At 67.8% G+C, this 53,192-nt stretch carries 45 protein-coding genes and 5 pseudogenes; 26 read left to right on the forward strand and 24 right to left on the reverse strand.

What is annotated here, in order from left to right; translation table 11 throughout:
* Nucleotides 1–635 precede the first annotated feature (635 nt).
* From ACZ7M2_RS50660 to ACZ7M2_RS50675, 4 genes are all read left to right on the forward strand, one after another.
* The gene (locus ACZ7M2_RS50660; RefSeq protein WP_471601081.1) at nt 636–965 is read left to right on the forward strand and encodes an ankyrin repeat domain-containing protein; all 330 of its coding nucleotides are present in this window, start codon (nt 636–638) and stop codon (nt 963–965) included.
* Nucleotides 952–3,336 (forward strand): helicase associated domain-containing protein, encoded by a 2,385-nt coding sequence (locus ACZ7M2_RS50665; RefSeq protein ID WP_471601082.1) that lies wholly within the window; start codon nt 952–954, stop codon nt 3,334–3,336. The genes ACZ7M2_RS50660 and ACZ7M2_RS50665 overlap by 14 nt, the downstream gene beginning before the upstream one ends.
* Before the next feature lie 161 nt (nt 3,337–3,497).
* Complete coding sequence (locus ACZ7M2_RS50670) at nt 3,498–3,899, forward strand: hypothetical protein (protein ID WP_471601083.1); 402 nt, start codon at nt 3,498–3,500, stop codon at nt 3,897–3,899.
* 225 nt (nt 3,900–4,124) lie between these two features.
* Complete coding sequence (locus ACZ7M2_RS50675; protein ID WP_471601084.1) at nt 4,125–4,592, forward strand: hypothetical protein; 468 nt, start codon at nt 4,125–4,127, stop codon at nt 4,590–4,592.
* A gap of 188 nt (nt 4,593–4,780) precedes the next feature.
* Here the strand turns inward: ACZ7M2_RS50675 and ACZ7M2_RS50680 are convergent.
* The 5 genes and pseudogenes from ACZ7M2_RS50680 to ACZ7M2_RS50700 form a co-directional block, all read right to left on the reverse strand.
* Nucleotides 4,781–4,961: pseudogene (locus ACZ7M2_RS50680) on the reverse strand (hypothetical protein); the annotation flags it as partial.
* Nucleotides 4,961–6,157, reverse strand: a complete 1,197-nt coding sequence (locus ACZ7M2_RS50685) for an alpha/beta hydrolase family protein (RefSeq protein WP_471601085.1) — start codon at nt 6,155–6,157, stop codon at nt 4,961–4,963. The pseudogene ACZ7M2_RS50680 and the gene ACZ7M2_RS50685, both read right to left, overlap by 1 nt.
* Nucleotides 6,158–6,246: 89 nt before the next feature.
* Complete coding sequence (locus ACZ7M2_RS50690; RefSeq protein ID WP_471601086.1) at nt 6,247–6,930, reverse strand: LuxR C-terminal-related transcriptional regulator; 684 nt, start codon at nt 6,928–6,930, stop codon at nt 6,247–6,249.
* Nucleotides 6,921–8,525 (reverse strand): sensor histidine kinase, encoded by a 1,605-nt coding sequence (locus ACZ7M2_RS50695; protein WP_471601087.1) that lies wholly within the window; start codon nt 8,523–8,525, stop codon nt 6,921–6,923. Before ACZ7M2_RS50695 ends, ACZ7M2_RS50690 begins: the two co-directional genes overlap by 10 nt.
* Nucleotides 8,526–8,822: 297 nt before the next feature.
* Nucleotides 8,823–9,191 (reverse strand): hypothetical protein, encoded by a 369-nt coding sequence (locus tag ACZ7M2_RS50700; RefSeq protein WP_471601120.1) that lies wholly within the window; start codon nt 9,189–9,191, stop codon nt 8,823–8,825.
* 212 nt (nt 9,192–9,403) lie between these two features.
* Between ACZ7M2_RS50700 and ACZ7M2_RS50705 the strand changes: the two genes are divergently transcribed.
* Complete coding sequence (locus ACZ7M2_RS50705; RefSeq protein WP_471601088.1) at nt 9,404–9,886, forward strand: hypothetical protein; 483 nt, start codon at nt 9,404–9,406, stop codon at nt 9,884–9,886.
* A gap of 132 nt (nt 9,887–10,018) precedes the next feature.
* Complete coding sequence (locus ACZ7M2_RS50710; protein WP_471601089.1) at nt 10,019–10,780, forward strand: SMI1/KNR4 family protein; 762 nt, start codon at nt 10,019–10,021, stop codon at nt 10,778–10,780.
* 1,062 nt (nt 10,781–11,842) lie between these two features.
* Here ACZ7M2_RS50710 and ACZ7M2_RS50715 read toward each other — a convergent pair.
* Nucleotides 11,843–12,982, reverse strand: a complete 1,140-nt coding sequence (locus tag ACZ7M2_RS50715; RefSeq protein ID WP_352053225.1) for a PucR family transcriptional regulator — start codon at nt 12,980–12,982, stop codon at nt 11,843–11,845.
* An 86-nt stretch (nt 12,983–13,068) separates the two neighbouring features.
* Here ACZ7M2_RS50715 and ACZ7M2_RS50720 point away from each other — a divergent pair, with 86 nt between their 5' ends.
* The 3 genes from ACZ7M2_RS50720 (at nt 13,069) to ACZ7M2_RS50730 (ending at nt 15,943) form a co-directional block, all read left to right on the forward strand.
* Nucleotides 13,069–14,124 carry a ferredoxin reductase gene (locus ACZ7M2_RS50720; RefSeq protein ID WP_471601090.1) on the forward strand — a complete coding sequence of 352 codons (1,056 nt, stop codon included), beginning with the start codon at nt 13,069–13,071 and terminating at the stop codon, nt 14,122–14,124.
* A gap of 7 nt (nt 14,125–14,131) precedes the next feature.
* On the forward strand, nt 14,132–15,250 hold the full coding sequence (locus ACZ7M2_RS50725) for a fatty acid desaturase family protein (protein ID WP_471601091.1): 1,119 nt from the start codon (nt 14,132–14,134) through the stop codon (nt 15,248–15,250).
* A 276-nt stretch (nt 15,251–15,526) separates the two neighbouring features.
* Nucleotides 15,527–15,943, forward strand: coding sequence for an ATP-dependent DNA ligase (locus tag ACZ7M2_RS50730; RefSeq protein WP_471601092.1), 417 nt, complete (start codon nt 15,527–15,529; stop codon nt 15,941–15,943).
* 128 nt (nt 15,944–16,071) lie between these two features.
* On the opposite strand, the gene ACZ7M2_RS50735 is transcribed toward ACZ7M2_RS50730, so the two are convergent.
* Entirely contained in the window at nt 16,072–16,551 is a 480-nt protein-coding gene (locus tag ACZ7M2_RS50735) for a hypothetical protein (protein ID WP_471601093.1), read from the reverse strand.
* Nucleotides 16,552–17,045: 494 nt separating this feature from the next.
* Between ACZ7M2_RS50735 and ACZ7M2_RS50740 the strand changes: the two genes are divergently transcribed.
* Both ACZ7M2_RS50740 and ACZ7M2_RS50745 read left to right on the forward strand, forming a co-directional pair.
* Nucleotides 17,046–17,762 carry a hypothetical protein gene (locus ACZ7M2_RS50740; RefSeq protein WP_471601094.1) on the forward strand — a complete coding sequence of 239 codons (717 nt, stop codon included), beginning with the start codon at nt 17,046–17,048 and terminating at the stop codon, nt 17,760–17,762.
* Nucleotides 17,763–17,881: 119 nt separating this feature from the next.
* On the forward strand, nt 17,882–18,211 hold the full coding sequence (locus tag ACZ7M2_RS50745) for a DUF6262 family protein (RefSeq protein ID WP_471601121.1): 330 nt from the start codon (nt 17,882–17,884) through the stop codon (nt 18,209–18,211).
* 41 nt (nt 18,212–18,252) lie between these two features.
* Here ACZ7M2_RS50745 and ACZ7M2_RS50750 read toward each other — a convergent pair whose 3' ends face one another.
* Nucleotides 18,253–19,122: an IS5 family transposase gene (locus tag ACZ7M2_RS50750; protein WP_471601095.1), complete on the reverse strand. Its 870-nt coding sequence runs from the start codon at nt 19,120–19,122 to the stop codon at nt 18,253–18,255.
* A 602-nt stretch (nt 19,123–19,724) separates the two neighbouring features.
* Between ACZ7M2_RS50750 and ACZ7M2_RS50755 the strand changes: the two genes are divergently transcribed.
* Nucleotides 19,725–20,594, forward strand: coding sequence for a phosphotransferase (locus ACZ7M2_RS50755; protein WP_471601096.1), 870 nt, complete (start codon nt 19,725–19,727; stop codon nt 20,592–20,594).
* Nucleotides 20,595–20,787: 193 nt separating this feature from the next.
* On the opposite strand, the gene ACZ7M2_RS50760 is transcribed toward ACZ7M2_RS50755, so the two are convergent.
* The 4 genes and pseudogenes from ACZ7M2_RS50760 to ACZ7M2_RS50775 all read right to left on the reverse strand — a co-directional run bounded on the left by ACZ7M2_RS50760 (nt 20,788) and on the right by ACZ7M2_RS50775 (nt 23,825).
* Nucleotides 20,788–21,717, reverse strand: a complete 930-nt coding sequence (locus tag ACZ7M2_RS50760) for an IS5 family transposase (protein ID WP_471601122.1) — start codon at nt 21,715–21,717, stop codon at nt 20,788–20,790.
* Nucleotides 21,718–21,749: 32 nt separating this feature from the next.
* On the reverse strand, nt 21,750–22,160 hold the full coding sequence (locus ACZ7M2_RS50765; protein WP_471601097.1) for a hypothetical protein: 411 nt from the start codon (nt 22,158–22,160) through the stop codon (nt 21,750–21,752).
* Between the two features lie 2 nt (nt 22,161–22,162).
* Nucleotides 22,163–23,114: pseudogene (locus ACZ7M2_RS50770) on the reverse strand (DUF6192 family protein).
* 225 nt (nt 23,115–23,339) lie between these two features.
* Complete coding sequence (locus ACZ7M2_RS50775; protein ID WP_471601098.1) at nt 23,340–23,825, reverse strand: hypothetical protein; 486 nt, start codon at nt 23,823–23,825, stop codon at nt 23,340–23,342.
* 165 nt (nt 23,826–23,990) lie between these two features.
* Between ACZ7M2_RS50775 and ACZ7M2_RS50780 the strand changes: the two are divergent.
* Nucleotides 23,991–24,378 (forward strand): annotated as a pseudogene (locus tag ACZ7M2_RS50780) (ATP-binding protein); the annotation flags it as partial.
* Nucleotides 24,379–24,427: 49 nt separating this feature from the next.
* Here ACZ7M2_RS50780 and ACZ7M2_RS50785 read toward each other — a convergent pair.
* From ACZ7M2_RS50785 to ACZ7M2_RS50795, 3 genes are all read right to left on the reverse strand, one after another.
* A complete protein-coding gene (locus tag ACZ7M2_RS50785; protein WP_471601099.1) occupies nt 24,428–25,195 on the reverse strand; it encodes a hypothetical protein in 768 nt (255 codons plus the stop codon).
* Nucleotides 25,196–25,386: 191 nt separating this feature from the next.
* Entirely contained in the window at nt 25,387–25,950 is a 564-nt protein-coding gene (locus ACZ7M2_RS50790) for a dihydrofolate reductase family protein (protein ID WP_471601100.1), read from the reverse strand.
* A gap of 364 nt (nt 25,951–26,314) precedes the next feature.
* On the reverse strand, nt 26,315–26,719 hold the full coding sequence (locus ACZ7M2_RS50795) for a hypothetical protein (protein WP_471601101.1): 405 nt from the start codon (nt 26,717–26,719) through the stop codon (nt 26,315–26,317).
* Nucleotides 26,720–26,968: 249 nt separating this feature from the next.
* On the opposite strand from ACZ7M2_RS50795, the pseudogene ACZ7M2_RS50800 reads away from it, so the two are divergent.
* The 8 genes and pseudogenes from ACZ7M2_RS50800 to ACZ7M2_RS50835 all read left to right on the forward strand — a co-directional run.
* Nucleotides 26,969–27,241: pseudogene (locus ACZ7M2_RS50800) on the forward strand (GNAT family N-acetyltransferase); the annotation flags it as partial.
* 308 nt (nt 27,242–27,549) lie between these two features.
* Entirely contained in the window at nt 27,550–28,182 is a 633-nt protein-coding gene (locus tag ACZ7M2_RS50805) for a DUF2461 family protein (RefSeq protein ID WP_471601102.1), read from the forward strand.
* Between the two features lie 654 nt (nt 28,183–28,836).
* On the forward strand, nt 28,837–32,277 hold the full coding sequence (locus tag ACZ7M2_RS50810; protein WP_471601103.1) for a GDSL-type esterase/lipase family protein: 3,441 nt from the start codon (nt 28,837–28,839) through the stop codon (nt 32,275–32,277).
* A 128-nt stretch (nt 32,278–32,405) separates the two neighbouring features.
* On the forward strand, nt 32,406–33,326 hold the full coding sequence (locus ACZ7M2_RS50815) for an ATP-dependent DNA ligase (protein ID WP_471601104.1): 921 nt from the start codon (nt 32,406–32,408) through the stop codon (nt 33,324–33,326).
* 470 nt (nt 33,327–33,796) lie between these two features.
* A complete protein-coding gene (locus ACZ7M2_RS50820) occupies nt 33,797–34,693 on the forward strand; it encodes an alpha/beta hydrolase (protein WP_471601105.1) in 897 nt (298 codons plus the stop codon).
* 253 nt (nt 34,694–34,946) lie between these two features.
* Nucleotides 34,947–35,180 carry a hypothetical protein gene (locus tag ACZ7M2_RS50825; protein ID WP_471601106.1) on the forward strand — a complete coding sequence of 78 codons (234 nt, stop codon included), beginning with the start codon at nt 34,947–34,949 and terminating at the stop codon, nt 35,178–35,180.
* 225 nt (nt 35,181–35,405) lie between these two features.
* Nucleotides 35,406–35,594 (forward strand): hypothetical protein, encoded by a 189-nt coding sequence (locus ACZ7M2_RS50830; RefSeq protein ID WP_471601107.1) that lies wholly within the window; start codon nt 35,406–35,408, stop codon nt 35,592–35,594.
* 146 nt (nt 35,595–35,740) lie between these two features.
* Entirely contained in the window at nt 35,741–37,228 is a 1,488-nt protein-coding gene (locus ACZ7M2_RS50835) for an oxidoreductase (RefSeq protein WP_471601108.1), read from the forward strand.
* Between the two features lie 244 nt (nt 37,229–37,472).
* Here ACZ7M2_RS50835 and ACZ7M2_RS50840 read toward each other — a convergent pair whose 3' ends face one another.
* The 7 genes from ACZ7M2_RS50840 to ACZ7M2_RS50870 form a co-directional block, all read right to left on the reverse strand.
* A complete protein-coding gene (locus ACZ7M2_RS50840; protein ID WP_471601123.1) occupies nt 37,473–37,760 on the reverse strand; it encodes a group II intron maturase-specific domain-containing protein in 288 nt (95 codons plus the stop codon).
* A 15-nt stretch (nt 37,761–37,775) separates the two neighbouring features.
* Entirely contained in the window at nt 37,776–38,159 is a 384-nt protein-coding gene (locus ACZ7M2_RS50845; protein WP_471601109.1) for a hypothetical protein, read from the reverse strand.
* Nucleotides 38,160–38,469: 310 nt separating this feature from the next.
* Entirely contained in the window at nt 38,470–39,135 is a 666-nt protein-coding gene (locus ACZ7M2_RS50850; protein ID WP_471601110.1) for a hypothetical protein, read from the reverse strand.
* Between the two features lie 272 nt (nt 39,136–39,407).
* Nucleotides 39,408–39,986, reverse strand: coding sequence for a telomere-protecting terminal protein Tpg (gene tpg / locus ACZ7M2_RS50855; protein ID WP_471601111.1), 579 nt, complete (start codon nt 39,984–39,986; stop codon nt 39,408–39,410).
* A gap of 16 nt (nt 39,987–40,002) precedes the next feature.
* A complete protein-coding gene (tap, locus tag ACZ7M2_RS50860) occupies nt 40,003–42,276 on the reverse strand; it encodes a telomere-associated protein Tap (RefSeq protein ID WP_471601112.1) in 2,274 nt (757 codons plus the stop codon).
* A 176-nt stretch (nt 42,277–42,452) separates the two neighbouring features.
* Nucleotides 42,453–43,424, reverse strand: a complete 972-nt coding sequence (locus ACZ7M2_RS50865; RefSeq protein ID WP_471601113.1) for a hypothetical protein — start codon at nt 43,422–43,424, stop codon at nt 42,453–42,455.
* Nucleotides 43,425–44,270: 846 nt separating this feature from the next.
* A complete protein-coding gene (locus tag ACZ7M2_RS50870; RefSeq protein ID WP_471601124.1) occupies nt 44,271–44,768 on the reverse strand; it encodes an SbcC/MukB-like Walker B domain-containing protein in 498 nt (165 codons plus the stop codon).
* Between the two features lie 161 nt (nt 44,769–44,929).
* Here ACZ7M2_RS50870 and ACZ7M2_RS50875 point away from each other — a divergent pair, with 161 nt between their 5' ends.
* The 3 genes and pseudogenes from ACZ7M2_RS50875 to ACZ7M2_RS50885 all read left to right on the forward strand — a co-directional run bounded on the left by ACZ7M2_RS50875 (nt 44,930) and on the right by ACZ7M2_RS50885 (nt 47,140).
* Complete coding sequence (locus tag ACZ7M2_RS50875) at nt 44,930–45,310, forward strand: hypothetical protein (protein ID WP_471601114.1); 381 nt, start codon at nt 44,930–44,932, stop codon at nt 45,308–45,310.
* Between the two features lie 280 nt (nt 45,311–45,590).
* Nucleotides 45,591–45,782 (forward strand): annotated as a pseudogene (locus tag ACZ7M2_RS50880) (cold-shock protein); the annotation flags it as partial.
* A gap of 1,004 nt (nt 45,783–46,786) precedes the next feature.
* On the forward strand, nt 46,787–47,140 hold the full coding sequence (locus tag ACZ7M2_RS50885) for a hypothetical protein (RefSeq protein ID WP_471601115.1): 354 nt from the start codon (nt 46,787–46,789) through the stop codon (nt 47,138–47,140).
* 103 nt (nt 47,141–47,243) lie between these two features.
* Here the strand turns inward: ACZ7M2_RS50885 and ACZ7M2_RS50890 are convergent, their stop codons facing one another.
* Nucleotides 47,244–47,951, reverse strand: coding sequence for a hypothetical protein (locus ACZ7M2_RS50890; protein ID WP_471601116.1), 708 nt, complete (start codon nt 47,949–47,951; stop codon nt 47,244–47,246).
* A gap of 1,598 nt (nt 47,952–49,549) precedes the next feature.
* On the opposite strand from ACZ7M2_RS50890, the gene ACZ7M2_RS50895 reads away from it, so the two are divergent.
* Entirely contained in the window at nt 49,550–50,467 is a 918-nt protein-coding gene (locus ACZ7M2_RS50895; protein ID WP_471601117.1) for an NADP-dependent oxidoreductase, read from the forward strand.
* Between the two features lie 463 nt (nt 50,468–50,930).
* Here the strand turns inward: ACZ7M2_RS50895 and ACZ7M2_RS50900 are convergent, their stop codons facing one another.
* Nucleotides 50,931–52,007 (reverse strand): 1-aminocyclopropane-1-carboxylate deaminase/D-cysteine desulfhydrase, encoded by a 1,077-nt coding sequence (locus ACZ7M2_RS50900; RefSeq protein ID WP_471601118.1) that lies wholly within the window; start codon nt 52,005–52,007, stop codon nt 50,931–50,933.
* Between the two features lie 76 nt (nt 52,008–52,083).
* On the opposite strand from ACZ7M2_RS50900, the gene ACZ7M2_RS50905 reads away from it, so the two are divergent.
* Nucleotides 52,084–52,986 (forward strand): LysR family transcriptional regulator, encoded by a 903-nt coding sequence (locus tag ACZ7M2_RS50905; RefSeq protein WP_471601119.1) that lies wholly within the window; start codon nt 52,084–52,086, stop codon nt 52,984–52,986.
* Nucleotides 52,987–53,192: the final 206 nt, after the last annotated feature.

Consider the following 53,192-nt stretch of genomic DNA (forward strand, 5'->3'; position numbering starts at 1 on the left):
CCCGCGGAGCGGGATATGCCCCGGCAAGCCGGGGCATAGAATGCGAATTGCGCAAGCGCAATTCGACATTCCCGCGTAAACGCGGGAATGGAATTCCGTAAACGGAATTCTGACAGGATGTCAATTCGCGCAAGCGCGAATTGAGGGAGTCCCGCAAGCGGGCCTCCTGAAGCTGGCTACGAGGGGCGGGTGCATCGCGCGCGGGTCTGTGTAGCGACTGGGAATCCCAACCACCACCCCCGCGACGGATGTGACGGACCATCGGTTTGGCGGGTGCCGGCCCCCGCCGTAGTGACGGGTTCCGCTGCGCTCCACCCGAACCTCTCCCCCAAGGCTCGTACAGTCAAGCCCGACAGCATCCCGCCGACATGCATCTCAGTTGACTGCCGATGAGGTGTGAACTGGCGATGTGTCACCTCGATGACCGGACCTGGCGCAAAGAGGATGCATCATAGTGATGCACTGTGTAGAGTCTGTGGTCATACAGCACCACCTCCCGGAGGCGCGGCTTCGGTGAAATTACTCCTCCCGTTAAAATATCCACTCAAGCCGAATTGGGTGTAATGGTGAATGGTGAAGTGATGTTGACGGTTGGCAGTTTGGAGAGGTGGACGTCTGCACACCAAGCCGTAGAAATGAGCGATCATGAAACGCTCACCGTGCTTCTGGACGCTGGAGCCGACCCGAACGAGGTGTGTTTCGGGCACACTCTGCTCACCCATGCCATAGACGTCGAAGGAGACGGCCATCTTCAGTCGGGCCACCCGCTGAACACGGCTGCCACCGCGATCCTGTTGGCCTACGGCGCCGATCCGCGGTTGCCCGCCGAGGATGGCGAGACCCCTTTGCAGGTCGCGCAGCACTACAGCCATGAGCCGGCCGAGCGCCTGCTCCAGCGCTTCCTGACGTCCCGTAAGGGACCGGAGGCCCAAGGGGAGGGCGAGGGCGGCTGTGAAACTGCGTGACCATCAGATCGAGGCCATCGACGCCATCGTGCGTGGTCTCGACATCCCGCCGGACAGTATTCCCGCGAACGGCCTGCGGGGGCAGGTGCACGCGGCGTGCGGGACGGGAAAGACCCTCATGGCTGCCGCGTCGGCGAAGCGGATGGTGCCCAGGGGGCGCGTCCTGGTGCTGGTGCCGACACTGGATCTGCTGACCCAGACCGTGAAGGCGTGGCACGAGGCCGGGCACAAGGGCCCGGCGGTGGCAGTCTGTTCGCTCCAAGACGACCCAGAGCTGTGGAGCCTGAAGGTGCGCTCCACCACCAACCCCGTGCAGCTGGCGCTGTGGCACGGCCAGGGGCCCATCACCATCTACGCGACGTACGCGTCGCTGGGGGTGCTGGCGGAGGCGTTCGAGGGCGTCTACGGCCAGCAGCTGGCCCCGATGGACCTCGCCGTGGTCGATGAGGCGCACAGGACAAGTGGCTCTATGGGTAAGGCGTGGGCGGACATCCACGACCAGACCGTCATCCCGGCGCACCGCCGCCTGTACCTGACGGCGACGCCGCGGATCTGGGAGGAGCGGCTCAGCCGGGAGGTTGCTGAGGGGGTGCGGGATCCGCTGCCGCGTGAGATGGCGGCGAGCATGGACGACGAGAAGGTCTTCGGGCCCGTCCTGTACAAGCTCTCGCTCGCCTCTGCCGTCTCACGGGGCCTGTTGGCGCGGTACCAGATCATCGTCCTGGAGCTGAAGGACCCCGTCGTCACACCCGAGCGGCTGATGGGCGAGGAGCGGCACACCGAAGAGGTCCGCGGGCAGCGCCTCGGAGCCCTCCAGGCCGCGTTGCTGCACACGATGGCGCAGCACGACCTGTCGACGTGCATCACCTTCCACCACCGGACCATCGAGGCACAGGCTTACGCGGAAGGCCTGGAGCGCGTCGCGGCGAAGCTGCACGCCGATCAGCCGGAGACGTACCCGAAGCGGATCTGGGCCAACTGGCTGTGCGGGGAGCATGTCCCCGAACGCCGGCGGGAGGTTCTCGGCTCGTTCGGCAGCACGGCGCAGCGGGCCGTCCTCTCCAACTGCCGGGTCCTGGGCGAAGGCGTCGACATCAGAGCCGTGGACTCCGTGGCCCTGCTGGATCCCAAGGGCGCGCCGCACGACATCGTCCAGGCCATCGGCCGGGCACTCCGACAGAAGCCCGGCCAAGGGAAGTTGGCCTCTTTGGTCGTGCCGGTCTTCCTCCAGCCGGGAGAGAATCCGGAGGACATGTTCACTTCGGGATCGTATCGGCCTTTGGTGAAAGTCCTGGAAGGGCTGCGCGCTCACGATGAAGAGGCAATCGAATTGTTGGCAATTCCACAGGAGCCTCAGAAAGACGTCGCGCAACCGTCCGTGAACATCGGTGCCGGACCCGTAGACGGCGAGGAAGAATCCCGGCTGCTGCTCCGTTTCGCGGCTCCGCGTGATCCGGTGATGGTCGCGGACTGGGTCTCCTTCAACATCATCGACACCGAACGCCAGGACTGGGCCCGCGGCTGGGCGAAGCTGAAGACGTACGTCGAACGGGTCGGGAACGCGAGGGTGCCCTACGGACACCGCGAGGGCGCGACACCGCTCGGGCAATGGGTCGCGGAACAACGACGCGCCTACGCAGCCGGGCAGATGACCGGCCAGCGCGCCCGACGCCTGGAGCAGCTTGGCATGGTGTGGTCCGTAGCGGATGAGAGGTTCCAAGAGAACCTCGAGGCCGCCAAGGCGTACTACGACCAGCACTGGACACTCTGCGCCCCCCGCACCGCGACAGCGCTGGGCAAGCCGTTGGGGATGTGGCTCGCGAATTTGCGGCGACCCGGCGCGCTGGAGGGGCACCCCGAATGGAAGACGGCACTGGAGGCCGTCGACGAGGACTGGAACCCGTCGTGGCCGGCGGAGTGGCAGCGCCACTACGCCCCCCTGCGCGAGCTGGTACGCGACGAGGAGGACCAGGCGGAAGTCCTGCCCGGCTTCACCGTCCATGGCATGGACATCGGGAAGTGGCTGGCAAAGCAGAGGAAGCCGGAGGTCTGGCAGGCCCTTACGGAGGGGCAGCGCGAGCGCCTGGAACAACTCGGCATCACGCCACTGGCCCCGGAGCCGGAGACGCCCGCCAAGCCGTCCACGACGCCCCTGGGAGTCTTCGACCGGGGCATTGCAGCCCTCGCCCAGTACAAGACCCGCACGGGCTCCGTGGGGCCTGTCAGTCGCTCTCACGTTGAGGTTTTGCCAGATGGGACTGCAGTGAAGCTGGGGGTGTTTCTCTCGAACACGAAATCGAGGCGCGCCACACTCACCACCGACAAACTCCAGGCGCTCGCCAACCTCGGACTGACGTGGGCGGCGGCGTAGGTGCACCACGCAGTACCACGCCGTCAGGGCGGGCCAGCGGCCAGAAATAGGCCATATCTGCACGGAGTGCGCAAGGACGGGCCTAGGACGGTAGCCCTTAGCCTCGATCTTGCAACTGGGCCGGCCTCGCAGGGGCCGGAGGAATCAGGGGGAAACACACTATGACCCGTGCGATCAAGGCTCTCGCCGCGCTCGCCATGGCTGGGGCGTCCATGCTGTGCGTGACCTCGCAGGCGTCCGCCGACCCGAACCCCAACAACCACGGCTCCGATCCGATGTGGATCCAGCTGGTCACCAGCCACAACGTGGGCGTCTACACGTGCGCCGACGTGACATGTAGCAAGATCGACAACGGCCTCACCCTCTCGCCGGGCATGTCCATTTTGGCGGACTGCTGGGTGTCCGGTGGGAACGTCGGCAATGACGGCGACGTCTGGTACCGAACTGCGGCGTTCCAGGTGAACGGCACGGAGGGCGACTTTGACCAGGTGACCTGGACCTTCGCGCCGTACGTGGACGGCGCACTCAGGTTCCACATGACGCCCGGCATGCCCCACTGCTGAACCAGCGCCGAGCATGCAAGCGCTCCCAGTCATCCCGGCTCCGCACGCCCGGCGGGTGTGACACGTCCGCTGATCGGTCAGCGCGGATCGCGAAAGCCGTGACCCGTGGACGCAGCAACGAGTGGGTCAGGCGCATGCGGGCTCGATGGCGCTCGAGCGAGGCGGGCAAGCGGGCACACGTACGTCAATCAGTCATCACAGGGGGAGTCAGAAACCATGCGTTCGATGAAAGCCCTTGTCGCGACCGCCGCGGCTTTCGCCGCCGCGCTGGGCGGTAGCCTGTTCATGGCGCCCAGCGCCAGCGCCCAGCCACCTGATGTGTGTCGGTCGGACAATACGCGCGGTGCCTTCGCGCAGATCGTACCCGGCATAGAGATCGACTCCTGCTTCCGCGGCTGGTCCGACGGAAGCGTCAGCAGCGTCTTCGGATTCGCCAACTACACCGGCCAGACCGTCACGTACTGCGCACATGCCATCGACGCCCTCAGCCCCCAAGGCCCCTGGGCCTGGGACTTCGGGTGCGATACCCCGACCGCGGCCCGGAACGGCATCGCCCACCCGGGCAACTACTACGTGCCGCCTAATGGCGGCCAAACCTTTACCCCGCCGACGAACGATCCATATGTGATCTCCGCGGGAGCCTGGGTGAACGGCAGGTACGTCGGCGATGTGGAGAGCCCGCGGTTCTGGTGAACCGCCTGTTTCAGACCGGCCGCCGCGAAAGCTGTGCATGTCGCGGCAAAGTGAGATAGCGCCGGGTGCCAGACCGGATCGCGGGCGGCGGGTCAGCGAAGGTGTAGCGGGCCCAAGGGCGGGCCCGCTACACAGATGTCAGCGGCGGGTCTCCCACCACAGGATGAGCAGGGTCACAGCGCCGCTGAGCCGGCGCATTGGAAGCGGATCGGGCAGGAGGCTCCGCCGGCTTTGACGTTGCTGGGTTCGGTGCATCCTCCGTAGGGGACGGCGACCGAGCGCAGCTCGTAGCTGGCCGTGGTGCTGGGAGTGGGCTGGCCGGAGGCGGTCGACGACGTGGCGGAGCCTGAGCGCCACGATCCATCGCTTCATGGAATGAACTTGACCTCTGGGAAGGCCTCGTCCGGGCCGTCGAGCAGGTGCACCCGGTGGTGCCGGAGGTGCAGGTCGAAGAACGCGAGCGGGTACGCCTGCTGGATCCGCACCGCCCGGGTCGGATCGAGGGTGCCGATCCAGCTCTGAAGGTCCGCGTCGCTCATCCCGACGGCCTGTGCCAGCTGGGGGACCAGGAACTGGACGTCGCAGTACGACGCGTGAACCGCGCCCTGCGCCTGGACGTTGAGCCGCCATCCCCGCAGGTGCGACCAGAACTCGGCGACGCTCGGCTGCGTGGCCCGGGTGTTCTCGGCGGTCATCAGCATGAACGGCCGGTCCAGGTCGGTGGTGACTGTCGGCTGCATCGGCCCGTCGAAGCTCAGCCCGGCCCCCACTCGCCGGTCCTCGCTCATCACGAAGGCCGTCGCCGACGCGCCTTTCGACCAGCCGAACATGCCGATGCGCTGCGGATCGAGGGCGCCGAGCAGGCCGGCCGGCAGCGGCCGGTGCTCGGCGTCGGGGTTGCGCCCGGCGGCGAGGTCCTCGACGCGGTCGAGCACGAACCGGATGTCGGTGGCGAAGTCCATTGGTGTCAGGCCGGGTTGGTCGAGACCCGTGAGCCGGCCGTCGGGGAACTCGCTGAACGCGTCGTACGTGTGGTCCACCGTGACCACCGCATATCCGTGGCTGGCGAGCTCCTGCACCACGATGGTGGTGTCCGCCCGGTGATCGTGCGCGCCGTGTGAGAAGACGACGACGGGCAGCCGTCGGCCTGTTCGCAGCACCGGGGCGCCCTCGTGGCCGGCCGTGAGCGGCGCCACGGCGACATCCGCCGGAAAGCCCTGCGCCGTGAGGAGCGCCCGCGCCACGGCGGGGGACGTCCAGGGGGCCAGGGGATACCGTTTGACGCTCCGGGCGGGGTACCAGACGGCGGCCATCAACTCGCGGTGATGCCCGGGGCCGGCCACGGGATCGGGACGTGAGGTGTCGACGAGGTGCAGGGGCACCGTGCCCACCGGGTACGGTCCGGTGGGCGCGGGCAGGGTGAGCCGTACCGGGCTCGCGGCGGTCGAAGCCGCCCGCGCCGGGCGTGCGACGCCCAGCGGCGCGGCGACCCCGACTGCCAGCGCGGCTGCGAGCGTGCGACGGCGCGTGATTCCTTCTCGGTTCATGAACGGTGTGGTTGTCACGGACCCTCCCTTGGTTTTTGGGCAGCACTGGGCTACGCCCGGCACTTGGGCCGTGGGCCCAGCCCGGCGATGTCCCGGTTTTGATCAGCTCAGTGGCTCGGTGGAATGCGGCCGTCACGCGGCGCGGACATGAGGTAGGCGAGCACGGCCAGTACGCGGCGGTTGTCGTCGTCGGAGGGAGCGAGCTCCAGCTTGGTGAAGATGCTCGTGCTGTGCTTGGACACGGCCTTCTCACTGATGAAGAGCCGGTTCGCGATGGCGCTGTTGGAGCGTCCCTCGGCCATGAGTTCAAGCACCTGGCGTTCCCGCTCCGTAAGCCTGGCGAGGGGTTCGCGCTCGCCCCGGCTGCGGCGGCCGAGCAGCTTGGTGACCACTTCGGGGTCCATGACCGTGCCGCCCGCGGCGACCGTACGGATCACGTCGACGAACTGGTCGTCGCTGAACACCCGGTCCTTGAGCAGGTAGCCGACCCCTCCGGCCTGGTCGGCGAGCAGTTCCTGGGCGTAGATCTGCTCGACGTACTGCGAGAGCAGCAGAATCGGCAGCCCGGGTATCCGTTCCCGGGCGGCGAGTGCCGCACGGAGTCCGTCGTCGGTGTGGGTGGGCGGCAGCCTGATGTCCACGATCGCGAGGTCCGGCCGGAACTCCAGCAGCGCGTCGAGCAGGCCCGGCGCGCTGTCGGTGGCCGCCGCGATCTCGAACCCACGTGCTTTGAGGAGCCTGACCAGCCCTTCGCGGAGCAGGAAGAGATCTTCCGCGACGACTACGCGCACGGCACCTCCATGACCACGATTGTCGGTCCCCCGGGCGGGCTGCTGACCACCAGGATGCCGTCGAAGGCCGCCAGCCGTCGCTCCACCCCTGCCAGCCCGGTGCCCCGGGCGGGATCCGCGCCGCCCACCCCGTCGTCGACCACCTCGATGCGCAGCATCCCGTCCGTCCGGGCCATGCGGATCTGGAGGCCGTGTGCCGAGGCGTGCCGGACGGCGTTGGTGACCACCTCGGCGACGGCGAAGTAGCAGGCCGACTCCAGCGGGGCGGCGAGCCGCCTGGGTAGATCGATCTCGGTCTCGCACGGCAGGGGAAGGTCCAGTGCGAGCGCCCGGACCGCCTCCCCCAGACCCCGGTCGGCCAGCATCGGCGGGTGCATCCCCCTGATCAGGCCGCGCAGTTCCTCCAGTGCCGCCGCCGAGGCGACACGGGCCTCCACGACGAGTGCGGCGGCCTCGTGCGGATCGCTGTGGATCATCTCCTCGGCGACTCGGAGGTTCATTCCGATGGTGACCAGCCGCCCCTGTGCGCCGTCGTGCAGGTCGCGTTCGATCCTGCGCAGTTCCGCGGCCGCGGAGCCGACCGCCTCGGCCCGTGTCTCGGTCAGTTCCCTCACCCGCCGGGTCAGCGCCGGGTCCGGCCCGCGACCGAGCAGCCGACCGGCATCCGCCAGCACGGTCCTCGGCAGCAGCCAGAGCCCGAGGGCCAACAGCACTGCTCCCTGGATGCCGCCGAGGACCGACGCATGGTGAGCCACCATCTCAAAGTCGAAGGACGGAGCCGGCACGCCTGGGGAGCCGAACTTCCGCACCTCCGCCAGGTGTTGCCCGAACCCGCTCTGGGCGATGTCGTACGTCCCGATCCCCACCAGCCCCAGGACAGCCAGGTTCGCCGCCGCCCTGGGCCACCGCACCAGCCCGGCCACGACGGCCGCCAGCAGTGCCAGCCCGACCAGGTAAGCCATCACGGCCGGCCCGGTCCCGGTGCCCGGCGACGCGGACTGCCACAGATCGAGGCCGAGCAGGTCACCGGTCATCACCACAACGGCGGGCAGCAGCAGGGCCCAGCGCGCGGACCTCGACGCGTCGGCTCCGGCCAGACGTGCGGGCCTGCCGTTCGCCGGCCGGCGCAGAGCCGCACCGACGAGGGCGGCGAGCACCGAGACGCTCACGCAGGCCACCAGGACATTCAGGGGTGTCAGGCCGTAGGAAACAGAGGAACGCGTGAGCGCATGCGTGAGCCAGTACGTCCATTCCAGCAGTTCGCCGCTCACCCCTGCGACCACGGGCAGTACCCACCGCCTGGGCACGCGCGCCGAGGGGAGCAGCGTGGTGGCCAGCAGACCGGCCATCAGCAGCGCCGACGTGAGCAGCCCGTCGGGCTGCAGATCCGGCGCGGTGACGACGTAGCCGCCCGTTGCGGCGCTGTTGTGCAGGGCGAGCACCAGAACCGGCACACTGCCGTACGCGGCCGTACCCACCAGTCCCGCCACGACCGGCCAGCCGATCCGCCCAACCGGTCGCGCCGTAGGCGCCGGCCGGTCCCGCGCCTGCTCCGCCCTGAAGGCCAGTACCGCGCAGACCGCGGTCAACGCCACGAGCACGCCCGCCGGCCAGGGCGCCCCGCCTACCGGAAACGGCCACATATCCGCCCCTCGCCTCGTCTTCCGGGCCACGCGCTGTGGCCTGGAGATCATGCTGCTTCGAGGGGGCTGGCAGGCGCCATGGGCCGAAACCTACTTCTGAGGTAGGCAAACACCTACCCCGGCCGGGCAGCCTCTGCCGGAAGTTTCGGCCAGAGAGGCGGCACGTGCGGGGGCGGACGACCGAGACGGCGCCTCGAACCGATGCTCACCATGATCGGTACAACAACTGCTTTTTACTGAGACACGCTCCTAGGCGTCGAGGTAGTGGTAATCCCCTTCCGGGAGGCCGATCACCAGGCCGCCGTTGTGGACCCTCCACTCGCTCATGCCGTCGACGTCGTGGCTGACCAGAAACAGCCCCCGGGGCCTCTCGTCGTACTCGTCATCCTGGTAAGAGGCCGGGATCTGGGCGATCTGACGCAACCTCCCCTCGAACCAGTCGAGGGACACCGCGCGGATGTAGCCCCCGTAGAAGGCCCACCTGACGCCGTTGTACTGCCGAGCGGGAAAGGCCCAGCCCCCGCTGTAGGTGCGCTCCGGATCGTCTGCTGCCACGATCTCCTTGATCTGGGCGAGCTGTCCGTCGTCACACTCCAGCCAGCCCCTGACCGAGACCATGGTTCCCACGGCGGTTGCTCCTCATTCGTGTGACGCGCTGCCCTGGCGCACGGTTGCTATGCGCTTGCACGCTAGGGGCGATCTGCTCGGTCGCGCAAAGGGATTGACAGGTGGATCAGCCGCCTCGGGTGAGAGCGCGCCATCCCATCCGCCCTCGTGAGCCAGCCGAAACGCAGTGGCGGCGGGGCAGGTCATGCCCCAGGATCAGGATCGTGGAAGCAGTCGTTCAGTGGGTTCGCACGTCATGGACCAAGCGGTCCCGCGGCGGGCTCGCGGCCGCCCACCGGAACGCGACCCCGACAGCCTTTCCCCTGCCGGCATTGGCACCGCCGTTCGTGCACGAAGTCCTGATGCGCGAAGCCGACGGCTTCCAGCCGCGCTTTGTCACGCAAACAGAACTGCCTGACTCCACCGCCGACATCGGCGTGCTCCTGCGCGAACAGGAAGGGCTGCTGCGAGCCCAACTGGTCGTGACACCGTTTGGCATGCCACGCCGATGGCGGCGTCCACCAGCGGTCCGACTCGCCCACGGCGAATGGCTCCGTTGGCAGGTCAACTATCGCTTCGCGGGCTCACACGGCGGTGAATGGACCTACCGGCTCGACACACTCAACGTTGCCTACGGCCCCGTGTCGACCGACATCTTCATGGGCACCCCTACCCGCCACGTCGACGAACTCGCCGCACTGCGGTGAACCACCTACCTGCGATCTCACAGACTTTCTGAGCAGCAAGAACGCCACACGATGGAACCGCATCCATCGATAACCGGTGGGCCTGCGATCACCAGGTTCTCGGACCTCTGCGGAACGGGTACGGTCCAGCGCATGGTGGGCGACTTCGATGCAGCTGCGGCCATGCACCACGGCATATCGGACCGGGCTGAGGCATGGGACTTCATCCGGGCCTTCGTGGCTGGGTGGTACACCCCCTTGACCGACGGCGACGGCATCGGCGAGGAGGAACTCAAGCGGGTCGAAGGCCAGCTGGGCCTGTCGCTTCCCGCCGCTCTGCGTGAGGCGTACCTGCTCTTCGGCCGGCGTCCAGAGGTGTTCGAGCATCAGGATCCGATGCTGCCTCCCTCAGAGCTCTTCGTGCACGAGGACCTCGGGGGTGTGCTGTGCTTCCGCAGCGAGAACCAGGGGTGCGCATTCTGGGGCGTGCGGCGGTCCGATCTGGACGAGGCTGACCCGCCTGTCGTCGTCCAGTCGCATGAGGGGTGGCAGCCGTTCCTGGACAGGGTCTCGCTGGCGTGTGTGGAGCTGGTCCTCTCCGAGTGCCTGTTCAGCGACGGCCCCCTCTATAACGCTTGCGAATTGCCGGCCGGGGTCGAGAGCGAGGTTCCGCAGCTCTTCCAGCGGATCGCTCTGCCGGACTACCCGATGTGGACGGGTAGTGACGAGTCCCCGGTCCGCTGGTTCTCTGCGCCCGGGCTTCTGCTGCGACAGGACGGGCTGACGGCCGAGAGCTGGCTCCACGTCCGAGGACAGACGCTGGCCCACCTCTCGGCAGCCTGCATCGCTGTCCCGGGACGGTGGGCCCAGTGGCAGGGGTCCGAGCCGAACGCGGTCGACGACCTGCCCTTCTAAGCCTCATCTGCACTCTGCCCGGTAGGCGTCCAAGACGCGGAAGAACTCCCCAACCGGAGTCGAGCCCACGGGGGTCATCTTCGCCGAGAAGTAGGTCCTTGCGGCTGGACCGATGCGTACCCCAAAGCATGCGAACCCACGCCAGACCGCGCGTCATCGGGCTCAGTTTGCCACCGGTTCCCAGCGTGAGCCCTCCAAGATTCGGCGAACTCGCCGGTTTCAGGTCGTCGGTGACTCGATGATCGAGGCAGCCATCTGCGACGGGACTGAGTGACCCGTCCACAGCCGGCCGGTCTCGGAGAACGGCGACATCGTGGCCGCCATGCTCGACGGCGAGGCCGCCCGCGCGAACCAGGCCACAAATACCGCGCTCGAGCCGCCCCAGGGTGTAGCGCGCACCCGTCAGTCGAAGTCTTCGAAAGGGTTCCTTGATGAGCTGGCCGCAGCGCTCGCAGGGCGGCGCCGTGGACGGCTGGACGGCGTCGCGCGCGGCCCCGCCATCGCGCGCGAGCAACACCGGCGGCGCCCGATCCCCTCACCCGCCACCCGGCCGGCCTGCCCCACCCCCACCCACTTCTTTCTTCCTGCTGCGGGGCGTGGACTCGGGGGCGTAGAGCTGCACCACCGCGACCCCGACTCGCCTTCAACAGCAGCCGCGGCATTGCGAACCCACCGACCGGCCGCCAGCCACGATCCCTGCGCCGGACGCACCGCATCCCTGCTGCGCAAGGACACGGAGGTGGTGATGCCACCCGCACAGCGGGCCGTTCAGTCCAGGTCGATGGCGCCAGAGGTCGCGGGCCCGGCTGCGTGCCCAGCACTTGAAGTCGCCGACGCGGTAGAGGAGTTCGGCCGGGCGGCCTTGTCTGCCCGGCGACGCGCGCGGCCCTGCCGTCGCGCGCGAACACCCGAGGCACCCGATCCCCTCACCCGCCACCCGGCCGACCCCACCCCCCCACCCACTTCATTTCTTCCTGCTGTGGGGCGCGGTCCAGGATGTTGTTCAGGCTGTCGCCACCCCGGACCGCTCGCGGACGCGGGCGTGGACGATCGAAGTACGCGTCAGCTGACCCGAAGACCGACCGCCAGCGTCAGTTCAAGGACCCGGTGTGGCGATGCGAGATCCGGAAACAGCTCCCGCAGCTGCGACATCCGGTACCGGACTGTCTGGGGATGGACGAACAACGCCGCCGCCACCTCGTCCCGCCTGCCCTGGTGCAGCAGCCATGCCCGCAACGTCTCCTCCAGCCGCCGTGCGGTCGTGACAGGCAAGGTCCGCAACGGTGCGAGGGCTCGGGCACGCAGGTCCGCGAACGCGTCCACGTCGGCGCTCAGCACCAACTCGGGCAGGCGGTCCTCGGTATCACGAATATCAGAGGAGAGGGAGCGCGCGCGTACGGCTCGTGCGTACGAGGCGGACGCACGAGTCCATGGCCGCGCCGGGCCGACCACGGCCGCGCGGTCGGTCAGCTGCCGCAGGAGATGTGGCCGGTCGGCATCGGGGACAAGCAGCACACCGGTGGCGTCCGGCAGATCGTCGAGGACGAGGGTGCTCGGGTCGAACGCGCGGTAGGCGGGCCGGGCCTGGGCGGCGGGCAGCAGGACCGCGGTCAGCGAAACCGGAGGCTGCCACCCGGCCCGTTGAGCAGAGACCAACAGCACGTCCGGGCTCGCGCCGGCGAGGAGGTCGCGGGCCAGCTGCTCCAGGTGACGCTCGTGATCCCTGCCCCGGGCGGCCAGTTCGTCGGCATGGCCCGCGGCGCTCGCGGCGGAGAGCTCGTCGATGTAGGCGAAGGTCAGCTCGGCGAACTTGGCGACCTCGGCGGCGGGCAGACCTGCGGGTACGGCACCCGCTGCCAGGCACCGCCAGGCCACGCGGGCACCGACGCGGTAGGCGCTGAGCAGGGCGTCCATCGAACGGCCGTCGCGCACCTCGCCCCGGCCGAGCTCGTAGGCCGCGTCACCGCCGTCGCCGCCGGTGGCGTTCCCGCTCGCGAGGTCCAGGTAGTGCCCCAGGGCGGTGCGGACGGCTCGGCGGATGGTGGCGCCCATGTGGCCCGTAAGGGCGCCTGCGTAGGGAGGGACCTCGTCGATGATCGCCTGGACGACCTCGTCGGCGGTGGTCCTCAGCCCAGCCCGAAGTACGGTGACCGTCGTCTCATCCAGGGCCAGTTCGCTGGCCCTCCGGATCACATGGTTCACGTTTTATTCCCTGCGAACAATTCTGCCGTCCAGATTTACGTCCTGCGGTCAGGACCTTACGCCCTGAGGCACAGCAAGCTGGAACCATGACGAGTACAGCCCTCCGCAGCAGGGCGTGGAAACTGCTGGAGATGGTCACGACGCCGCTGCTGCCGTCGGACTACCTCGACCTGGTCAGCCCGCTGCGTGCGGGCGCTGACCTGCGGGGGCGCATCGAGGCCGTGCACCCCGAGACGGGTGACGCCGCGACCATCGTGATCAGGCCGGGACGGGGCTGGCGCGGCCACAGAGCCGGTCAGTACGTGCGGATCGGGGTCGACGTCGAGGGGGTGCGCCTGTGGCGTGCCTACTCCCTCACCTCGCCGACGAACCGTCAGGACGGCCGCGTCACGATCACCGTGAAGGCGATCGAGGACGGCAAGGTCAGCAACCACCTGGTCCGCAGGGCGACTCCGGGGACGCTGATCCAGCTCGACCAGGCGACCGGTGACTTCGTGCTGCCCCGGGCCAAGCCCGTCAAGGTGCTCTATCTGACGGCCGGCAGCGGCATCACGCCTGTGATGGGCATGCTGCGCGACACCGAGTTCGACGACGTCGTCATGGTCCACTGCGCGCCACAGCCGCACGACGTGATCTTCCGCGCCGAACTGCACGACCTGGTCGCGGACAAGAAACTGCGGCTCACCGAGGTGCACACCGACACAGACGGCATGCTCGACATCGCCCGTCTCGACGAACTCGTGCCCGACTGGGCCGAGCGCGAGACCTGGGCTTGCGGGCCCGCGGGCCTGCTCGACGCCGCCGAAGAGCACTGGAGCGAGCACGGCGTCCAAGAGCGCCTGCACACCGAACGCTTCCGCCCCAGCATCGTCGCCACCGGCGACGGCGGCGAGGTCACGTTCAGCGCCACCGGCAAGACCGTCGACGCGGACGGCGCCACGCCGTTGCTGGACATCGGCGAGGAGGCCGGCGTGCTCATGCCCTCCGGGTGCCGCATGGGCATCTGCTTCGGCTGCGTCACGCCGCTCAAGGCAGGCGCCGTCCGCGACCTGCGCACCGGCGAGATCACCGAGGCCGAGCCCGGCGTCCTCATCCAGACCTGCGTGTCCGCCGCCGCGGGCCCCTGCGACATCGAACGGTAGGAGCACCTTGACCGCCATCGACCCCACCGCCCACCTGACCGCGGAGCAGATCGAGGAGCTCGGCCGCGAGCTGGACGCGATCCGCGACGAGGTGATCGCCGGCCGCGGCGAGAAAGACGCTGCCTACATCCGTAAGGTCATCTCGGCGCAGCGCAAGCTCGAGCTGGTCAGCAGGGGCGTGCTGCTGTTCTCGATCTTCCCGCCCGCGTGGCTGCTCGGCACCGCCGGTCTGTCCGTGGCGAAGATCATGGACAACATGGAGATCGGCCACAACGTCCTGCACGGCCAGTGGGACTGGATGCGGGACCCGAAGATTCACTCCACCACCTGGGAGTGGGATCACGTCTCGCCGTCCGAGCAGTGGAGGCACTCGCACAACGAGCTGCACCACACGTACACCAACGTGATCGGCAAGGACAACGACCTCGGCTACGGCATCATGCGCGTCGACGAGGACCAGAAGTGGCACCCGTTCCACCTCGGCCAGCCGCTGTGGAACTTCATCAACGCCTGCTTCTTCGAGTACGGCATCGCAGCGTACGACCTGGAGCTCGGCAAGAACCTGCACAAGCGCCGCCGCAAGAACCCGGAGTTCCGCGCGCGGGCCAAGGCCGTGGGCCGCAAGATCCGCAAGCAGGTGCTCAAGGACTACGTGATCCACCCGCTGCTGTCGGGCCCGTCGTTCCTCACCACGCTCGCCGCCACGTTCACCGCGAACCTGGTCCGCAACATCTGGTCCCACTCGGTGATCATGTGCGGGCACTTCCCCGAGGGCGTGCAGGTCTTCGAGCGCCGGTCGATCAAGGGCGAGACGCGCGGCCAGTGGTACCTGCGCCAGATGATGGGCTCGGCGAACATCAGCGGCAGCAGGGCCATGCACTTCATGACCGGCAACCTGTCGCACCAGATCGAGCACCACCTGTTCCCGGACCTGCCGAGCAACCGGTACGCCGAGGTCGCGGTGAAGGTGCGCGCGCTGTTCGAAAAGTACGAGCTGGAGTACGTCACCGGGCCGCTGCCCAAGCAGGTGTTCTCCGCGTGGCGCAAGGTCTTTAGGCTCTCGCTGCCGAACAAGAAGCCCAAGGTCAAAACGCCGGACCGCGAGCAGGAGCTCGTCGCGGCCTGATTCCCGGTATTGGTTCAGATCTTTCGGCCGTCCCGGCGGCACCGCCGGGTTCGGTGAGATCCGTTGCGGACAGTGGGCGACCGCGACAACAGACCGTACGACACGGGATCCGGGCAGCCCGGTGTCCAGCTGCGCTGCCTGGACGTGCGCCAGGAGCTCAGCACACAGCCCCCGGCGAGGTGTTGTAGTGCGCTGACCTGCCGTGGTCGGGCCGGTAGCCGGGTGCGTACGCGCACTCGGTTTGCCGACGGGCGGGCTGGGTGGAAGGCATGGGCTGTGACGTGGACACTGCCGGAACCGATGCTCGCCGCCCCTGTGTCCGACCCTGCGCTGCTGCCGGGATGGGCCGGTGAGCCGAAGTACGACAGGTGGCAGGCCCTGGTCTCTATCGACGCGGGGCGGGTGGTACTGCGCTCCAGGCGCGGCACCGACATGGGGCCAGCGTTCCCGGAGGTGATGGCCGGGGCCGCGCAGCTGCCGGACGCGACAGCGCTGGTCGGCGAGCTGGTCGTATGGGACGCCGCGGGCCGCCTCGCGTTCGAGCGGTTGCACAACCGGCTTGCTCGGCGCGGTACCGGTGCGGCCCGGGCGGCGGAGGAGTGGCCGGCCCACTTCATGGCGTTCGATCTGCTGCGGCTGTCCGGGACCGACACGACCGGATGGCAAACGATCACGCCGGGCTGGTGTGGGTGAGTACTTCAGTCCTGATCAGTGCGCGCGATAGGCCCCGTCGGCGATTTGTGGATACCGTCATGGCGCGTCCCTCACTGCATGGATGCCCTGCCCCCAGATGGGGGCAGGGCATCCATGCAGTGAGGGGATCAACCGATGTGGTAGACGGTGACGGTTACCTCTCCGTCGGGACCGGGGATGGTGTAGACGCCGGGGCCGTGGAAGGGCTCGCAGCCGTCGGCGAGCACATCGTCGGCGTTGTAGCCGGTGTCGTCCTCACCCACATAGGCACAGACCTCGCTGATGAGGTGGTCGGCGAATCTGTGCGTGGCGCCGTGCTCCGGGTAGCGCGGCAGGGTGGGGGTGTTGATGTCCAGGTCCGGGTGCTCCCACAAGGTGGTCTGCCGGAGGCCGAAATCCTTCACGAGGACCCTGCCGTAGGGCTCGGGCAGGTTGTTGTTGTCCTTCTCCTGGGGGTTGGAGAACTCGATCGAGTAGGTGATGAGCCCACCGGGATACCGTGCCTGAGCAGCGGACTGCGCCTGAGCCGATCCGGCACTCACCACGCCGGCCAGCAGCAGGGCCGTCGAGGCGAGGGCCGTCAGTCGGCCCATGGACGTCGGACGCATCCCTGTCTCCTTTCACTTAACGTAGCCGCTTGACTACGCTACGAAGATAGGCGGGGGCATTGGGCCGATCGACCGGTCGCCGGTCAAACCACCCAGGTGTATGGCGCTGAGGCTTTGGCCGCGGTGAAGTGCGCGGGTGGCCAACCCCTGGCTCGAGCTGCGCCTTTTGGCTCTACTTCGTCCGATGTGCGCCCATGAGCGCTGGAATGCCGAAGCCGCCACCGAAGCAGAAGCCGCCAGGGAGGCCATGAGCCACGCGCACCGGGACGTGGCGGGCGGGGGCGTGGCGGGACTCTGCGTGGAATCCTCCTGCTGGGCTGGTGGCCGGGCCCTGACGGCACGGCCGCGAACTCCCGCCAGTACAGCCACCCGAGACGCTCGCGATTACCCCGTCATGGGGCCCCCACGGTGGGTATGGTCGTTGGGCTGACGCTTCGTCATTCCACGAGAGTTCTGGGGGACTTGTGGACGACTTACCGCCGTCACCCGCCCAAGTGCCGCACCGTCTCCTGGCCGACCCCGTGTTCGTCCTGGCCTTGCAGGAGCGCGACTTCACCGTGGTGTTCGCGATGGCCCACGAGGCGGGAATCTCCTTCAACCGGATCGCCGAAGCGTGCGTGCTCAAGTCCGAGCGTGTCAGCCAGATCGCCCGGGGCACCGCGGCTGTCACCGCGCCGGCAACTGTCGAGCGAATCTCCGGCGGTCTGCGCATTCCCGGTGCCTTCCTGGGACTGGCTGCGCAACCCTGGGAGGACACCGCCGCACTCAGCACGGAGTCCCACCATGGAGGCCGCGACATGCTCGACCTCGTGCAACTCGACCGCCGCACCGACCGCATCCTGCCCAACGGCTACTGCCTGCTGCCACCCATCAGGTCCCGCGACAAGGGAAACGCCTGCCACGGCTGCGACCACTTCGCCACCGACCGCACCTTCCTGCCGGACATCCAGCGCCAACTCGCCGAAACTCAGTCCCTGGTCGCCACCCGGCAGGCCCGGCACACCGAACGCTACGGGGAGCCGATGAGCGGGACCAACGTCTGGATGGAACAGCGCAACTCGGAGATCCGCAGCATGCAGCTGGAGATCGTCGCCCTCGAAGCTCAGCCGGCCGACAGCACCGCCGCCGTCCGCGGCGCCGGCGTGCTCGGTCGCACCGGCTACCAGGACGCCGCCAGCACCTCGGACACCAAATGGGCATCACGCTCATGAGCAAGCGGCCGAACGAAAAGGCCCCGGAAACCGTGCCTCCTGCTGACCGGCGGATCGCCGCCCTGCGGCAGGCCTCGCAGGACAAGCACCAGCAGGCCGTCCAATGAGCGGAGGCAGGCATCCGCAGGCTGGTCGAGGAGCGCGAGGAGATCAACTTCCGTGCCGTTGCCCGCGCGGCGGGCGTCAGCGTGGACTTCTTCTACGCCCACACCGACCTGCGCAAACGCATCGAGACCTTGCGCGGCCAGCAACGGGCCGAGAACCAGTCTCCGCCGCAGGCACCCTCAGCCGACGACGGCACAGTGATCCATGCCCTTGCCGACGCCCTCCGCCGTGAGCGCACCACGCACCGCGAGCGCGTCCAAGAACTCGAACAACGACTGGCCGCCGCACACGGCGAGATCCTGCGCTTGCAACGGGTGATCCCGTCACATGGCCCGACATCGTGACAGCACTCGCTGGGCCTCAGAGGTCGTTTTCTCCTGTTGTTTCATCCCGGAATATTCCGCTTGGCCTGCGGTGTCGGGTCGCGCCAGGAGACGGTGTTCTCGCTGGTGAGGCGGCGAGCCATGAGGTCGGTCATGGCGATGCGGATCATGGCTTCGGAGCGGACGGACAGGGTCTCGTAGTCGCGGGCCAGTCGGCGGTGGAGCATGAGCCAGCCGTAGGTCCGCTCGACTGCCCAGCGTTTCGGGATCGGGGTGAATCCCCTGGTCCCGGGCCTGCGTTGAGTGATTTCCATGTCAATACCTAGGGTGGCCGCGTGCTCGACGAGGTGCTGACGGTAGCCGCCGTCGACCCACACCTTGCGGATGCCGGGGTGTTCGGCCGCGACCTGGTCCAGGAGTCTGGTGCCGGCGACGGAGTCCTGCACACTCGCCGCGGTGACCAGCACGGCAAGCAGGAGCCCGAGGGTGTCGGTGACGATGTTCCGCTCCCTGCCCACGATCTTCTTCCCTGCGTCGATGCCCTGGCTGGCGGCGGGAACGCTGGTGGAGGTCTTGACGCTCTGGGCGTCAATCACACAGGCCGACGGCTCGGCGTCCCGTCCCTCCTTCTCCCGCAGGAACTGCCGGAGCAAGCCGCCCAGCTGCGCGAACACGCCCTCGTCCGCCCACTTGGCGAAGTAGCCGTAGACCGTGTTCCAGTGTGGAAAATCGTGCGGGAGGTAACGCCACTGAACGCCGGTCCGGTCCACGTACAAGATCGCGTCCATGATGTCGCGCAGGTCGTACTCGGGCGGCCGGCCGAAGTCCAGGGCCCTGCCGCGGCGCTCGAAGCGCCAGGCCGAGAGCACGGGCTCGATCAACTCCCAGCGGGCATCGGACAGATCACTCGGATACGGACGCCGCTTCACCATGCTCGTAATGCATCGCCGCGGACCGAGTGCACCCAGGCGCACAACGATGACGACGGAAGCACGCAACCCTGAAAGCCGGACATCCTGGAATGAGACAGGAACAAGCAGCACCCCGCCCCACCCCTCCCCCCTCCAGACCCACCAACCCCAGCCACACCTGCCACCTCTTCCACACCGCCACTCCACCTTCCGAGAATCAGTCCATAAACCGCCAAAATAGATGAAAACGACCTCTCAGAAGCTGTTTCAGATCCGGTGATCTGTGACGTGCTGTGACTGGTGGACCGGTCTGTGGCGCCGGGACAGCCGGTTGCGCAAGCGGGTGGCTGCGGAGTTGTGGGGCGCTGGCCGGGCCAAGTGCCCCGAGTGCGGGGCCACTTGGATGGCCGGGGGTGGATCGGCGTTTGAAGGCCGTTTATTGCTCGCGGCGATGTGTCATGAGGGCCTGGCGGGCACGGAAAAAATCGTTCGCCGAACGGTCACAGTGACCGCATCACGAACGCACCCGAATCGCATCTTCGATCGCATATTCGCACAAACCGACTCCCGCCTGACGCAGAAATCGAGGAGACTACCGGCGGCCGGTGTACCAAGATTTGAGAATGGAGATGTCCGACGTTACGCGTGCGATCGCGGCTACGACTTCGGTCGCCGCATCACTCGGCCTGCCAGTCAGCGGCGCAATTGTGCTCCACAACTCGAACAAGCTGGCACTGCGGCTGACGCCATGCGACGTCTTTGCCCGGGTCGCCCGTGTGGGACAAGAGGTTGCACAGTTCGAAGTCGAGCTCGCTCAGCGGCTCGCCGAGGTCGGATGCCCGGTGTGTCCCTTGGAGCCTCGGGCGGACCCGCGTGTGTACACGCGCGATGGCTTCACGGTGACGCTGTGGACCTACTACGAGCCCGTGGCACCTCACGTCTCACCAGTCGACTACGCCAAGGCGCTGGAACTGCTGCACGTCGGCATGCGCAAGGTCGATGTGCCGAGCCCGAGGTTCACGGACCGGATCACGGAGGCGGAAGAAGTCGTTGCCGACCCGGATCGCTCGCCGGAGCTCGCCGACGCAGACCGCGTCTTCCTCAGCGGCAGACTGGCAAGCCTGCGACGAGCGATCGAGGAGCGCGGCGCCGTGGAGCAGCTGCTCCACGGCGAGCCGCATCCAGGCAATGTACTCAGCACGAAGAACGGCCCGTTGTTCATCGACCTTGAGACGTGCTGCCGCGGACCCGTCGAGTTCGACCTCGCCCATGTTCCCGAGGCGGTCTGCGAGCGCTACCCGAACATCGACCAAGGGCTGCTGGACGAGTGCCGACAGCTCGTCCTCGCGATGGTCGCAGCGTGGCGTTGGGAGCTTGGCGACGAGTTTCCGAATGGGAGGCTATTCGGAGAAGGATTACTGCGCGCGCTGCACAACGGTCCTCCTTGGCCGACACTCGACACGATGAACAAGAAGCTGATTCAGATCCGGTGATCTGTGACGTTCTGTGTTGGACAGTGGGATGCGTCTGGGCTCGCACCTCAATGCGCCCTCCCGCTGAAGTCGCGGCGGTGCCAGAGCGAGCGGCATGGGTAAACGTCGTGGGCACCCGCCGCTTCCAACAGAGAAGGATGGGGAACCCCACCACCCGCTGCTGCGGCGGCGCCACGGGGCGGGCTGCCCGAGATCAGCGCAAGACGGTGGAGGCCAGTCGGATCGTCTGTGGCTGCTGCAATCGGAGGCGTATGGGCTTGGGCTTGCCAGCCGTTTCCACCGGTTCGACTGGGTGTGGGGTGGTGCGCGGTGGCCGGGGAGGTCGGGTGAGACGGCGGACCATGAGGGTAATGAACGTCCAGGTGATGCGGGCCTCGCTGTGGGAGATGAGCCGCTCGTAGTCGCGCACGTTGCTCCTGGCCCTCATGATCCACGAGATGGCCCGCTCGACTCGCCACCGCTTGGCGAGGACGGCGAATCCGTCCTGGTCTTTGCGGCGGGGCACCGTCTTGAGGGTGATGCCGAGGAAGGTGTGGGACCATTCGACAAGGGTTCCGCCATAGGCGGAGTCCGCCCAGGCGACGGCGAGTTCGGGATGGGTCAGACGCAGGCGGAACAGCTGGTCGCGGGCGGGGATACTGTCGTGCGGCGAAGCCTCGGTGACCATCACGGCCAGAGCCACGCCGCGCATGTCCACGGCCAGGTGTCGCTTCCTCCCGTTGATCAACTTCCCACCATCGAATCCGCGAGTGTCCTGGCCGACTGTTTCGGCACCCTTGACGGACTGGGAATCCAGGATCACCGCGACGGTGCGGGGATTGAGGCCGTCGTGAACACGGACCATCTGGTGCAGCTCTGCAAAGATGCGGGCCAGGTCCCCACTCGCACGCCACCTTTGAAAAAATCCGTAGACCGTGCGCCAAGGGATCCCGAAATCGACCGGAATGGCCCTCCACTTGATCCCGTTGTCGTTGACGTAGCGAATGGCATCGACGACGTTGCGGCGCGGATGCTTCTCCGGACGGCCTCCGGTGGGCAGCTCGCAGGCCGGGACGGGCACGAGCGGTTCGAGGATGGCCCATTCGGCGTCAGTGGTGTCACTGGGGTAGCTCCGCTTGCGCACGGTCGGCGGCCGGGTCTCGTTGATGCTGGTCATCAGCGTTCCATGCGGGTGAAAACTTCCAGGGTGGCCTTGACGCCGCCGAGCTGGTCCAGGACCAGGCGGATCCATTCGTCGTCGGAGGCCTTCCTGGCGTGCGGGGCGATGATGCCGGTGATGAAGTTGGTGACCCGGTGCAGTTCGGCCTGGAAGATCGCGCGCTCGTAGGAGATCCAGACCTCGCTCTCCTCGGACATCTGAAAGCCGTCCCGTCTGCTGTAGGTCACCGGCGGGAGTCCTTCCTTGACCGCGACCTTCCGCAGGAACCTCAAACCCGCCCAGACCTGCGATGGGGTGCGCTTGGTCGCCCGGCACAACTGGGGAAGCGTCAGCCCCGCCGGCCGCGCCTCCTGCAGAGCCTTGCGTACCGCCTGGCCGTGGACGTGGGCGGGCAGCCCCGCCCCCATGGCTACTGGCCCCGCAGAAGCTGGGCGAGCTGTTCGTCGAGATCGACCCGCCCGGTCGCGGCCGCGGTCTCGATCCAGTCGGCAGTCGCGCGGATCTTCTCCAAGTGGTTTTCCAACACCTTCGTCTGGGTGTCGGTGAACTCGTGCCCTCGCAGCTTCGGGACCAGCCGGGCGGCCCCGGCGATGAACCCCTGGCAGACGGCGATCAGGTCGGAGAACTCCATCGACTTCCGCCAGCTGTGGACAATGCGGGCCGGGTCGTCAAACCGTTCACCGTCCTCGCCAGCGCCGAAGGTGTTGTCGTAGTCCTCCTCGAACTCTTCGTCTTCGAGTTCGGCCTGCTCGAACTGGGCCTCGTTCACGTTCTCCCGGGCCTCGGCATCGCGCATGGCCTTGAACGCCACCTCCGGCCGGCGCAGGAAGTCGGTGGCCACCTGTGCCGCCACCGCCTCGTCATCACGCGCCAGTTCACGGATCGCCTCCCTTCTCCTGCACGGTGACCGAGACCAGGACCTCCTCGGTCTTCCAGCCCACTAACTTCTTCGCCACCTCCGCACTCCACCGGCGCCGGCCGGTGCGCTCGCTCAACGGCGGGTTCCCGATCAGCTCGAACCGGTCCGGTACGGAGGCCAGGATCCGATGGACCTCCCAGGAGACCCCCGTCTGCCGGTGCTCGGCGGGCCACTGCGCGGCCACCCACCGGTGCGTCCGGACCGTATAGAAGGACAGCCCGATCTCCTCGGCGAACAGACGCAGCGACTCCTCCACACCCTGGTCACCCTCGTCGAGCGGCAGGTGACCGCCGTGCCCGCGAAGCGGCTCCAGCTCCAGAGCCGCGTCCCCGAGCCCGAACTGGCAGCGGGCGTCTTCCTCCACCATGTTCAGAGACTCGGCCACCAGCTCGTCGTAACGGCTCCGCGTGACCTTCCCAACCATCTCCACCATTGGGGCCATGGCGCACCACCCGGCGCGGGCCGAAGCGTCGGCGTCCTGCGTCGGCTGCGGAACCCCGGCCCGGCGATGCGCCCAAAGTCCACCTCACACCGCCAACATCACCAGGTTCCGAGCCAACATGGCCAATTCTGGCCCCTATAGCGACCCATGGCGCCCTGCACCACTCGCCGGTCTATCAGTCACGGAACGTCACAGATCGTCGGTTCCGACACAGCTTCTCAGGGTTTACGATCCAGAGCGCAATCCCAGAGCACTGTGCTCCACCACGCCCGAGGGAAGATCGCTCTTTCCCGAAGCCCGAGCAGTCAACTCCACGAGACAGGCCCGGAGTTCGACGGCGGGCTCGCCAAGGACGATCGCGCTGATGATCAGCTCCACCATCAGACAGTCGTACTCGTCCCCCGTACTCCGATAGCGCTCGCGATCGGCCTCCACAACAGCAGAGGCGATCTTCCTCCCACCACCAGTCAGAGGGGCAAAGGACGCCTCGTAGACGCCGCGACCGGTCCAACTCCGGTGCATGAAAAGGACATCGCCTTCAACGAAGACATTCCACTTCTCATCCATGTCCCGGGCTCGATATCCGCGCCGAATCCGGTCCCAGTCCTCGTCAGTCCAGACTCGATCCGGCAACTGAGACACCGGCCGGGGCATGTTAATCGGATGGAGGCGCCGGAACGACTCTCGGGTGAGCGGGGCATCGGCAGTCATGACGTGATCCTACGGAAGCACCACTCCAACAAGACAGCGGCTTACCTCCAAGAGCAGGCACCCTGGGTAGGGGATGAACCTCCGCCGCCTTCCCGACGCGTCTGCAGCGTGGTGAACAGCGACTTTGCAAGACGTCCACATCGTTACCCCAGATAAGCGCAGGCCTTCGACTTCGACGCCAACCCCAACGTCGGCCCCGCCACCGTCTACACGCTCGCGACCTGCGAGTGGGTCAAGAAGGGCGAACCGCTCTGCCTGATCGGCGACTCCGGCACCGGCAAGTCCCACCTGCTGATAGCCCTGGGCCCCGAGGCCGCCATGCAGGGCTTCAGGGTCCGCTACGTGGCGACCAAGCTCGTCAACGAACTAGTCGAGGCCGCTGACGAGAAGCAACTGTCGAAGACGATCGCTCGCTACGGCCGTGTCGATCTCCTCGCGATCGACGAACTCGGCTACATGGAACTCGACCGCCGCGGCGCCGAGTTGCTTGTTCCAGGTCCTGACCGAACGCGAGGAGAAGAACAGCGTCGCCATCGCCTCCAACGAATCGTTTTCCAAAGCGCACATGTTCCGGCGAACCCGTGCCAGGCAGCGCCAAAACATCACGGGTTCGCAGCGCGTCCGATCCCGTCTGCGGCCTGGAAGTCGTGATACTCGTCGCAGACGATGCCCTGGTTGACCCAGTGAGCGGGGTCCGCGCCAAGCTCGCGCTCGGCCAGGCGGAGGGCTTCCTCGGGGCTCGCCACGGTGCCAATCTCCTTTCCCCAGCCTTCGTCTTCCGGGTCGAGAGGTGGGAACTCGGTGACGTCGCGGAAGGTGTCGGTGCCGACGTCTTCGACTTCGCTCAGATAGACGGTGACGCCCGCGCGGCCCGGACTGACAGCGATCCAGCGAAGGCCCCGCCGACCGTCGCGTTCAATTCCACCGAGGAACTGCTCGATCTGCTTCCCGCGGTGCAGTGCCCCGAGGGCGAATGCCGGGGTGAGGTGCCGCATCTCATCGTCTCCGTTCTTGCTGGTCGGGCAGGCGTCCTGCATCGACGTGGTCCGAGAGGTGCGGTTCACAGCGCCTTCGGTGCCGCCGGAGCTCCAGTGCAGGGTGAGGCCGGCGGTCACCGCATCGAGGTCTCGGAGCAGGTGGAGGGCGAAGTTGGTGAGGCCGGGCAGTTGGCTGGCGTCGACGGCCTCGATCCAAGCGGGAAGCGTGGAGCCGAGGCGGTGGGTGAGGATCTCGCCGAAGTCCCGGACGTGCTCGGCGGCAGCATTCGGTTCGGGACAGCGGGCCAGGACGTCCTTCAGTGCGGCGTGCTCGTCGCGTTGGGAACTGTCGCGGTTGCTCTTTGCCGACTTCGATCCGTCCGTACGCGGCATCGTGGCCCAACCTTTCCTGCTGAAGGCCGTTGTGGAGGGGCAGGCCCGCAAGCACATCCCGGATTACCTCTTGACCACTGAGCAGGGTCCGGTAGTGGTGGATGTGAAGCCGCACTGCCGGCTGTCCACCCCAGTGGTGGCGTTCACGTTCGCGTGGACCCCGGCAGGCGGTCGAGCCGCGTGACGGGCGCTCAGCGCCTCGTCTCGTACCTGGTCAGGACCACGCCGCAGGGAAGCGTCCGCGTCTCCACCAGGTTCAGGTTCACCCAGCTGTCCAGCGCGGTGAAGAACGGCGTGCCGCCGCCCACCAGGACCGGCGCGGTGGCCAGCACGTACTCGTCAATCAGCCCGGCCCGCATGACCGCCCCGGCGAGCGTCGCGCCGCCGATGTCCATCGGGCCGCCGTCCTCGGCCTTGAGCCGGGCGATCTCGGCGACCGCGTCGCCGGTGACCAGGCGGGTGTTCCAGTCGACCTTGTCGACCGTCGAGGAGAACACCACCTTCGACATGTCCCGCCAGCGGCGCGCGAACTCGATATGCGCCGGGGTGGCGTCGGGCTGCTGGTCGCCGGTCGGCCAGTAGGAGCTCATCGTCTGCCACAGCTTGCCCCCGTACAGCGACAGGTCGGTCGCCTGCAACTGGTCGGACCAGAACTGGAACAGCTCGTCGCTCGGCACGCTCCAGCCGATGTCGTCGCCGGGCGCGGCGATGTAGCCGTCCAGGGTCAGGTTCATGCCGTAGATCAGTTTCCGCATGGCGCCAGCCTTCCGTGAGTCGGTCTCACGCGCACAGACCGGCGCGGCGCGGGAAACTCATCGGTGCGCGATCTGAGCTCGCATGCAGTCCTCGTGCCCGGCGGCTCAGCCGCAGACTCATCGTTCCGCCGAGGAAATGGCATCGATCTGAGACTGATCCTGGGCGACATCGCGGTGAGACAACAGAGAACCAGCAGGTCACAGAAGATCGACATGTCATCGACGGCGAGACCCTACACGCTTGTAGGGTCTCAGATTTCGTGGCACGCTCTCGGCCGCGATGGCACAACGGTGGCACTCATGCCACCGTTGTGAGACTCCCTGATCGAAGCGTTCACTCTTTCGGGCGGCGGAGCCTTGTCCTCTACCAGGTGGCGGTGCAGTCCTCGTCGTTGGCATAGGAGTTGTCGCAGGCGAAGAGCTGGACCGTGGACTGGTCGGAGTAGGAATACGTTTTGCCCTCGGTCGGCAGGTACTTGGTCTTGCCGCTGGTCCAAAGGACTACGTAGACGGACACGCCGCGGCTGGCAGCGGTGAAGCCGTAGTGACCGTGGTAGCGGCCATCGGAGTTGCGGTACCAGGTCTTCCAGACCGTCGCCGTGCGCTTGCCGTCCGGCAGCCACAGCGTGGTGGAGCGGTAGGTCATCGGCTGGAAGGCCGTTTGAGGCACCGCCACCGCCGCTTGAGCCGGGGCCGCCGCACCCATCAGTGCGGCCGCGAGACCGAGTGCACCGGCGGCGCCGGCACATCGCCTGATCGTCTTCCGCATGCTTCCCCCTTCGGATCGAGTCCCTGCGCGGGACGTCGTTTGGGTTCATGCTCCACGGCCGTGCTCACGGCTCATAGTGGCGGCCGGTGGAAGGACGCGTATTGGGGACGCCCCACGTCCTGACCTGGGCTGACCAGGCGTGGGATGACGTCCGCGCGGGACGGTGGACGGCGGCGTGGCGGCCCTCAATCGGTCCGGCCCAGGCGCTCGTCCAGCGGAAGCAGGGGACGGAGCAGCAGGCCGAGGCCGGCCTTGGCGGGCTCAACATCAATGGTCGGCGGCATGGTCCGGGTGGACCCCGTCCACGCTCCGGCCCTTTTCCGCCGCGGCGGCTACGCGGGCGCCGTGACGGCCGAGGTGAGCAGAGCCGCGCTGGCTATGGGCTCGACGGACGTCGTCCTCTTCGCGGACCCGGCCAACCCCACCAGCAACGCGCTCTATCAGCGCATGGGATACGTCCACGTCACCGACTTCACCGGGTACAGATTCTCCGGCGCCGCACCGGAGACGAGCCAGGTCTGAGAAGTCGAAGACGGCACAACGGCTCGCCCGAGGAAATGCCGCGAGTCTGAGACGGCGGACAGGTGCCACGGCGTGAGACAGCCTGAGAAGGTCCAGGTCACAGCGTCGCTGCATGACACGGAAGTTGAGAACCTACACCAGTGTGGGATCTCAAGTCCGGCTGCACAATCTCACCGTCCGCTCCATATCGACTGCACTCTCGACTGGCCGACGAACCCCGCGGCAGCACCGCCCACCTTGTCCGGGGTCACGGCTCCCTACCCGTCTCACTCTCCGCGCGCGGACCATGGGTGAGCTAACCTGCCCGCATGCGCGGACAGTTCACCGGCTGGCCGGAGCAGGCCATGGACGTGTTGTGGCAGCTCCAGGGCGAACCGACCCACGCAACCCGCGAGCGCTGTCGCGCGGACCGCGAACGCCTGGTCCGGCAGCCGATGATCGCCCTGCTCAACGAGGTCGCGGACACCGACCCCCGATACGAGGACTTCTCCGTCTGGCACTACCGCACCGACTCCTGGTGGTGGCAGCACCAGAGCGCGGTGATCCGGCTCGGCCGCAAGATCGAGATCGGTCTCCGGTTCGACCTGGACGGCCTGCGGGTCCAGGGCGCCTGGTGGTACCCCGATCCCGGCCAGGTGGACATGTTCCGCAAAGCCGTGGCCTCCGAGGGGAGCGGCCGCGAACTGGCCGCCATCGTCGAGGACGTGCGGAACAGGGGCTACGACATCTCCGGGGACCTGATGAAACGCCCCCCACGCGGCTATCCGGCGAACCACACCCGTACGAACCTGCTGCGCCACCGTTCGCTGATAGCCGCCCGTCCCCTCGGCTGCGAGGAGTGGCTGCACACCCCCGAGGCGGTCGACCGGGTCCTCTCGGCCGCCGCCGACCTGGACGCCCTGCTGATGTGGCTGGTCCGCCACGTGAAGCGCGCCGCCTGACATCACGAAGGCGCCGCGCGGCACGGGTGGAACCACACCCGTGTCGCCAAACCTGGCGGGGATGCACCGAGAGCCGAACAACCGCAGATGAAGCAGCGTGAGGCACCGCGAGAAGCCGCAGGTCACAGCCTTGGTGTAGGCAGCGAAGCGCGAGACCCTACAACCAGCGGATGGGCCCCCGCCACGGCACGCTTCCCGACGACACCGACGGGCGCCGCGGCCACGGCCGCCGCAGGCTGGACGGGTGGACTGGCCGGCCTCCGTCGCCCTCGCCCGGTCCGTACTGGCACTCCCCACCGGCACGGACTGGAGCTACGAGGTGAAACTGGACGGTTCTCCGGCCACTCCAACATGTCTCACCTGCTGCTGCCGCTGGTTCAGGCGCCTTGGGCGAGAGTTGGCATGGTTTGAGCGATGACTCGGGTCGGGCCCGGTGGCTTGAAGCAGTCTTGATGGACGGTGGTTCGGCGGGTGTGGGATACGTTCTCATTTGACGTGATCAAGTCAGATGGAAGGCGAAAGTAGCTGATGGTCATACATACTGCTCCCCGTCCCCCGGGCCTGGGTGGCAGACGGTCGAGGGCGCGACGGTCCGACTGGGCGCGGGGCGGCGGGCCGCGCGTCAGGTCCGTTGCCCTCGCCACGGTCCAGGTGTTGTTGTGCGCGCTGCTGGTGGTGCCGTTCGCGGTCCTGGCCGCCGGCCCGGCCCAGGCAGCTCCCCCGGACCGAACACCGTTCCTCACCTGGAACATGCAGGGAGCGACCAGCTCCGGCCAGAGTCTCTGGTCGGACTACATTGCGAAGATTATCGAGAACGCCCGCTTCCCCCCGGTCGTCATGCTTCAGGAGGTGGGCCCCGGTGTGCCCACCAGCACGGGGTTGGACAACCCTCCCGGGACCGAGGGCAACTCCCTGGTCACCTATGTCAGATGGCGCATGTCCGTGACGCGGACCTATTACATGGTCTTCTTGCAGACCAATGATCCGACCACGCCAGGTGGCCGGGTGAACACCATTGTGATGTCGCAGACTGAGGTCGACGAGGCCATGGTGGTGGAGAACAACCACAGCAGCGGAGCCGGTCGACCCGCCATCGGCATCCGGTTGGGGAACGACTGGTACTTCAGTTTCCACGCGCTGTCCCGCAGCGGCGGTCCTGACGGAGTCCCCATGCTGAACAGTATCGGTTCGGCCGTTCTGGCCAACGCCCAGGCAGCCGCCCAACGCGACGGCACATCCGTGCAACGCCGTGACTGGACGGTGGGCGCGGATTTCAACAGGCGTCCCACGACGATAGGAGCGGAACCCGGTCTGCAACAGCACGCCGACTGGCCTCGCATCATCAGGCCGCCAGGTGCGAATCTCCACGTCCTGGCCAGCGGCCAGCCCACTCACCGAAGCGGGCGGGAACTGGATTACGCCGTCACCACGTCTGACGTGGATCCGGACGCGTTCACAGCCACCCCGGAAACCAACAACGGCGGCTCCGATCACCAGCCGGTCTGGATCCGCCCGACCCCCACGCCGGCAGGCAACCAGCAGCCGCCGTACGCCTCAATGCCGGTAGGCGGCAATGCGGTCGACGGGCCCAACGCGATTCACGGGGGCATGCGCGAGCCGGTGCGTTGCAACCTGTACGTGGCACAGGGGACGTGTTATCGGCTGCCGAGAGGGGTCACGCGGGCAAGTGCGTCCGACGCGGGCACACCCGGTTTCGATTATGTGGGCGCCGTCAGCAGAGGGGACATCTCCGACGGCGACAACCAGGAGGAGGCGTTCCCCGGACAGAACATCGACCAGCTGCGTCAGCATCTCGTCGGTGACCTGCGCACCTACAAACCCAACGTCGTGCTGCTCCAGCTCGACGTCGCCAACGACCTCACAAACGACAGCACTTTGACGGCAACGCAGGAAGCGCACCAACTGCGCTTGCTGATCGAACAGATCCACTACGTCCTGCCCAACACGATGGTACTGGTCGGCGATCCGGCCCCGTCCAAGTCGCCTGCCATCCGGGACAAGATGTACAACGGGGACTCCTCCTACCTCGCGCAGTCGAGCGCGGCCATCACCGACGCGCGAAGCGCGGGCCTACGAGTTCGCCAGGTCCCCATCGACTTCCCCCACGACACCAGCTTCGTCGACACCACTCAGGACGCCGACGGCGTGCCCAACGACAACGGCTACCAGGCCATGGCCAAAGCCTATGTGGCCCAGCTCAGCAGCCTGTGGCAGTCCGGAGCCGTCGTCGCTCCGGACGAGGTCGTGGTGAACCCCGCCGACCTGGTCGTCGATGCCAGCGGCGTCGACGACGACGCGTCCTCGGGCGGAAACCCGACCACGAACCCGCCGCTGAAGGTGATGGTGGTCGGGGACTCCATGAGCGAGGGGATGGAGGGTGACTGGACCTGGCGGTACCGGCTGTGGCAGTGGTTCCAGGACCAGCACGTGCCCGTCGACTTCGTCGGCCCCTACCGCGGCACCAAGCAGCCCGACCCGACCGGCCCACCCGCTCCGCCCCGGCTCCAGAACGAACCGCCCGAGAACCCCTCGGTGGCAAACCCGCCCGTCTCCGGTGCCTACAACCAGGGCATCGCGCCCGGCTTCGACAGTGATCACTTTGCCGTGTGGGGCCGCCAGGCCGCTCAGGACAAGGAGCTGATCGGGCCGATGGTCGCGCAGTACAAGCCCGACCTGATCCTCTTCGGGATCGGGTTCAACGACATGGGCTGGCTCGTGAGCGACGCGCACGGCACGCTGGACAGTGTGAAAGCCCTGGTCGACCGGGCCCGGGCGGCGAAACCGGACGTCAAGATGGCCGTGGCGAACGTCCCGCAGCGCCTGTTCATCGACGGACGGCAGGATCTGGTCGACAAGACCAACCAGTACAACGCCCTCCTCAAGGACGCCATCCCGGCCTGGAGCACCTCCGCCTCCCCGGTGAAACTCGTTGACTGGGCAGCGGGATACGCCTGCGAACCGACCAAGTGTTCCGCCGGCTACGACGGCCTGCACCCCAACCTCGTAGGCGAGTACCAGATTGCCTACGCCTATGCCCGCACCCTCAACCGGGAGTTCGGGATCGGGCAGTCGGTCCCGGACAGCATCGCCACGTTTCCCGACCGCCCGATCTCCCCGGTGTCGGGCCTCAAGGCGGAGTCCGTCCCCAGCGGCATCAAGGTGACCTGGAACCCGGTGTTCGGCGCCCGCGGATACACCGTCCGCTACCGGCGCGTCGGCGCAGCAGACTGGAACGAGGTGGTCGTGCCGTCCAACCGGTTCGACACCACCTGGACCGAGGACGGCTGGACCTGGGAATACCAGGTCCGCACCTACAACTACACCGACGGTGCGTCGGCATGGATGTTGACCACCGCGACCGCGCATCCCGAGACCGCGCCCCCGCCGCCGAACATCACGACCTCGCCGAACTCGACGGGCATGGACGTGTACTGGGACACGCCGACGGGCTCGCACACGGACAGCATCGACCGCTACGAGGTCATCACCTGGGACAAGGACGTGCCGGGCGCGTACATCAACAGTACGGCGGTCACGAACAACCAGGCGCGCATCGACGGCCTCGTGCCTGGCCACCACTACCTCGTCGCGGTCGCGACCTGGAACAAGGCTGGCGGCGGCATGCCTGGCGTGGCCCGGTCGGTGACCATCGGCGCGGGGACACCATCGGTCCCGACGGACGTCACGGTCAGGTCCGTCGACGCCACCACCGTCCAGCTGAACTGGAAGGGGTCCCCGGAGGCGGCCGGATACCGGGTGTGGGTACGCAACGTCAACGCACCCGAAGGCTCGAACACTCAGGGCCCTTACACCACGGACAGTCCCGAGCACCAGATCGCCTTCCTGTTCCCGGGCAACTGGAACTTCGAATTCTGCATCACCGCGTTCAACGGCTCACTGGAGTCCGGCAAATCCTCCTGCGTCCATGTGCCGATCCCGCCCCCGTCGACCGGCGGAAACCCACCACCGTCCATCAGCAGCCGCAAGGCCCCGCCTCCGGCCGAAGGGCCCTTGCTGAAGCTGGGCCAGGCCATCGCCGCACAGAGAAATGCGGCCGCGGCCTCGCCCAGCTAGAGCCGAGAACCACGGGGCCGTGCTCGCGGACGCCCCGGCCCGCGAGCACGGCCACCACGCCGTCGGCCGTCCGGCCGCGCTGATCCCCGTCCCGTCCAGCCGCGGGCAGGCGATGCGAGAGTGGCCACGTGTCCCATGAGACACGTCGAAGTCTGGAGAAGGACGGGTTCAGGGCCCTGCTCTGTGTGGACGCGGGTCGGGTGGTGCGGCGTTCGAGGCGCGGCACCGAGATGCTTCCGGCGTTTCCGGAGATTGGGGCCGGGGCCGTGCAGCTGCCGGACGCGACCGCGCTGGACGGCGAGTTGGTCGTGTGGGATGCCGCGGGACGGCTCGCCTTCGAGCGGCTGCAGAACCGGCTTCAGCGGCGCGGCGGCGGGGCGGCCCGGGCGGCGGGCGAGTGGCCGGCCCACTTCGTGGCGTTCGATCTGCTGCGGCTGTCCGGGACCGACACGACCGGATGGCCGTATCGGCGGCGCAGGGCCGCGCTCGAGTCCGTGTTCGCCGCCCGTCGGCTATCCGCCCCGTGGGTGCTGTGCCCGTCGACCACCGATCCGGACACCGTGCGTGAGTGGCTGACGTGGGCGTCGGTCGGGAAGGAGGGCGTGGTCTACAAGCGGCTGGACGGCACCTACGAGCCGTCTGTCAGGGGCTGGTTGAAGTGCAAGGTGCGCGAGACGGCCGAGACGGTCGTCGGTGCGGTCACCGGCCTGGTGGCCGCTCCCCGCCGTCTGCTGCTCGGCAGGTACGACGACGAGGGGCGCCTTCAGTACACCGGCCGCACCACCAACCTCGCCCGGACGGCCAGCAGCACGTTCGCCGGCCTGCTCACTCCGGCCCGGCGCGGCCGCCCCTGGACGGGCTGGTCCTTTTCCGCAGGGTGGGGCAGCCGGGAGACGCCGAACGTCACACTGGTGGAACCCGAGCTGGTGGTCGGAGTCGACGTCGCCCGCGACGCCTCCGGCCGGTGGCGTCATCCTGCTCGTCTGCACCGCGCCCGCCCCGGCCTCTCCCCCGCCGACGTTCCCCACCTGACATCGCCGCCGCACTGACGGCGGCACCGCGCGGCGGCCCCCTGGTCTGAGGGAGGTCAGTCCACCTCGCTGGGACACGAATCAACCTCAGCCGTCACCCGTGATCAGGTAGCCTCTTGGCATGTCCTACATGTTCGTCCGCCGTCGGACCGCCTAAGACGTCTGCCGCCGCAGTCGCCCTGCGACCGGCGCCAGTCGAGGAACCCGCAGGAGACCACCGCGGTCTCACGGCACTGCCCTGCGGGTATCGCTCGGCCCTGACCGTCGACGCGCACCATTGCCGGTGAACGCATCCACGTCGCGTGCCGCCCCTGGCCGCCACGCGGTGGTTGACCGCTGCCACCGGCTGCGTGCGCCCGGCCACTGAACCGCGATGCGCCTGGTGACAGGTGCGTCCGCTTCTCCTTCACTTCGGCGGCTCACCGCGCCGGCATCGGGTCCATCAGCCATGCCTGCCGCGCCGCCCACCGGACATAGGACTGACCCGTATGACATCTGTCTCCAGCAACGCCTCCCGTCCGCGGCGGGCCCGCGACGCGAATACGACGTTCGTACTCGTGCACGGCTCTTGCTCCAGTTCGCTGATGTGGGCTCCTGTCCAGCGCGAGCTGGCGCTGCTCGGCCATCGCAGCTTCGCCGTCGATCTGCCGGGGCACGGCTTCGACGCGCAGTACCCGGCCGCCTACCAGGCTCCCCAGGACCTCGACGCGTGGGCGGCCGAGCCGTCGACACTGGCCGGGGTCACCCTGCAGGACAACGTCGACATGGTCGTCGACGTCGTCCGACGGGTGGCTGAGCACGGGCCGGTGGTCCTCGTGGGCGCCAGCCTCGGCGGAACCACCATCACGGGGGTGGGCAACACGATCCCTGACCTGGTGAACCGAATCGTCTACATCTCGGCATGGTCGTGCGTGCAACGATCGAACCCCGTCGAGTACATGCAGGAGCCCGAGTTCGGCGACAATCTGCTCGCCCCACTGGCCGCGCTGAACGTCGGCAACCCCGCAGAACTCGGCGTCGGCCGGGCCAACTACCGCACCGCCGACCCAAGTCTGTTCGCCGCCGCCAAGGCGGCGATCATGGCGGACGGCACTGACGATCAGTTCCGGGCCTTCCTCAACATCCTGCAGCCGGACGAGTCCCTGGCGGTGATGATGTCCGACGCACGCGGCCACGCCGACACCTGGGGCACAATCCCCCGCACCTACATCCGCCTCGCCGACGACCGGACGCTTCCCGCAGCCATGCAGGACCGCCTGATTGCCGAAGCCGACGCCTTGACGCCCGACAATCCGTACGACGTGCACACCCTCGCCACCAGCCATGTCGGGTTTCTTCTCAAACCGGCGGAGGTGGCCGACATCCTCGATCAACTGACCGTGTGACCCAGAAGGCACACATCACCAGCTAGCGCGTTGAAGGGGGCAGCCAACTGGCTGCCCCCTTCCAGCGTTCGCTGGGGCCACATCAGCAAGACGTGACTTACCTGCCTGCCACTCATACAGCGCTCTCACCTGCTAAGTTCCCTGTCAGCTCTAGATAACCGTCGGCTGGACGGCCTACGGCAGCGGGAAGGCTGCCGCCGCCGAACGCCACTACGCCACCGCGCTGCGGGCCGCAGCCAGCGCCGACGATCCCGTGGTCGGAGCGAACACCCTCGCCTTCTGGGCGATCCAGCACTACTCGACCGGTGATCCGCGCGGCGCGGTCGACCTTGCCAAAGCCGTTCCCACCGTCATGGAGATCATGGAATCCGGGGCGTTCGACATCGAGTCGATCATCACCCACGAATTCCGGCAGGCCGACATCGTCAAGGCCATCGAGACTGCCAGCGACGTCAACAATGCCCTGAACGTCGTCATCGCGTACTGAGCCATCTGTCGGCGCAGCCAGGAGAACCCCCGGAACCAGAGGAACGGGCGACGCACGCCCGTTGCCCCGGAACCGCTCCGACATCCCCGGACACCAGGTCCACACCGTCGAGATCGATCTCAGCGCCGACCACGGCTCCAGGAACCGGCGCTGGAGGAGTGGAGGCGGCGCTACCCGCTCTTCCCCCGCGTCCTGTTCGTCCTGGACGGCACCGGCCCCACCGGTGTGGAGACCCGCATCACCGCCCTGCACGCCGCAGCTCGGCACCTGACGGCATCCCGCTTCCTGCACGAGGTCCCCGTCCTCGCGGCCCCGCTGGCCGACCTCCTCCAGCACGGCCCCTCCGCACCCGTATGGCGCCCCGTCCACGACCCCGGCCAGCGAGTCCCACGGAGCCAGTCCCGGCACCGGTAGACATATGTCCCGTCTCGAAGGATCTGGTTCGCGGCTGTGTCGGCTACGTGTGGCGACCAGATGAGTTGAGATGCTGGATCGGGGAGTGTCTCAGCTGACGTAGTCACGGCGACGCCATCCGGGACTGTGCTGTCTACGCTGTATCGATGCTGCCGTACGAAGAACTGACCCCGTCCGAACGCGAGTTGTGGAACGCCTTCCCCGAAGGTCGCCAGGTGGACCTGCGCGCGGGCACGCCGAGCGCAGACGATCCGGCCGGAGGGGCGGACTGGGGGCCCGAACGCACGCTTCGGGCGGCCGTCGTGACAGCTTTGGCGCGCGGAGCAAACGCGGCGCCACCGGGGGCGGTCACCGCTTTGCGGGTGGCTGGCGCGCGGATCACCGGTCATCTCGATCTCGCTGGGGCGGAGACCGACCACGTGTTGTGGTTTGAGGACTGCTGGTTCGAGGAGGGGCCGAGCCTCTATGGAGCGGCCACCCGGACGATTGGGATCATCGGCAGCCGGGCGCCCGGCATGGACGCCACGTTGGCCCGGATAGAGGGCACCCTCAATCTGCAGCGATCGGTTCTCCACGGCACGGTTTCGCTCATGAGAGCTCGGATCGCAGGCGAGTTGAAACTGAGCGAGACGATACTGTCGGCCTCGGACCAATGGGCGTTGTTCGCCGGCGGCCTTGTCATGGAAGGCGGGGTGTTCTGCCGCAGAGGATTCACCGCGCACGGCGGGATACGGCTGCTGGGAGCACACCTGCCGGGCGGCCTGTTCATGGAGGGAGCCCGACTGGACAACCCTGATGGTCCGGCGCTCGTCGCGGACAACGCCGTGGCCTCGACGCTGGTCTTCTCCCAGGGGTTCACCGCGCAGGGGGCCGTATGCCTGCGCGGGGCGCAGATATCGGATCAGCTCACCTTTGACGGTGCCATCCTGAACGGCGAGGACGTGGCCCTGGACTGCTCGCGGATGCAGGCAGGCGATATGCACTTCACACCCTCCGCACCACCCTCCGGCTCTGTGGACCTCCGGGGTGCCAAGGTCACAGCCCTTCACGACGGCGAGGGCGTCTGGCCGCGCATCGTACGGCTACAAGGGCTCAGCTACGCCTCCCTCCAAGCCAGGGACGGTCTACGAGGGTACGACGCAACACGCCGCGTGGAGTGGATCCGGCGCGAGCCCGGCTACGCCCCACAGCCGTACGAACAGCTGGCGAGCTGGTACCGGCAGGTCGGCCATGAGGACGACGCCCGCAGAGTGCTGCTGGCCAAGCAGCGTCACCGCCGCAGCACCCTGCATCCGGCCGGGCGGGTGTGGGGCCACCTGCTCGACGCCCTGGTCGGGTACGGCTACCGCCCCTGGCTGGCCGGAGTGTGGATCATGGCTCTGACCGTCCTCGGCACAGTTGTCTTCGGCGGCCAGTCGCCGAAACAGACCCAGCCCGGCCAAGGCCCGCCGTTCAGCGCCCTCGTCTACACCCTCGACCTGCTGATCCCCATCGGCGGCCTCGGCCAGCGCACCGCCTGGTACTGGCCGGAAGGCGGCATCGCGCAATCGCTGTCCTACGCGCTGATCGCGGCGGGTTGGCTGCTGACGACGGCAGTCGTCGCGGGCGTGACCCGGTCACTGAACAAGAGCTGACAACCTCCACCGACGCCATCAACAGGTCCGCCGGACGGCTTCCTGGCCGCCCGCGGCCGCGCCTTCGCCAGCCCCCACCGACAACTCGCCGAACCACTCCGCTCGAGACATCGAGCGAATCGGCCCAGTTCGCTTACGACAGGGACCAGTTCACCGGCCGAGTAGCCGAGGGGAGTTTCCCCCTCGGCTCTCACAGAACCGTGCGTAACAGTCACCCGTTACACGGCTCTTGTCGTCCTGATCATCAGGCCGACACCGCATCCGTGGTCAGACGCCGGTCTGCGAACATGCGGGGGTATCGCCGGGCGATCTCCACAAGTTTCGCGTGGGCCTTCCGCTTGGGTGCGAGCCGTTTGCACTTCTGGCGGATCCAGCGCACCAGGTAGGCGTTGATGCGCATCACGAAGCGATGCAGTTCCCACGGCCGGAACCGGCCGTAGTGGTTGAGCCACCCCGCCACGACGGGATTGATCCATCGGGCGAGAGCGGTGAAGGACAGGTCCGAGCGGGTGTGCAACTGCCACGACCGCAGTTCCTGCCCAGCGGGTCAAGGCGTCGCCGCGCGGAAGAGAGCCAGGAGGGCCTGAGACGGCGGAGTGTCTGCGTCGAAGAACTGCGTGGCCAGCGAGGGCGGGACGGCTGTTCCGTGCATCCGGATCTCGTGGCAGCTGAAACAGAACGCCGCCTCGAAGAGGGCCAGATCGAGGGAGTCCTCATACGCGCGAATGCTCCAGCCCGGCGAGAAGCCACAGCGGTGCTGTTCGCCGCTGGGCAGTGTCCCGATCAGGGTCAGGGCGTTGGCTGCTTCGTTCCCGGCCCAGTAGGCGACCGCCCTGCCGGGGTATGGGGCGCCCCGTTTGATCGGGAGGGCGGAGATCCGTACGACCTCGATCATCACGGTGGCGGCCACGGCTTCGGCAGGGATCTGCATGAGGACAGTCTCCCTGCCGAACTGGTCGGCTGGGTCTGCTCGGATCTTGTCCGGCCTGCAGCCAAGCCGGCCCCGCAACGTGTGCCGGGCCAGAGGCGCGGTACCAGCCCCGTCGTACGCGCTACCCCGTACCGGTTTCCGCGAAGACCCTGCAGGTCAGAAGCCATACCGCTGACCGGTCCGAAACTGGAGCGCTCAGTCCGCCAAGTCAACCGCCCACGCGCCAGGTAGAGCGCTCAGTCACAGGTGTGACGCAGCGCGACAGTTGGCCCTTCTGGCCAAGTGAGTGCTCAGATCCGGCGCTCGCGACTCAGCCGCCGTGAAGACCCCACTCGTCGAGGCCGCCGTAGATGTGAGCTTCAAGGCATTGCGGGGCATCAAGGCCCAGGGCCTCGCCTCGGTACAGGGCGATGAGCGAGTCTTTGCCCCGCCACCAGGTGTCGGTCAAACCCTGCACTTCGGGCACCGGCTCATAGCCGCCGAGGTCCAGTGACTCGACGGCCCTGCCCCTGATCCTTGTGACGGTCTTGGCCCAGCGACCGGCATGAGCGGCGAGCGCCAAGGACTCCACCCATCCGTCTGTGCTGGCATGCAGTGGCGTCCAGCGGTAAGCGTCGATCCCCAACGCGCCGTCGGGGCCGATCATGAATCCGTAGGCCATAGACACCCGGCAACTCCCCGCGGGAAATGACCAGCCTTCGTCGGCGGAGCCCTCCGGACAGTCGGCGGCCAGGATGCGTGGTCCGCCCTCGTAGAAGGGCGCAGGTGGTAGGGCAAGGCCGCCCCAGCGGTCCTGAAAGGCCGCAGCACGATCGATCTCTGCGGCCGGTATCCCATGCCCGACCCACGCGTCGCGGTGACGTCGTATCTCCTGCCGAGGAACGCTGATGCCGTCTACCTCGACGAACCTCTTGGCCCTGTCGCTCAAGCCTGCAGGCGCAACAGGGATCGGCGAAACGAGCGGGGCGGTCGTCATGGCGTCGGAGTCTAGTGACAAGGCTGGGCAGCGTCGCGGGCGGCGGCTTCGCCTGCCGACTGTGCTGGCCCTGCCAGCTCTGAACAGCGCTCAGGGGCCAACTGATGCGCTCAACGGCCCGTTATCGCGTGGCCCGATCAAGAGTCAGCTATCTCGAAAAGTCGCATCGACAACGGTCCACAGCGGCGTTGGTGACAACAAGCCTGCCGATGTGACAACTATCGTGCATCGGCTCAACAGGGCGTCGGTGGGCAGGGTGCGGACGAAGCTGTTTAGAACGAGAAGTCGATGTAGTCGATGTCCGTGAACTCGACTTCGAGGTTGTCGGCGCGCCTTCCGCGGTCTTTGAAATACGTTTCCTGAAGTCCTTCGGCGATGACTTCATTGGGTGTCTGGTCGCCGATGCCCTGCTGGGCGTCGAAGAGCCGCCGGGCGTAGTCGGCCGGGAGGTGGACGGTGATGCGGCGCTGACGGCCGTCGTCGGTCGTGCCGATGGGTGCGGTATAGCCGAACCGGGCGCGGGTCTCCACAGTGATCCCTGTCGTGGTGGCGGCCTTTTTACGGTTCCGCTTGCGGACCTGGGGCTGCCAGCGGGCGCGGACCGCTACGTCGATCCGCGCGGCGATCTCGTCGGGCGGATTCTTGCGGGCGCCTCGTCGGTAGCGGTTCACGGAGTCCGCGGTGACGCCGATCTCCTGGGCGACCGCCTTGGCCGTCTTCAGCTTCCCCATCAGGAAGTTGATGCGCGCCTGGAGGGTCTTGGGAGGCTCGCGGGTGAAGGTTTCCTGGCTGGCGCGTTCGATGGCGTCGTTGACCAGGGCGTCATCGGCACCGGCGTTGCTCGTTCGCATCCGTCGCACCACGGCTCTACTCCCCTTCGTCCATGACGGCGTCGCCGCCCTTGATGTGGCGGGCGGGGTTGTAGCCCTGTTCCATCAGGTCGACCGCCCACACCATCTCCTGGACGCCTTCCACCTTGGCCAGGCCCGGGGTGGCACCGAGGCGGAACGTGCCGAGCACCGGCTTGCCGTCTTTGGTGTGCGGGAGGAAGTCCAGCGGCGAGGGCCCCTCGCTGGCGTAGACGACGCAGTCGGACAGCACTCCGAGAGGGTAACGGCCCGTCAGGGCCGTGAGTTTGGCCATCTTGCGGTGCATGTTCACCCGCGCCTTGGCGATGACCGCGGCCCGGACATCGGGGCGCCAGGTCGGGCGCTCCAGCGCGGGCCAGCGCTCGCCGTCGGTGTAGTGGCGTCCCTGTGGGCGCTCGCGAAGCTTGCCGATACCGCCCTTGATGGTCGACTTGATGGCCGAGAGCACCATCGCGCCCTGCCGGTGCCGGCGGATGGCCGCCTGCAGGTTTTCGTCCCTCTGGTCGGCCAGATGCAGGAAGTCGGTGCGGTCCGCGGCGAGTTCGCGCAGTACGGTGCGCAGCGCCGCGAGGTTGTTGTCGTTGGCGGCGCGGTAGGCCTTGTGCAGGGCCATCGCGGTGAGGAACGCGGTCTCGTCGGCGTCTTTGTCGACGGGGATGCCCATGTCGGCGGTCGTCGTCACGTACGCGTCCTTGAGGCGGTCGTGCCAGGGGTCCAGGTATGCACCGGTCTCACGACGCAGGTATGCCTCGATCGGCCGTACCTCGTAGCCGAGTTCGGCGGCATACGCCACGGTTGGGGTGGCGTACCAGGCCGGTCCCTCCGGGCGCTGCCCGGAGGGGGTGAACGGTGAAGGCAGGCGTGGGTCCAGCTCGATGTGGGAGAGGTCCACCAGCCAGCTGCCGGGGATCTTCTTGTCGAAGGCCGGGGAGGTGATGTGGGCCGGCTCGCTCAAACCGACGGTCAATCGGGCGGCGGCCGCGAGGAACGCGGTATTGATGTCGAGGCCCACCGCGTAGCGCAGCGTACATTCGTCGCCGGTGAGCAGGTCGGGGTCGCGCACCCACTGGTAGGCCTCTTCGTCCAGGAAGCCGCCTTCCCAGCCCTGGGCGACGGGGTGTTCGAGCGGGGCTTCTGGCGGCGCCGGGTCGACGGGCACGGTGAGCGCGCCTGGGTTCGGCCCGGGCACCCACTCCCCCGTCGTGTCGTCCTTGACCGCGCGGGTCGGCGGCCGGGTCGCGGTCATCAGCTCCAGCCCGGAGACGGCTGTGGAGCCGCGCGGGGTGATGACCCGGGAGGCGTACACGCCCAGCACCCGGGCCAGGTCGGCAGGATGCAGGTCTGCCGCGTCGCCCCAGGCGCGGGTGTCGAGGGCGTCCCAGGGCAGGATCGCCAGCTGGACGCATTGGCGCTGGTTGCCCTTGGCGGGGCGGTAGATGCGGGCCCACGGGCCGAAGCCGCGCTGGGTGAGCTGCCACTTCGCCTTCGTGATCTGCTTGACGACCGGGTGGTCCTGCGGTAGCCGAAGGCTGCGGCGGGCCTCCGGGCCCTCCAGCCGTGCGGGCAGTCCCAACCGTAGGGCGGCTGCCTCGGTCAGCACGATCAGCGGGTCGGAGTCCTTGCCGTTCTTGTTCAGCCGTGGCGTGCCGATCCCGGCCTCCGCCAGCACCCAGTCGACCAGTTGCGGAACTGTCGTCGCCGGGCATTCCAGCAGTACTCCGCCCAGGCAGTAGGCCGTACCGTCCCCGTCCAGTACGGCCAGCGGCCCGTTCGGAAACCGCGGATCAGCGGCAGGCCCGGCGGCCCTCGCCGTCGCCGGGCGCCGGGAGGTCGATGTGCGGGATGTGTTCCTGGCTGCGGTTGCTGTTGGGGTGGTTGCCGCTGGGGCCTGGTTCGGGGCCGGAGAGGGCGGGGTGGGGCTCTCGGCGGCCGTACGGTCCGCAGGGGACGGAGCTGTCGGGATGGATGTCTGTGGGGCCGCGGCCGCGGTGATACTGGCCGGGTTCGGCTCGCCCGCCGTGGAGGGGGGATGCTGCGCAGCCCAGCCCTCCAGCAGCCGCAGGTATGCCTGGAGACGGGGCGGGCGAGGCTCGCTTCGTCCGGCCTCCCAGTTCTTGACCGTCTGTGTTGTCGACTTCAGCGCCTGGGCGAGGCGGGCCTGCGTCACGCCGGCCGCCTCACGCAGCCGGGCCCGCTCCGTAGGTGACGGCAACTGCGTCTCGCCCTGCAACAGTTGGTCCACGGCCGCGAACAGTTCTTCCTCGGTCGGCATGTCCGCAACCCTAGCAGGATTTAACTGCCGATTTAGCCTTGGTATTAACCCTTCAGAGTGCGGCGCGTCCCTTCTCGTTCGGCTCGGACGTCCCGGCGGCCGGTGGCCGGTTCGATTCCCTGAGCAGCCGTCAGTGGCTACCGAAGGCAGCCACTGACGGAGGGCTGGTGCCGGTTTCAGAACGGGGAGATGATGCGTTCGAGCCGTGAGGTGATGGCTCCTTCATTGCGGCCCAGTTCCCGTGCCATGTCGCTCACCGGCGTATTGCAGGCGTGGAGCTCGCTCAGCCGGGCGTCTTCTTCCGGTGTCCAGCGTTCGTAGGCGCGCGGATGGGCCTGTCGTTTCGCCTCCACCGTGTAGGCCTTGGGCGGCTCGGGGGCCGTCACGGCCTTCTGGGCGGGCACGAGGTCCGAGGGGTAGGGGACGAGTTTGAGGCCATACAGCTTCCAGCGGATGGAGCTCTCGCTGCGTCCCAGCTCCTGAGCCAGCTGGGCAGGGCTCTTTCCCGCATGATGGCCCTCGCGCAGGTACAGCTCGGCTTGGTGCGTCCAGGGAGCACCGGGGCGGGCCGCTTTGACGCCGGCCGGAGCAGAAGGCGGCGCGGCGGGCAGGACGGGAACGAGGCAGGCGCTCGCCGCGGAGGTGATGAGGCGAGCGATACTGTCGAGGTCACCGCTGTCGATTTCGCCGGTGAGTTCGCCGTGGATGATCCCGTCGGGCGAGCAGATGATGACGGTGAGTTCCACCCGGCCATCGTCGACGGGGTCCGCGCTGAGGCAGTAGCGGCGGTGTGCATCGCCGATTTCCAGTTTGACGCCGGGCGCAGCGGTACCGCGGGGCGCGCGGGCGGGTGGCGGGGCCTTGGCTGCAGGGCTGTCGGGCTGATAGGCGGGGGCCAGCAGTTCGTGGACGTGCCAGGAGGCCGGTAAGTGCTCTCCCCCGTCGAGCCGGTAGGCATTGTGGCTGGCCTCCAGTTCACAGTCCGCGTAGAGAACCGTCAGCCTCTGGCCGGCAAACACGCCGGCCTCCTCCCCGGGGCCGGCCGGGACGGTCAGGGTGCCTTTGCGGGGTTCGGTCTCGAGGATGACGGCATCCGGATCGCCGTGCCAGGCTCCGCGTTCATCACGGAAGGCATAGATGAGGATCATGGGAGGAATCCTTTCGTGGGCCGGCTGCAGCCGAGTGCGGCAGCGCGGTCAACAGCACAATTCGACCAAGGCATGGGCCGTCATCGCTACAGCGGCGGGAGCGGTGGCGTGAAGACGGCGACAAAGACGCGGACTTCTTGCAGCCGTGCTCCCGCAGCCGACAGGGCCTGCGGCGAAGCCGGCAAACCTGCCGCCGTGCGCCGCCGCACCTGCCCTCGGGTGGGTGCCCCGGACGTCCGTCAGCCCTGCCTGCAGGTCGCCACTGAACTGGCTGCCAGGCACGCCCGGGCGCCGCTGATTCCCCCCCTCCTCCGCAGCAGGCCGAGCTGACGGACAGCCTGCGCCAACTGCCTCTACGTGTACGTCAATTCATACCTGTTCTCCCGATAGCGCCGGCATCGGTGACGTGTCACCGTGCCCGCCGCTTCACAGCGCAGCATGCCCGAGCCGAACGCACTTCGGTGCACTCACATGAACGGTTCTCCGGCAGTGACCTGCACACCCCCCTACACATACACCCGTTCGAGGGGCTCGCGGTCGTATGTGACCGCGCTCGTCCGCCTGGACGCGATCGACGGGCGGCCCCAGCGTCCAACAGCGCACTCCTCCACGGCCATTCAGGCGGACGTCAGACAGGAACGGCGCAGGCTGCGGCTGCGCCGTCGGTACGCCGGGCCCCCGCAGCATCGCTCACCGTCCATCGCCGCGAGGCCAGCGGCCGGAGCGGGCGTCTCCGGTACCGCTGCGGCGGGCCGGGGATTCGTCCCACGGGTCCTCGTCCTTGCCGCAGCGGATCTCCCCGTAGAGGCACCCGGGGCAGCAGGTGGTGTGGTTCGGATGGGCAGGTCAGTCGGAGGCCTCGGTGAGGTGGGTGAGGCTGGACCCGACAGGACTCTTACGGACGTGGAGGCGGTGGGTGATGCGGCGCTTGAGCTCGGGGACGTGGCTGATGACGCCGACGGTGCGGTTGTGGGCACGCAGGGAGTCCAGGACGTCGAGGACCTTGTGGAGGGTGTCTTCGTCGAGGGTGCCGAAGCCTTCGTCGATGAAGAGGGTGTCCAGGGGGTTGCCGCCGGCTTCGTGGGTGACGACGTCGGCCAGCCCGAGGGCGAGGGACAGGGAGGCGAAGAAGGACTCGCCGCCGGAGAGGGTGTCGGTCTTGCGGGGGCGGCCGGTCCAGGAGTCAGTGATCTCCAGGCCGAGGCCGGAGCGGGCGCCGTGGGAGGCTTGGTGGTCGGAGTGGGAGAGGGTGTAGCGGCCTTCGGACATGATGTGCAGGCGGGCGTTGGCGGCGGTGACGACTTCTTCGAGGCGGGCGGCCAGGACGTAGGCCTCCAGCTGCATGCGCACGCGGGCGCTGGGTGAGTTGCCAGTGACGAGTTCGGCCAGGTGGCGAGCGGTGAGGTGAGCCTGCTCGAGCGGGTGCAGGCGCTGGGTGCTGCAGCAGGCTGCCGCGCAGCCTTCCGCAGACCTCGGCGCCGCCACGGCTGCAAGGTCCGCCGCAGATGACCAGCATGCCGAGGCGGCTGCCGCCGCCAGTGCCGCCCACACCCGCAGCCAGGCCGTGCCGGGTTCTCCAGGACTGCGGTGTGCGCGGCGCAGGCCTCGCGGCACTGAGTGATCTCTTCTTCGATGGCGCGCAGGTCTCCGTCTTTGAGCAGGGCCTGCTGGGCAAGTGCCAGGGTGTGCAGGTCTTCCCCAACCCGGCCGCCCTCGAACGGCTGGTCACCGCCCGCAACGCCCACTACGACACCCTCACCCAGCAGCTCACCGAGCTGCATGCAGCACGTCTCTCGCCGTGCAGACATGGGCCTGGATGGGCTGCCCCAGGAATCGATCGACCAAAATTCGATAGGATATCATTCGCGTCAGCAATCCGGGCGTGAGTAACTCTGTTGCCATACAGGCACCTTACGAGTCTAACAATTCCATGCGATTGCAAACATGCTGATGCGGCTTCCCGCCCCAGCGGCAGTCCCGTCGGGCCGGCCACGGTAGACCGATCCAGGTCTCCCGCCCGGACGCTCCGCATCGCACCGCCCCCCATCGGCGAGAGGCCGTTCGCGCCGGCAACCCGGCCCTCCAGTCCGCCGATTACGGTGCGGTTGCGGCGGCGCCTTTGCGGGAATGCACGGCACAGATCCGAGCTGGGGAGGGGGCGCCCGGATGGCGACCGGCACGGTCAAGTGGTTCAACGCCGACAAGGGCTACGGCTTCATCGCCGTCGATGACGGCCCCGACGTCTTCGTGCACTACAGCGCGGTTGAGGGGGGCTCCCCCGCCCTGGAAGAAGGCCAGCGGGTTGAGTTCGAGATCTCGCAGGGCCAAAAGGGGCCGCAGGCACGGTCGCTGGCTCTCGTGGACTCCATGGCCACGACGTCCAGCAGCGAGCAGCAGTCCCGCTCGGCAGCGCACGAGGCACAGCGGACGCGTCCGTCATCCGCTCATCAGTCCTCCGCCGAATCCCCGGGTGCCCGCCGTACTCCCCCGGAGTGGGCATCCGGACCAAGCGACGTCCCCGATTCCGCCGACGGCTCTCCCGCCGTGCTCGACGGCCCGTCCGAAGCATCCGGACATCTGCTGCACACCCTGCACGTCAGGGGACCGGATGGCCTGGTCTTCCAGATCACCGACATTTCGGCCGATGTGACGGTCGGGCACGTCGCGGACGCCGCGACCACCCACTACGTCCCCTCCGACAGGCCGGCTGTCGTGGACCATGTCGGGCCCCAGGGCAAGGCAAGACGGCTCGATCCTGAACTGTCGCTGGGCGAACAGGGGGTCAGGGACGGCGACTGGCTGCACGTCGCTGTCCAGGCCACGGCAGGCGGAGGTGGCACCCTTCCCGCTCGCGCTCAAAAGACCTATCAGCCGGGGCAATACCGGCCCAGGCCCGTCGCGCCGACGGTCCCAAGAGGCAACCTGTACGACGACATCGCCGCCGCCGCAAGCACCGTCCACGATCCCGCGAGCCGCTTCAGCATGCTGCTCCAGCTCCACGACAAAGCCCCTGAGCCATACCGCCCTTCGGTGCTGCACGACGCCGTCCTGGCCGCAGGCGCCATCGCCGACGAACACGGCCGCGCGAGCGCCCTGGAGGACGTGCTCCGTCGACTCCCGGACCGTGATCCTCCACCCGAAGCCGTTCCACCAACGTTGCCTGCCGATCCGGAAAAACTGCGGCCGGCCGCCTCGTTCAGACGCTGGCTCGGCCATGTCCTCGGCCGGGAGCCGTTGCAGGACGACGGCCCCGGCCCTCAGCAGACAGTGGAAACGGACTGGGAAGCGGTGGAGCGGGACCTGGACAAGGTGCTGCTGCGCATGGGGCCACCGCCCGCGACACCGGCCAGGGGGGCACAGCAGTGACAACGGACGAGACCGCCGCCTCCAGGCTCAGTGTCTACGAATCCATGGCCCCCTGGGAACGGGCCGCCCAGTGGGAGCAGGCGGCGCCCGAGACCGCCAAAGGCATCATCCAGCTCGTGAACAACGAGCAACTGCACCGGCACCGCATCGCCAGGATCGAGATGGCACGCCAGGTGGTCAGCGTGCTCCTCGGCTTCGGGACGGTGATCGCGATGGTCGTCGTCGCCTGGCATTACGCGGACGTGGGAGAGCCCGTCGCGGGAGCATCATTCGCCGGAGCCGGGATGGTCTCGACCGCCGCGATCTTCGTCACCGGCAAGCGGCCCGCATCCCCGCGACGCAGGCAGTGAAGGCGGCCCACGCCTCAGTAACGATCACGCACAGGGTGTCCAAAACCTGGCCCGCGCAATGACTGCTTCGCGCCCTCACCTCGCCGCTCCGAAGGAACCCCCGCTACGGCCGCTGGACGCGCCGCCGTGCCGCGTCCAACTCACGGCGCTCCTCAGAGGCGCCATCACCGTTGGCGGGAAGGCGGCCGTAGCGCTCCGTCGCGATCTGATCGATGCGCGCGGCGTAGCGGCTCGTGGCGGCCTTGACTGCCTCTGCGGGAGGAAGGAGCTCCTCCGCGGCACGCAATGCTTGAAACAGCTCTTGAGTGAGTTGAAGGAGCCGCTTGAGTTCATCCTCAGCACTGGAATACCCGCTTGTGCCGCCGGACTTGAGGCGGGCGGCGACGGTGCGGCAGGCCTGCCGTTCCATCGCCACGCACACCGCCTGACGGCGCCGCTCCAGGGTCCGGAACGTGGTGCCGCCCGGATCCGCGATGATCTCTTCGGCGGCTTTCACGGCCCGGGCCAGGGCCGGTGCGAAGCGCGTCGCCGCCAGCGCAGCCGCCTCCCGCTCCTTGCGCTCGGCCTCGCGCCGCTGCTGCTGCAGCCCCGGCCAGGCGGGGAACTCCTCACGCCCCATGCGCTGCCCGCGCGTACGCGGCGCCGCCTTCTCCGACTTGGTCAGGCGCCGGTCCCAGTCACCGTGCGCGGTGTAGCTGTAGGCGCTGCAACCAACCGTTCCCCATCCCCCGAACCCGTAACGGCCGTGGCCCCACCGGTCGTTGACGAAGGTGATCGGCTCACCACAGTGCCGGCACAGTTCTTGCGACACCTCACGTTCCATCCCCACGATGCCCCCGGTGGCTGCGCGGCTCTCCCCCGAGCCGTGTGAACTGCTCCATCCTGCCAGTCCCGGACATGCGGGCAACGCCGAAGAGCGCCGCGGCCGGGAGTGGTGGGGCCGGCACGGTCAAGCGGGTCCGCGGGACCTCCCGCTTGCCGCCTTCGGCCAAAAGCGTGGGCTCAGCGGGCAGGGCAACGGCAGTTGCAGGGACAAGATCGTCCACGGTCAGCGGCCCTGGATGCGGGCAGTGCCGCGTACGGTGATCTGGCAGTCGGCTTGCCCGGGTACGGTCTCGACCTGCCTCGAAGTCCTTTGCGCGTCAGGGACCGGCGTACAAGAGCGACTCGGGGAGCGCAGCCAGGCCAGTGGAACCAGGTGCGCACGCGGTCGCCTTGTCAGATGCCTGGGCGGCTCGGGTCGTCTGGGATGTCGTACCCCCCTCTACGTCACGCAGCCAGTACCGGGTCATGGCAGGCCTCCGCCCGATCTCTTGAGCCTCGTCTACGTCCGCGATTTCCCCGGAGTGCATCGCAAGCGTGTCGGCGTCCTTCATGGGTTCCAGAACGGCGTAGGCCACGGCCTGTGCCGAGAACGCTCAAACTCCGCTGCGCCGAACAGTGGGGCAGCCAGGGACGGAATCCGCTACGCGCATAGATTTCCTATAGGAAGTGTCACGCAGCCGTCCAGCAGAGATGTCACGCGCTGCCCCTTCGTGACACCAGGCCGAGTCGTCGATCGCACTCGCAGAACCCCAGCTCAAGCGATCCGTGGCGTAGATCTGACACCGGCGGGCTGCTCGGCACATGCTGGCCGCCGGGGGCGACCGCTCGGGGACGGTGGCGCCGGCGGTCTTCGGCGCGATCACGGGCTGCGTCGGCCTGTGCATGCCCGCGATGACCGGGGTCGCGCCGGCCGGGCTCCGGGCGCGGCAGACCGGACTCGGCGCCGCCGCCCTCAACGCCACGCGCCAGGCCGGGGGGAGCACTCGGCATCGCCCTGCTCGGCAGCACCGCGTTGCAGCGGCCGGGTGCGGCAGGCGCGGACCTGCCGCACCTGCGGCTGCCCATGATCCTCGCCGCTACCGGGTACCTGATCGCCATCGTCGTCACCCTCACCGCGATCGGCGGCCCCACAAGCCGACCTCGGTGATCACCGACCCTGCTCCCACGCGAGGAGTCTCCACAGCCACGGGCCGCCCCACTGTCCTGGGGAGGCCCGTACCGTGTGCCGCGGTACACGTCAGACCTGACCGGTAAGCAGTGACCTGTATTCAAGCCGTGAGCACGCGAGGTAATGGGGGACCTTGTCAATGCCGTTGGCCAGCCGATGGTCCATGGCCTGCGGACGATGTGCGACGCGGTTGCCTGGGTGGACGATGAATTGGCGAGAACGAAATTCGTCAGAGGCGGGCCGAGCCCAGCCGCACGACAGCTGCAAGGGTCACCAGATGCCGCGGATCGAACAACCAGGAAATGGAGTTAAGGATAACTTATCGGCCAAGAAGAAATCATTGCTTGTGTTAATTCGGAGGGGTGGCCGACGCTGGACGCACAGAGCCGGCGAGCACGAAACATAGGGAGACACCCATGAAAGCAATCGTCGCGATGGATCAGGCCGCGGAAGCAGCCGGGATCACACTCGCGGAGCGGCCTGAGCCGACGCCGGCCATCAACGACGTCGTCGTTGAAGTCCACGCGTCGGGCTTCGTCCCCGCGGAGTGGGAGTGGCCCTCGACGTGGGTCGATCGCTCCGGTCACGATCGCGCCCAGGCGATCATCGGCCACGAGTTCGCCGGAGTGGTCTCCTCCCTCGGTTACGGCACGACGGGACTCTCGCTGGGACAGCGGGTGTTCGGGATCACGGACTGGCACCGCGATGGAACGCTGGCCGAGTACGCGGCCGTGGAGGCACGCAACCTTGCGCCGCTGCCGGGGAACGTCGACTTCACGGTGGGTGCAAGTCTGCCGATCTCCGGCCTGACCGCGTGGCAGGGCCTGTTCCAGCACGGTCGTCTTCAGGCGGGGCAGAGCGTCCTCGCACACGGCGCCGCCGGCGCGGTCGGATCTGTGGTGACGCAGCTCGCCCGGGAGTTCGGCGCCTACGTCATCGGTACCGGCCGGGCGGCGGACCGCCAGGCGGCGCTCGACTTCGGTGCGAACGAGTTCCTCGACCTCGGCCGCGAGGATCTCGACGACATCGGCGGGGTCGACCTGGTCTTCGATGTCATCGGCGGTGACATCCAAAAGCGCTCGGCGAGCATCATCCGCACTGGCGGGACGCTGGTGTCGGTGGTCGGACCTGTTGAGGCTCGCCCTGTCGACGGCTTGGCGGTCGACTTCGTCGTCGAATCCGTTCCGAGTCAGCTGGTGGAGATCGTCGACCGGGTACGAGACGGGCGCCTTCGCACACACATCGGAACAGTCGCGACCCTCGACGACGCCATCCCCGCGCTCAACCCGACCGAGCGGCGCAAGGGCAAGACCGTCATTCGCGTGCGCCCCTGAGCGTCCTGGAATAAGCCAACACCGCCGTCATGCTGACACCCCGCTGACGAGATCGGCACCCGGCCCGACGCCGACGACGTCAGCGGGGCCGCTCAGTGCCCACCAGAGCGACCTGGCCGCGCTTCCCGAATCCGACGGCGATCGCCTCGGCGTGCGCGGCGGCGACGCCTCGCACACCCCCGGCGTAGCACTCCAGCCGGCTGAGCGCCGAGGACCTCGAAACACAGGTACTCGCGTCGGCGGCGAGTTCGCCCAGCGCGCCACGGTCGCCTTCTCCGCGTGGATCAACCGGTACAGCTCGCTCACCGGTCGTTCTCCTTCACGAAGAAGGCCGCCGCTTTTTCAGGATCCCGATCGTCTGCTGCTGCTCGCGCACCTCCCTGCGCAGTCACTTGCGCACTTCGCGCTCGGAGCCGGGCACGGGACGACTTGTGAGCGCGGACCACGTACCTAGGCTGCGGGCTCAGTCGGCGATGTGGCCGACAACTTGGGGAATCTCGAACAGGTTGCCGGTGTCTCCGGTGTGCAGGAACGCGACGTTGCTGCCGAGGGGGATCCGCCCGCTGCGGGCGTGGTCGAGCAATCCCGCAAGTCCCTTGCCGGTGTAGACAGGGCCGACGAAGACGCCCTCTGCTCGGGCCAGCTCGCGGATGGCTGCCGTGCTCTCGGCGGACGCGACAGCGTAGTCCTCACCGATGAAACGCTGGTCGATGTCGATCTCGGCGCGGATCGCCGCGTCGTCGGGTACGGGCGCGCCCAAGGTGGCCAGCACCGCCTTGGTCCGTTCGACAATCACACCAGGGTTCATCCGGTCTCCGTCGTTGACCCTCTGGATGGAGATCGACCGGAGCTTCACCGGGTGTCCCAGACTCAGCTTGGCTGCCAGCATCCCGGGCAGCGCCGTCCCGGTGCCGATCGTGTGGTAAACGTAGTCGAGCTCGACCCCTGCGGCATCGGACTGTTCAAGCATCTCCCGGAACGTCAGGGCGTGCGCGATGTAGCCGTCGGGGTGCGCACCACCGGTCCCGACAACGAGGACCTCGTGCCCCTGTGCTTCAAGTTCGGCCTTGCGCACCGCGATGGCGTCGGTGATCCGCGCGGCCTCGTCCGCAGAATGCCATTCGTTGCCGCTGACGTTGATGACGTGGGTTTCGACACCCATCGTCTTGTTGAGCAGATAGTTGCCGCGGAACTCGTCGAGCTCACCATGCCGGGGCACGTTCCGTGTCAGAACCAGGATCGGCGTGATTCCTACGCTCAGGCAGGCGGCGGCGAACTGCAGACCCGAGTTGGTCAGGTATGCGCCCTGGGTGATGACGTGTGTCACTCCGTTCTCGAGAGCCCGCCCCAGGATGAACTCGGCCAGGCGCATCTTGCTCCCGCTGATCGCACTGGGCCCTGCCAGGTCCTCGCGCTTCATGAAGAGGTTGATCCCGTACTCCGCCGACAGGTTGGACAAGGCGTGGAACGGAGTGGGGTAGAACCCGACCCGGCATCGGGGGAGTTTGTTGATCGCGGTGTCGAATTGCGTGATGTCCATGCGCCTAGCGTCGGTCACCCCTCTGGATTAGCACGAGCAATGATTTCTTCTTGGTCGATAAGATATCCTTAACCTCATGTCTTGGTTGTTCGATCCTCGGCATCTGGTGACTCTTGCGGCTGTCGTGCGGCTCGGCTCGTTCGCCGCTGCCGCAGAGGAGCTGGGCTACACCCAGTCCGCGGTCTCGCAGCAGATTGCGGAACTGGAACGACGGGTCGGTGCACGAGTCGTGGTCCGGCGGCCCGTCCGTGCGACCGAGGCCGGGCAGGTCCTTCTCGACACCGAGGCCGCGATCAGCGTGTCGATGAGTCGCGCTGCCACCGAGCTCGCGGCGCTCGCGGACGGAACCGGCGGCGAGGTGCGGCTCGGCGCGTTCATCTCGGCAGCAGCCTCCATCGTCCCTCCCGCGCTCGCCCGCCTGCGTGCGACCCATCCGGCGGTTCACATCACACTCCGTGAACTTGAGCAGCGCGAAACGCATGCGCTGCTGTTCCAGGGAGAGATCGACCTGGCCATCACCTTCGATTACGAACACGCTCCCGGGCCAGTACCCGCCGGACTCATGCAAGAGCACCTCATGGACGAGCCGATCATGGTCGTCCTTCCCGTCGGTCATCCCCTGGCCGGAGCTGACAGTGTCACCCCGGCCGACCTGCCGTCGGACGCATGGATCAACACCGCGGTCGACGTGCGCGACTTGGCAGCGTCACCCGTCGACCGCGACCGGGGAAGCGGACATCGTCTGGACTTCGACGGCATGGACTTCCGCACTGCACTCAATCTCGTCGCCGCGGGTCTCGGCGTCGCGCTGCTGCCGCGATTGTTGCTGTTGGACGCTCCGCCGAGCGTCGTGGTTCTGCCCATGAGGCAGCCCACAGTCGTCCGTCGTCTCTACACCTGCCGGCTCGATACGAGAGGCGTGACCGCATCGATCAGGCGGCTGGAGACGTACCTGCGGGAGGCAGCGGCGGAACTCTGAAGCCCGATGCACTGCGAATGAACGGTCAATATCTGCGTGGGGGGGGTGACTTCGTGGCAGGGGCCGCGGTGCCAGAGATCGCGTCCCGCGAAGTGGTGTAGCAATGCGGAGTTCACCTGATACCTCCGAGGATGCGCCGGCCTTCAGGCCGGGGAGGAATCGGACCCCTGCGGAGCAGGGCAAGGAAAGAGCAATCGCCGTCAGGG

The organism is Streptomyces sp. NPDC111507, from assembly GCF_055638955.1.

Bases quoted from the DNA above. Each gene is read 5' to 3' on its own strand.
- ACZ7M2_RS50865 (WP_471601113.1), bottom strand. From the start codon at position 43,424: ATGATCCTCATCTATGCCTTCCGTGATGAACGCGGAGCCTGGCACGGC.
- ACZ7M2_RS50670 (WP_471601083.1), top strand. From the start codon at position 3,498: ATGACCCGTGCGATCAAGGCTCTCGCCGCGCTCGCCATGGCTGGGGCG.
- ACZ7M2_RS50735 (WP_471601093.1), bottom strand. From the start codon at position 16,551: ATGCGTCCGACGTCCATGGGCCGACTGACGGCCCTCGCCTCGACGGCC.
- ACZ7M2_RS50795 (WP_471601101.1), bottom strand. From the start codon at position 26,719: ATGCGGAAGACGATCAGGCGATGTGCCGGCGCCGCCGGTGCACTCGGT.
- ACZ7M2_RS50675 (WP_471601084.1), top strand. From the start codon at position 4,125: ATGAAAGCCCTTGTCGCGACCGCCGCGGCTTTCGCCGCCGCGCTGGGC.
- ACZ7M2_RS50710 (WP_471601089.1), top strand. From the start codon at position 10,019: ATGGTGGGCGACTTCGATGCAGCTGCGGCCATGCACCACGGCATATCG.
- tpg (WP_471601111.1), bottom strand. From the start codon at position 39,986: ATGCGAACGAGCAACGCCGGTGCCGATGACGCCCTGGTCAACGACGCC.
- ACZ7M2_RS50785 (WP_471601099.1), bottom strand. From the start codon at position 25,195: ATGCCGCGTACGGACGGATCGAAGTCGGCAAAGAGCAACCGCGACAGT.
- ACZ7M2_RS50835 (WP_471601108.1), top strand. From the start codon at position 35,741: ATGCTGCCGTACGAAGAACTGACCCCGTCCGAACGCGAGTTGTGGAAC.
- ACZ7M2_RS50845 (WP_471601109.1), bottom strand. From the start codon at position 38,159: ATGCAGATCCCTGCCGAAGCCGTGGCCGCCACCGTGATGATCGAGGTC.
- ACZ7M2_RS50905 (WP_471601119.1), top strand. From the start codon at position 52,084: ATGTCTTGGTTGTTCGATCCTCGGCATCTGGTGACTCTTGCGGCTGTC.
- ACZ7M2_RS50790 (WP_471601100.1), bottom strand. From the start codon at position 25,950: ATGCGGAAACTGATCTACGGCATGAACCTGACCCTGGACGGCTACATC.
- ACZ7M2_RS50775 (WP_471601098.1), bottom strand. From the start codon at position 23,825: ATGACTGCCGATGCCCCGCTCACCCGAGAGTCGTTCCGGCGCCTCCAT.
- ACZ7M2_RS50850 (WP_471601110.1), bottom strand. From the start codon at position 39,135: ATGACGACCGCCCCGCTCGTTTCGCCGATCCCTGTTGCGCCTGCAGGC.
- ACZ7M2_RS50900 (WP_471601118.1), bottom strand. From the start codon at position 52,007: ATGGACATCACGCAATTCGACACCGCGATCAACAAACTCCCCCGATGC.
- ACZ7M2_RS50660 (WP_471601081.1), top strand. From the start codon at position 636: ATGAGCGATCATGAAACGCTCACCGTGCTTCTGGACGCTGGAGCCGAC.
- tap (WP_471601112.1), bottom strand. From the start codon at position 42,276: ATGCCGACCGAGGAAGAACTGTTCGCGGCCGTGGACCAACTGTTGCAG.
- ACZ7M2_RS50700 (WP_471601120.1), bottom strand. From the start codon at position 9,191: ATGGTCTCGGTCAGGGGCTGGCTGGAGTGTGACGACGGACAGCTCGCC.
- ACZ7M2_RS50720 (WP_471601090.1), top strand. From the start codon at position 13,069: ATGACGAGTACAGCCCTCCGCAGCAGGGCGTGGAAACTGCTGGAGATG.
- ACZ7M2_RS50805 (WP_471601102.1), top strand. From the start codon at position 27,550: ATGCGCGGACAGTTCACCGGCTGGCCGGAGCAGGCCATGGACGTGTTG.
- ACZ7M2_RS50765 (WP_471601097.1), bottom strand. From the start codon at position 22,160: ATGGGGGCGGGGCTGCCCGCCCACGTCCACGGCCAGGCGGTACGCAAG.
- ACZ7M2_RS50750 (WP_471601095.1), bottom strand. From the start codon at position 19,122: ATGGTGAAGCGGCGTCCGTATCCGAGTGATCTGTCCGATGCCCGCTGG.
- ACZ7M2_RS50820 (WP_471601105.1), top strand. From the start codon at position 33,797: ATGACATCTGTCTCCAGCAACGCCTCCCGTCCGCGGCGGGCCCGCGAC.
- ACZ7M2_RS50875 (WP_471601114.1), top strand. From the start codon at position 44,930: ATGACCAGCATGCCGAGGCGGCTGCCGCCGCCAGTGCCGCCCACACCC.
- ACZ7M2_RS50870 (WP_471601124.1), bottom strand. From the start codon at position 44,768: ATGCAGCTGGAGGCCTACGTCCTGGCCGCCCGCCTCGAAGAAGTCGTC.
- ACZ7M2_RS50755 (WP_471601096.1), top strand. From the start codon at position 19,725: ATGGAGATGTCCGACGTTACGCGTGCGATCGCGGCTACGACTTCGGTC.
- ACZ7M2_RS50895 (WP_471601117.1), top strand. From the start codon at position 49,550: ATGAAAGCAATCGTCGCGATGGATCAGGCCGCGGAAGCAGCCGGGATC.